Raw genomic sequence first — 47,498 nt, forward strand, 5'->3', positions numbered from 1 at the left:
GCCGCAGCTAACTTTGCGTTGGAGTGGGTGAATAATCAGTGGTCAAAAATCAATAAAGGCGAAACTCCATTTTTGGTGCAGACAATTCTCCCTGTGGATATCAATGATCCTCAGACAAATGCTAATCCTGCACCAGTGGGGAGAGGACTTGAACTTTATACCCCTGTTGATATTCATCAAACAGTTGAGTTGCTTTCCCAGAGAGTAGTTGAGTTATTCACCCAAGATCCTCAATCCTGTGCGGCAGTGTTAGTGCGAGAAAATCGCCAAGGACGATGGTTAGGGGAGGCTTTAGAACCGATTTGCAAAGAACATAACATCAAACTTTATGACGTGGGAGAGAGAGAAAGACGTTCTCATGTACCCCAGGAGATTTTATCATTACTGCAATTTTGCGATCGCCCCCACTCTCCCGGAAAACTCAAAGCCGCCCTTGATGTCCTAGTCCAACGTCAATTAATTCCTACCCAAGACCTCAACGCCCTCGCTAGTATTCCAGAAGAATTTTTATATCCTGGACCCCTAGCCGCACCGCAAACAGATATAGTCCAACAAGCTGCCCATCTTTGTCGTAGTTTACTCCGCGCCCGTCTAGAACTGCCCTTGTATGAGATTATTTCCTTCTTCGCCTTAACCTTAAATTATGACCAAGCCGAATTAGCAACCGCTGACAAACTTGCAGAAAGAGTAAACCAGCAACTCTTCGGTAACACCTCAATGGAAGCAATGCTTGCCGCTTTAAGTGAAATCGTCAGTTCCGAACGATTTGAACCAGTAGATACAGAAAATCTGGACGAACAATATACCCAAGCAGGTCAACTCACAATTATCACCATGCACAAAGCCAAAGGGCTAGATTGGGATTATGTGTTTTTGCCCTTTCTGCACGAAAACCTCATTCCTGGTAGATTTTGGGTTCCACCCCAAAGCCAATTTTTAGGTGATTTTACTTTATCAGAAGTCGCTCGCGCCCAAATTCGTGCCGTACTCCACACCAAAACCATCCCCAACGTCAGCCAAGCTTGGGAAGATGCCAAATATTTGAAAATGGCTGAAGAATACCGTTTACTCTATGTTGCCATGACCAGAGCCAAGCGGCTGTTATGGATGTCTGCGGCTCAAAAAGCACCATTTACTTGGAATAAACCGCAGAATTTACAAGCTTCAGCCCCTTGTCCCGTTTTTCCAGCTTTAAAGCGCCAGTTTCCCAAAAACGTAGTTAGATAGTTTGATAATCAGCATTAGATATCCAATACTTGTCGGTTAAGGCTCAAAAGTCATTATATGGTAGGTTGGGTTGAGGCACGAAACCCAACATTATCAAGGATTTTGTTGGGTTTCGCTGTCGCTCAACCCAACCTACATTTCCTTAACCGAGCAGTATTGATTAGATATCTGGTGACAAAAAATGTAGAGACGTTGGATGCAAAGTCTCTACAAGGATTATGAAAGATCAATATTCTTATTTGGTTAATATTTATTCATATAAATTGCTTAGAAAAAGCCCTCATTTTAACAAATGATAGAAACTTTGAATTGTAGATTGGGAATATTAAAAATTAAGGTGTTTTATCTACTTAAAAAAAATATATAAGCTGATATCACACATTTTGGAAATTTTTTTATCCAATTTACAATCTTCACATAAAATTTATGCGACGCAATCCAAAACTTTATCTATACTCATCATTAGATCGTTTTAGTTGGGTTAAAAAAAGTTACACTGCCAAAATTATGTTGGTGGCTTTTTTAGGCACGCACATACCTCTTTTGACATTACTCATTAGTTTCCTCATCTCTAATTCCTTTTCTACAGAGATGACATTACGAGTTCTGTTAATTGCTCTTTTGGCTACTTTAGCGGGTACAGCCATTACCCTATATATACTCAATTACTTACTTGCTCCAGTCATTTTGACATCTAAAGCCTTACAGGACTATCTAAGCGATAAAGCTTTACCTAAACTACCGACGACATTTGTGGATGAAGCGGGAACGCTGATGGCTGATACTTCACAAACTCTCCATAAGTTAGATGAATTAATTCACTACATCACTAACTACAACAATATCACTGGATTACCTAATCGGGAGTTGTTTAGCGATCGCGTCTACCAGACCACATTACAATCCCATAGTCATGAATGGATCATAGCTTTACTTTTATTTAGTATTGATGATTTCGCTAATATAAATCATGGTTTGGGTCATGAACAATCAAATGTGCTGTTAAGACAAGTTGTGCAACGTTTAACTACCTGTATATCTCAAACAGATATGCTTGGACATATCAACAGAGAAGAATTTGTTATTGCTAGGACAGAAATACTTTCTTTTGAAAGCTTAATTAAACTATCTCAATTAATTCAGAGTAGCATTGCCAAACCTTTCTTAATAGACGGTAGCCAGATTCATATCACAGTTAGTTTTGGAATTACAATCAATAGCCTAGATCATCATGGAAGTGTAGAAAAACTTTTACAGGAAGCTGACATAGCACTTCACAAAGCAATCCAACAAGGACGTGGACAATATCAATTTTATTCATCAGATATTAATACTCAACTACAGGAGCGTCTGGTATTAGAAAATGAATTATATGAAGCCTTAGAACGTGAAGAGATATTGGTTTATTACCAACCTATGATTGATTTTTATAGTGGACAAATAGTTGCAATGGAGGCATTAGTTCGTTGGCAACATAGCACCAAAGGTTTAATTTCTCCAGCAAAATTCATTCCCATTGCCGAAGCAAATGGTTTAATTGTACCAATTGGTGAATGGGTATTGCGAAGTGCTTGCAAGCAAATACGTGCTTGGCAACTTGCTGGACTTCCCCCCATTCGTATATCAGTAAATCTCTCTGCTTTACAATTTGAACAATCCAATTTAGTAGATGTTGTTAGTCAAGTTCTACAGGAAACGGGACTAGACGCATCTTTTTTAGAATTGGAAGTAACGGAAAGCTTCTTAATAAGTAATATTCAGAACTCGATTACCACCCTTAAACAATTACGAGAACTTGGTATATTGCTGGCTTTAGATGACTTTGGTACTGGCTATTCTTCTCTCAACTACTTGAAACGCCTACCTGTTCATATCCTCAAAATTGACCAATCATTTGTCCAAGATGTCACATCTAATCCTGATAGTGCAGCGGTGACAAATGCCATTATTGCCTTAGCAAAAAGTCTGCGATTAAACATCACAGCCGAAGGAATAGAAACAGAAGAACAGTTTAATTACCTGAAAAAGCGCGGATGTGATGAAGGTCAAGGTTATTATATCAGTCGTCCTGCTCCTGCTGAGATCATAGTAGAAATGCTCAAAAACAGTTCTCAAAATCTCCAACTAGAGAAAGTATAGATAAGGGACTTTCAAATAAAAAAATCCCCAATTTGTAGGGTAGGTTAGGACTATAGTCCGTAACCTACCATAAATTTAAGGAATAATTTGGGGAACAAAATCAAGCTAAAAACAGTAAATAAATTTGTATATCCTTTTAAGTTGAGGCGGAAAACAGATTATGTCATTTCATCTGAAAAATATCGATAAACTACCTCAAACCCTTATTTTTATCTTTGTCTTAACAAGTCTGTTAGCTTGTGGCATGGATATTACTAACAATAATACATCTGTAGCTGTTCCTAGTCCACAACAGGTACAATCATCTCCAGACGATTTTCCTCAAAGCATTTCTAGAGCAGTGTTACAGGATGCATCTAAACATTCTGGGGTAAAAATACGTAATTTAAAAATTACTCAAGTTGAGTTTACAACCTTTGGAAATTCCTGTATTTTTAAGTTTGGAGAAATTTGCACTAGGGAATACAGACCTATTAAAGGCTGGAAGGTAGTTGTGCAGGTAAAAGATCAATCATGGACTTATCATGTTAATCAATCTGGGTCACAAATCTTTCTTGACCCCAAAGTGAATATATCTAAAGCTGCTCAACTGCCGAAGGATATAGCTGATAAGGTTGTGAGTGATGCTTCCAAACGCTCTGGTTTACCAAAAAATGCCATAAAAATCACTGAAGCGACACAAAAAACCTTTGGGAATGCTTGTGAATTCAATTTTGGTGAAGTTTGTACTCAACAGTATGACCCGGTAGAAGGCTGGATAGTAATTGTCAAGGTAAAAAATCAATCTTGGACTTACCACGTAGACAAAACCGGTGCAAGTATTGTCTTAGATCCTCAAGTCGTCATCCCCATAAAAAATTAATTTGGGTTTTTTAATATATAATAATAGATTGTGTCGAATCATAGCCAAAACCATGCCTAAACTCAAAACTCGTAAAGCAGCGGCGAAGCGATTCCGTGCCACTGGTACTGGTAAAATTGTCCGTCGCAAAGCCTTCAAAAGCCACCTTCTGGAACATAAGTCTTCCAACAAGAAACGTGGTTTGCGCCAGTCTGCACTTGTATGTGAACGTGATGCAGACAATGTACGTTTGATGCTCCCTTATTTGTAAAACATCACAGGTAGTTAAGATATGACTCGGGTAAAACGCGGTAATGTAGCTCGTAAACGCCGCAATAAAATTCTCAAAATAGCTAAAGGTTTCCGTGGTTCTCACTCAACTCTGTTTAGAACCGCTAACCAACAGGTAATGAAGGCGCTTCGCAGTTCTTACCGCGATCGCAAAAAGAAGAAGCGTGATTTCCGTCGTCTATGGATTACACGTATCAACGCAGCTTCTAGACAACATGGTTTAAGCTACAGCCAGTTAATTGGTAATCTCAAAAAAGCTAACATTGAACTCAACCGCAAAATGTTGGCACAATTGGCAGTTCTTGACCCTGCAAGTTTTGCTAAAGTTGCAGAAATGGCAAACGCAGTTAAAGGATAAAGGTGGCGACGGATGAATAACGGATGTAACAGATGGTCAAAAATTAATCAGTTACATCTGGTATTGTCCGCTACCTTGATGTTGATTTTCTGCCTCTGTTTTGGGGGAACTGCATCAGCCGCTACGTTGCCGGAAATTCAGCAACGAGGCTATGTAAATATTGCTGTTAAATATAACTTGCGTCCGTTGGGATTTAAGGATGATAACGGCAATTTACAAGGCTTAGAAATTGATTTAGCCAAGCGTTTGGCAGAGGAATTGCTGGGAAAATCGGATGCTGTGAAGTTTCAACCTGTTGCTAATAGCGATCGCTTGTCTGTGATTTTAAACAACCAAGTAGACATGACTATTGCCAGAGTGACAGCAACTGAATCACGTTCCCGCATAGTTAGCTTTAGTGTTCCGTATTATATTGATGGTGCAGGAATAGTTACAAAAGATACATCTATTCAAAAATTGCAAGATTTATCTAAACGTAAAATCGCCGTACTCAACAACTCCAGCACAATCGACAGGGTAAAATATTTTATACCCAATGCTGAATTAGTAGGCGTGAATTCCTACGCAGAAGCACTGGAGAAAATCGAAAATAACAATGCTGATGCCTTTGCTGCTGATACCAGTGTTCTCAGTGGTTGGGTGCAGGAATATCCCCAATATCGACTATTAAGTACTAAGCTATCTGCTCAACCTTTATCGGTTGTCATGCCCAAGGGTTTACAGTACGATGAGCTAAGGCGAAAGGTGAATGAAGCGATCGCTCGTTACACAGCTACAGGTTGGCTCAAAGAACGCGCACAATTTTGGGGGTTATTTCCTTAACAGCAGAATATGGATTAAATGAACCGCGAAGACGCGTTCGCGAAGCGTCTCGAAGAGAAGGACGCGAAGGAAGAAGGAAGAAGGAAGAAGGAAGAAGGTATTATTACAAATTATTTTTGATTGTATTGTTAATTCTTAATTTATTTATTTCCCCATTTTGCCAGAAAGTTGAATAATAGATAAAGAAAGCACTTTTTATATTTGTATTTGTAGGCAATGGATAACAATCTAGCCGTCGTTTATCTCTCAGTTTTTGTTGGTCTGCTCGCATTTGCAGGTGTGAGTGTTTTTCGAGAAATTTTCAAAACTCGCAAACTAGAAAATTCTCTTTCTAAGTTGAAAAGCAAGTTAACTAAAGAAAAAGGTACGGCTCAAGAATATTACGAATTAGCCAGTATTTATTCCGAAAAAAAAGTCTTTACTCAATCAATACCTCTATTTCAAAAAGCGCTTAAAGCCGCTGAAGAAGAGGGAGAAGAGAATATTGCCCCAGTTTACAACGGTTTGGGTTATGTTTACTTTGCCCAAGAGCAATATGACTTAGCCATTCGTCAGTACAAAGAAGCAATCAAATTGAAACCAGACTATATATCAGCCCTGAATAATCTTGGACACGCTTACGAGAAGAAAAAATTAAATTCTCAAGCACTAGAAATGTATGAAGAAGCACTGAAATTGGCTCCTAATAACGCCATTGCTAAACGTCGTGCTGAATCTTTGCGGCGTTTGGTGATTGCATAATCCAGCCAATAATTTGCAAATTATACTGCAAACGGGTCAAACTTGGACTTATGTCATACTGACCGTAACGTAGTGCAGGGAAGTATCTCGGAGATTCTAGAGCCTACGGCACGCTACGCGAACACTTCGTTCAGAATGACACTTTTAACCCGTTTTTAGTATAGTTTCTGAATCTATCGGTTTTACTATTAACACTTGGGAAATAAATAACTAAGTCCTAAAATAAGTAAACTAATGATTCAGAGACTAAAGTTTTTTGGGCTAGTTGTTGCCATCATTGTTTTCACTACAGCCACACTGGGATTTATGGGCATTTTATTTGCTCAGGAATCTGTAATTTCCCATCCTTTAAACCCATTAACCGAGGTAGAAATCAATCAAGCTGTAGACATACTCAAACAAGAAAAAACCTTGAGTGATACAGCATTTTTTCCTATGATTACTTTGCAAGAACCAGATAAAAAAGAAGTATTGAATTTTACACCTGGTAAGTCATTTGCACGCCAGGTTTTTTTATTAGTTTATGAACGTGAACTCAACAAAACTTTCACAGGAATAGTTAATCTCAACACCAAAACCTTAACTTCATGGCAAGAAAAACCTGGTGTGCAACCTGCAATTTTACCACCAGATTATGAAATAGCAAAAGAGGTCATTAAATCTGATCCTCAATGGCAAAAAGCCATGCAAAAGCGGGGAATTACAGATTTTGACCAAGTACAAATCAGTTGCTGGACAGCAGGAATACTCACTCCAGCAGAAGAAAAATCAGGTAATCGTCTTTGTCGAGCATTATCTTATTATAAAGGTAAACAAGCAAATTTTTATGCCCGTCCCATTGAAGGAGTTTTAATCACAGTTAATTTAAACAAAGGTGAAATTGATAGTTTTGTTGATAACGGTGTCGTTCCTATTTCTCAAGAAAACTGGGACTATGATCTAAAATCTTTCAGTAAATTAATTCCACCACCAAAACCATTAAAAATTATTCAACCTCATGGTCAAACCTTCAAAATTAAAGGTAACGAAATTAATTGGCAAGGTTGGAAATTTCGTTATTTCATGCATCCTCGTGAAGGTTTAGTTTTATATCTTGTTAATTACAACGACGGCGAAAAATATAGACCAATTTTATATCGTGGCAGTTTGTCAGAAATGGCAGTTCCTTATGGTGATTCCAATCCTAATTGGTCATTTCGTAACGCCTTTGATGTCGGAGAATATAACCTCGGTTTGTTAGCTAATAAAATGGAACTAGGTCAAGAAATTCCTGAAAATGGGGTTTTACTAGATGCAGTATTTGCTAATGGAGAAGGAGATGCTTATACAATGCCTGGGGTGATTGGCATCTATGAAAGAGACAATGGTGTACTCTGGAAACATTTTGAATACAACAGCCAAAAAAATTATGTACGTCGTAGTCGTGAATTAGTCATGAAGATGACCACGGCTGTTGATAATTATGATTACAGCATTAATTGGATCTTTCATCAAGATGGTACTTTAGAAGTCCAAAATGAATTAACAGGTATTGATTTAGCACAAGGAACATCTGCACAAACACAAACTGAGAATAAGTCTTTTGGCAGATTATTAGCTAAAAATATTTTGGGAATAAATCATCAACACTTCTTCAACTATCGTCTAGATTTAGATGTAGATGGTCAAGCTAATTCTGTGATGGAAATGAATGTTGAAGGCTTACCAATCAGTGATAAGAATCCTTTGGGAAATGCCATTACTGTAGAAGACACACCATTAAAAACAGAAAAAGCTGCTGTCCGTGATTTAGATATCAAACACAGTCGAGAATGGATGATTGCTAGTGCAGATAAACAGAACAGTTTAGGTGTTCCTCCTGCATATATGTTGATGCCAGGAGGAAATACTATTTTGTATGCTGTAGAAGGTGCAAAGATCCGCGAAAAAGCTGGTTTTGCAACTCATCATCTTTGGGTGACAAAATACAAACCTAGTGAAATGTATGCAGGGGGAGATTATCCCAATCAAACAAAACTAGGAGAAGGTTTACCAAAATATGTTGCTGATAATGAATCTTTGCAAAATGAAGATATTGTTGTTTGGTACACAATGGGAATGACTCATGTTCCTCGTCCAGAAGATTGGCCGGTGATGCCACGACATCAAGTAGGTTTTAAGTTGATGCCGAGGGGGTTTTTTAGTAGGAATCCCGCAATTAATTTGAGTGAGTAGATTAATCTAACACTTGTAGATCCTCCTAAATCTTCCTTAAAAAAGGGGACTTTGAAAAATTTAGCCCCCTTTAAGGCAATACTTGTCGGTTAAGAAAATGTAGGTTGGGTTGAGCGACAGCGTAACCCAACAAAATCCTTGATAACCCACATTCCGCAGGTGTTTTTTGAATTTTTGGAATTATCCATAACCCAATGAGAATAAGGCTTTCAGACGATTACACGCAATTCTATATTAGGGCGATGCCTTCGGCGCGGCGTAGCCATCGCAGCTCTACCTAAAGTTAGAATCAAGCTTATTGAGAATAATGTCAATAAATTAGTTGGTTTGAGATTAAATTCATTGAATACCGACCTAGATAGCAAAAAGCATGAAGTGGTTATTATGATTGGGTTTTAGCTGTTTTATGAAATTCTTTTTTTGACAAAATAACCTGCTGGGGAAAATATTTTGAGTATATTTACTCATGCTGAATGTGGGTGATAATGTTGGGTTTCGTGCCTCAACCCAACCTACCATATAATGACTTTTGAGCCTTAACCGACAACTATTGCTCTAAGAGGGACTTTATTGGTTAATTTCCATTTTTTAAAGTATCCCAGTGATTTTCAGAGCCATTAGTCATGAACTGGGATTTTTGAGTGGCACTATTAGGTAAACCACGACCAGAATTGCCCTTTGCAACTGCTTGCCACCAAGGTGAGTTCATAGCGGTATGAGGACGGATGAGAGGCTGCTGCTTTGTTGCTGTATAAAGTAAAGATTGCAGAATCATGCTGTTAGTGCTGCTTGTGGAACCAAAGGCAGTTTTGCCTGTTTTTTCATAAAAACCTTCATAAAACCCCAGCAAAGGGTTATATAAGTCAGTTGTTGCCTTGATTAATTCCTGGGTATAGCTATCTTCTGGCAGCAAGGCATAATAGGCAAATGCCACAGCCGAACTGACTAATCTGCCTTCTGGTAGTGGTTTACCATCATCACCTAATGCCACCCAAGGCTGATTTTGACCGATAATTGAACTGTGGATGGTATAAGGTTGACGCTCGATGAGAGTGGTAGCTGAGGCTGTAAGAGTCCCAGTATTACGGTAGCGTTGGGCTTGAGCCTGATAGACGGCTGTAAAGAGCGATCGCATTTTTGGATCTAAACCAAACTCTAAGGCATACAGTAAGAACGGATTGCTAACTGTATATTGGTTAACTTTTGATTTTGTATCTGTACGCATCCGTTCAATAGGAACTTCCACCCCTTCCACTGAGGCTGTTTTATATTCACCACCAACAGCAGATTTATCAACATTAAACCCCCATAATTGAAAACCGCGTGCAGCATATTCTTCATAACCTAAACGGGTTTCCGGATTAATGCGGGGAAGCGATCGCCCATTTTTATCTTTGATGACATTGGCACTGGAAAGAATACCTTCCCGCACCACCCGCAAGTATGACCAATCGAGAACTATTTGATCTACAACTTCTATATATTCTGGATGATCTGTCTTTAAGCTATAAAGGGCTGTCAATAGTCTGCCCACATCTAAAGATGACCAACCAGTCCCTTCAGGAACGGGATTTCCACCATAATCAACTGGTTGCAATGTACGCGGATCATAACCCCGACTTGGTAATTCCCCTGAATACAGTGGTATCTGAGCTAAAGCCCCTAACAACTGTCGGATACGTTGATCAAATTCTTTGGGAGAAATTATCTCCATTGCCCATGCTGCATTGAGTGCTGAGAGATAATCTCCCAAACCCCACAAAGTTGAACCTTTAATATCAGAGCGATCGCTTACCAGTCCAGTTGCAGCCTGAGAATTAGCTACAAAGTAGTTCCAGGCGGCTTGAGCATAGCGGCGTTGGACAACTGTTAAAGGTTTAGGTAACCGTGTGGATGGCTGAGGATTGCCCACTGGTGGAATAGGTTTAACTATCGCTGGACTAGAAGCTGTATTAGTTTTAGCAGGTGTAACGGCTATAGGAATAGGATTTTGGATTGGAGTTTTGGAAGTTTCTGTAGGTGGAGTTGAAGCCGGTGGAGTTGAGGCTGGTGGAGTTGAATCTGCTGGTGAAGAACTACCAGACGGCATTTTTGCAAAACTCACCCCACTACTGCCAATCAGAGGTTGATTTCCTCTGGCTTTGTAATATAAAATCTCCATGATTAGGCCATTAGTATTGCCAGTCAGGGATTTATTAGGTTGTTTAGTTTCCTCATACAGTCCAGCATAGAAACCACCACCTTGAGGATCACGTAAATCCTTGACAGCATCAAAAACTTTTTGGGCGTAGGCATTATCTGGGTAAAGATAGCGCCAACCAAATGCTGCTTTAGTGCTGATGCTTCGCAACTGTGGATAGGGCTTATTTTCATCTGTAATTGTTGCCCAAGGCACGCCATTAGAGTAAACAGTGTTGTAGAGAAAATAAGGAGCTTGATCTATGTTGTCTTCAGAAACAGCAGTCAGTTGTCCTGTAGACTCGAAGCGACGCTTTTGGACTTCCAAAACATCAGCAGCATATTTTTTTAAATAACTTTCTAAGCCAAATTCAATACCATCGAGGATGTAAGATTCACTGACTACATAATTATTAGCATTAGTGGTTTGAAAGTCACGGCTATCTACAGGAATTTGCACACCGTTCACTTCGACAAATTTAAAAGGCTCTAGTTCCACAGCTTTGGGGGCTTTAAATCCCCACAGTTCATAACCCCTGACAGCATATTCTTCATAACCAAGCCGCCCTTCTTGTACCAACAACGTCTTACCATCAGGTAAAACAACTGCTCCGTAGAGTTGGTCATCTTTGAGCGATCGCGCCACTTGCCACTTAGCGATAATTCCCTTCAGCCAATCGTTATATTGAGGATGACAAGTCCCAATAATATGAAAAGCCGCCAGGATACGTCCAATATCTAAAGCTGACCAACCAATCCCTTTTTCGAGAGGGTTGTTACCATAGTCGGTCATCTGTCCATTGGCGGTATTATAGACCTTATTCGGCAAGGCATTTTCAAATAACTTGAGATTAGCAAAATTAGTCAGAAACTTGTTCAAGCGGGAGTCGAATTCAGATTGGTTAATCATATTCATCCACCGCGCTGCATTTAAAGCCATCAGGTAATTACCAATATCCCAGAGAGTACCAGAGGGATAACCGCCGGTAGAATTGGTAAACCCGGTATTTTCCTGATAGTTATTGACAAAATACTGCCAAGCTGAACGCGCATAAATCTGTTCTTCTGGTGTGAGAGGTGCTGTAATTTGACTACAGCTATTAGCATTTGCAGGAGAATTTTGAGCTAAAGATACAGTTGGTATAGAAAACAAAAATTGCAGAAATGCCCCACTGAGGAACAATGCAATCCATCTTACTAATTTGTGGTGACGGCGTTGTTGCATATTTTACAAATAAAAGTTGGTGATTTGACTGAAGACTTAAAAGCAATTATTCAGTAAATATTTCCATTTTGGACTATGATTTCATTCATGATGTAAACAAAATTATCGAAAACAGATGAAAAATTAATACACTAAAAGAAGATAAAATTTGAAGCAAGGACTCAGATTAAATACTAAACTATGATTTTAGAGATTTAACGGTCTAGTTTGTGTATAAATAAATCACAAATCAATACAATTATAATTGTATACGAGATAATTTAATAGTTCCTGAGAATTTTACTTAGTATAGGTTAAATTTATTACTCAGATAAACACGGATTTAATAAGGACAACAGACATGATTTTAGAACTTGTATCATATCCAATCACTAATAAACAACCTTTTGTTTGTACTATACAGGTGTATTCATGTGTTCCTGTCCTAATTATTGCTGCCCCTGATAACTTTTATCCTGAACCACAGTTTCCAGAGTCTTCGACTCCACCAAAACCTATTGCACCTGTAAAACCAAAATATTCACCTCCTGCAACTACTCCATCATTACTGACACCACAGCCAAAAATACCAGATGTCCCTTTTGGCAATATATCGCCAAAATTGACTAAAGAAGCTGATAAAATTGCTGCACAAACTGCGTGGAAATACTTTGAACGTAACTGGAATCCGCAAACAGGTTTAGTTAATTCGGGAGATAATTACCAATGGACAACTTGGTGGGATCAGGGTAGTGCTTTATTAGGTATTCATGCTGCTAGACAATTAGGTTTATTACCAACTGACTTATTTAAACAACGCATGAATAGGCTGCTGGAAACTTTGGAAACTTTACCATTACCAGCTACAGGTTTACCCAACAAAGCTTACAGCACCAGCACAGGTCAAATGCTATCGCTCAATAATACACCAGATCCACAGGGGAAGAGTGGTTGGTCAGCTTTGGATTTAGCCAGATTTCTGTTAGCGTTGGATGTGATGCGATCGCATTATCCTGAATATAGCGATAGGATTAATCGGATAGTTGCTCGTTGGAATTTATCGAAACTAGTTAAAAATGGGTGGCTGAATGGTGCATATTTCCCAAAAAATGGCCAAATTATTGAGGTACAAGAAGGAAGATTGGGTTATGAACAATATGCAGCTCATAGCTTAAAGCGGTGGAATATTCATGCCGATAAAGCTCTTTCTCATTCACAAATCCAACATTCACAAATCCAAATAGTTGAGGTAGATGGAATTAGTCTCCAAGTTGATAAACGCAACTTGAAAAATTCCGGTGCTACCAACTACCTCACAAATGATCCGTATCTACTTTGGGGTTTAGAACTAGGTTGGCCGGATTCTATTCAGCCTCAAATCCAAAACCTCTTAAAATTACAATCACAAAGATTTAAACGCACAGGTATTTTAACTGCTGTCAATGAAGATTCCTTAGATCGTCCTCCTTATTTTTTATATTACAGCGTCTACGCTAACGGTCAAACTTGGCAAGCTATCAATAGCAGTGAAAAAACCTATCCCCAATTACGATTTCTCAGTACCAAAGCTGCATTTTCTTGGTCAGCTTTAATAAATAATGATCCTTACACTCAAAAATTACGAGCATATGTTCAGGATTTAGCTGATAAAAATCGCGGCTACTTTTCTGGAAAATACGAAAATCAAGACCTGGGTATAAATAAATCTATTGATGTGAATACTAATGCTGTGATTCTAGAAAGTCTACTTTATCAAGCAAGAAACAAACAACCACTAATTGATTAATTTAAATGTTATTTTTGTTTATTTTTGGTAACGAAATGACTTCAGTATCCTCTATCCATGATTCATCTAATTTTTCAAGGAATAGTCGTTCAACACTCAAAAAAAGAACGCTACTTTTTCGATATTTAGCAGAAATAAACTTAATTTTTGGCGCTTGGTATTTACAATGGCGGATCACTCATTCCATCAACTTTGATGCGCTCTGGCTATCTATTCCTTTGTTAATAGCAGAAATTTACAGTTATTTTGGCGGAGTCATGTTTGTAATTGGACTATGGCGACCTATAGTCCGACAGATTAAGTCCCTCAATCAGTTAAACCCACCCCTTCCTAACTCTGATTGGTCAACTGTAGATGTGTTTATAACCTGCTATAACGAGCCACCAGAAATGGTTGAAGAAACTGCCAGAGCAGCTTTAGCAATAGATTACCCAACTACAAAACTGCGTGTTTATATATTAGACGATGGTAATTCTGAGCAAATGCGATCTATGTCAGAAAGACTAGGCATAGAAGATTTACAATCACCATTATTACAAGCAGAAGCTGATCGAATTGATGTAGAACTATCTACTTTAAATAAAAGAATTCAGCAATTAGAAAATTTAGCGCCTGATGTAGAAGCTGCCGAAAAATGGCTACAACAATCATCTTCTACATCATTAAATATTTTTGAGGATATTCCTGCTAGATTTGTGCAGAGTTTACAACAGTTCATTCTCTGGTTAAACCCTCAAAATCAAAATAGTAGTAATGAAACTAAATCAACCTTATATGAACGTCTTAATCATGAGCGCCATGCGTTAGAAGTAGCAATTCGCCGCAAAGAATTAGAACTTGTACAATTGATGCGATTGCGGTATATTGCTCGACCTAAACAACCAGGAGTAGCTCATCATGCTAAAGCAGGTAATCTCAATTACGCCATTTTTTCTGGGGAAACCGCAGGAGATTTTATTCTGACTTTAGATGCAGATCATATTCCTAAACCAGCATTTCTCAAGCGAGTTTTGCCATATTTCTATACCTATAATTTGTATTCAGGAAAATATGAACCAAACCGAATTGCTTTTGTACAAACTCCCCAAGATTTTTATAATATTCCCCCTGGAGATCCCTTTGGACATCGAGCTAATTTATTTTATGGACCTCTCCAACAAGGTAAAGATGGCATGAACTCAGCTTTCTATACAGGCACAAATGCAGTCCTGAGAAGAGAAGCACTAGTAAGTGTTGGGTTACAATATTTCGCAGATGAATTTGCTAAAGATGAAAAACGATTAGATGAATTTGAATTAATTGGTGGTGTTTCTAGTAATAGTATTACAGAAGATATGAATACAGCCATGCGTTTACATGGTGCTGGTTGGAAATCAATTTATCACCATGAATTGTTAGCAGAAGGCTTGGCTCCTGATGATCTAAGTTCTACCCTCAAACAGCGAATGCGTTGGGCGCAAGGTACAATCCAAGTGTTAGTCAGAGAAAATCCCCTAACAAAACCAGGATTAACAGTTTGGCAACGGTTACACTACTTTAAAACCACATATAGCTACTTTTCTGGGTTTGCAACTTTGGTTTTTATTTCTTGCCCCATTATCTATTTTTTTACAGGAATTATCCCTGTAAAAGCTTATGGATTTGATTTCGCTATCCATTTCTTACCCACTTTTATTATTAATAGATTGACATTCTTAGTTGCTGGTTGGGGTATTAAATCTGGGGAATTATGGCGTTCAGAACAATATGCCATTGCTTTATTTCCCCTATTAATCCAGGCTGTATGGAGTGTATTGACCGGAAAATCCATTAAATTTCAAGTTACACCTAAGCAACGGCAATCAGGAATTTATCTCCAGCTTATTTGGCCACAGCTAACTGTGTTTATTTTGATTATTTTAGGTATAATATGGAGTCTATATCGCTTTGCCATTGGTCAGTTAGAAACTCCTTTGATTTATCTGATTAATGGTGCATGGTCTATATATATATTATCCCTACTTTGGGCAATCATCAGCGCTGCTGTTTGGCAACCAGATAAAGATGTTTAATAACCGTTAAATCTCAAGTTTATAAACTAGGACAAAAAGGTAAATAACTTATGACTTCGACAATTCACATCTTTGAACCATCAGGAATTTTAAACGCTGCCGCAGGTAATGAGTTACGGCGTGAAATTAGTGACATTGTTAACAATGAAGTTGAGATTCTATTGATTGATATGTCAGAGGTGACTTTTATTGATAGCTCTGGTTTAGGTGCTTTAGTCGCAGCAATGCAAAGTGTTAGAAATGCTAAACGAGAACTGTTTGTATGTTCAATTAATGCTCAAGTTCAAATGTTATTTGAATTAACCAAAATAGATAGAGTTTTGAACATTTTAAGCGATAGAGAAGAGTTTACTAGCAAAGTAGCCACAACTTAGGTTATCGAGTATCTAGAGTGAACAGAGAAAAAGAGAATCCCAAATTTTGTCAATACAGCAGTTTGCGTAGTTAGGAAGTACGACATCTAAATTCAAACCTATACGCAAAGCCAGTTTTATTCCTGAACCGATAGGTCTGCGTAGCGTCTCCTGAATTCTGCTGTATATCTTTTCTGTCTGAATGTGAAATTAAGCTCTTACACCAAAATTAATTTGTAGCAAAGACAAATCGTCATCAAAATTTTCGTGTCCGCTTAATTTCACAATCTCAGGTAAAACTTGATGGAGATGATTGATATTTGTTTTGCTATAGGTGAGTAATAAATTAACGAAGGAGTCAAAACCCCAAATTTGTCCATTTGATTGGATAATTTCGTAAGCACCATCACTAAAAATATATAAGCTGCTGTTTTCTTCAACTTCTAAAACAGCAGTTTCAAAATTGAAATCTGGTAAAAAGCCAATTGGTAAATCTAAAGATTTTAGTTGCCTAACATTAATATTTTTTGGATCATTTCTAGATACTAGAATAGCTGCCGGGTGTCCAGCATTAGCATAAATTAGCTGATGGTTAACACGGTTAAAAACACCGTACAAAATAGTAAAGTATTTATCACCATGTTTACTCATTTGAAAACTTTCATTGAGTGCCTTGAGAACTTCTGCTGGTTGACAGAAGTTAGTATTGGGTAGAGACTGCGATCGCAAAATATTCAATACAGACACAGATAACAAAGCTGAACCTACCCCATGTCCAGACACATCTAACAGATAAATGGCCAAATTATCATCATCAATCCAATAGTAGTCAAAGCAATCCCCTCCTAATTGTGCTGAAGGTACAAACAGAGATTTGATTGTGACTAAGCCTTCAAGTGGTAGTGGTAAAAGCGATCGCACATAATCAGCCGCTTCTGCTAGTTCAGTTTCTAAAATTTGCTTTTGATGCTGCAAATCTTGGTTTAATTGCTCTAAAACTTGCTTTTGATGCTGTAAATCTTGACTTAACTGGTGTAATCTTAATCCTGCTCTCACCCGCGCCTGTAATTCATTCATCTCAATTGGCTTAGAGATAAATTCATCTGCTCCTGCATCTAGTCCTCTGACACGATCATTTTCTTCTCCTGGAGATGCTCCTTTTGCAGTTAAGAGAATGAAAAAAGTTGTCGCTAGTTGCGAATCTGTTTTAATCTGACGGCATACTTCTAGACCATCCATTTCAGGCATTACCCAGTCACAGATGATGAGAGCCGGACATAATCTTTTGGCTGCTACTATTCCTTCTTCACCATTGGAGGCTATGGTAATGTCATAACCCTGTTTTTGTAGCGTCCTTTTCAAAATCATTCGCAATATAGGATCATCATCAATGATAAGAATTTTTAACATTTTTTATCATTAAAAACTTGGAATAAATACACATTCATTACTCTACACTAAATTTTATAGTGTTATACAATTTAAAGCTATACACAATACCTTGTCCAAATCCAAAAAAGTCTTGATTTGTAGGTTGGGTTGAGGTATGAAACCCAACAAATGTGTTGCGCTGTCGCTTAATCCAACCTACAAAAAATGGACAAGGTATTTATACAGCAAGATATTTTTAGTTCTGAATCTTAACTCTTAAATTCTGCTATAGTTTAGATATTTACACTTCTCCTATTTTCACTATACACTGCTATCCAAATATTATAGAACTTCACCAATGAATAAAAAAATATATCTAAAAACCAATACAGATATTAACGCTATTAGCGAAGTTTTATCTTGGCTGGAGCAAATCAATCAGCCTCCGTTTAACAATCAACAAACTTGGTGGGAATTGCAAACACTTTTGGTAGAAGGATTTATTAACATTGTTGAACACGCGCATAAAAATTTACCTATAGAAACTCCGATTCAATTAGAGGTGATTAGATTCAAAGAAGATATAGAAATTAGAATGTGGTCTTGTGGAAAACCTTTTGATTTGGTTAAGCAACTACAAATAACTTCAGAATTAGAAGATAATGATGAAGAACGAGGACGCGGGTTAAAAATTATGTCTACTATTGCAGACAAAATGACTTATGAGCCAACAGAAGATAATCGTTATTGTTTATTTATTAGTAAACATTATTAAAGTTGTAAATGCTTCTGAATTATTTTTAACTCTTACCTATTGACTAAAAAATTTTTATGGCTCACGCTACGCTATCAGCAAAACCTAATTATTGATTATTTAAGAAATCTTGAATTTTGTTTACACATTCTATTAAATAGACTACTAATTCAGATATATTAAGAATATCGTTATTACTAATCTTATGTTCTATTTTTTCTAATGTTTTCTGCATGGTTGTAGCTCCTATATTTCCACTAGAACCTTTAAGATGATGAGCTTCTTTAGCAAGCTGCTCAAAGTCATTATTCGCTATTACCGTCTTCATTAACTCAATATGAAGTTGGCTATTTTCTACAAAAGCTCGTAATAACTCCAACTCAAATTCTTGATCATTTTGAGAAATTTCATGTAAATGTTCCCAATTAATTGGAAAATCCACCAATTCGCTATTTGTGGTTTTTATTATTGGCTCAGGGATAATATCTGGAACTATAGCCGCCTTTGAAGCTATAATTCTCGAACCCCAACGTTCTAGAATTTTTGCTAATTTATCTTTAGCCGCAGGCTTACTAATATAATCATCCATACCCGCATCTAAACAGCTTTGCTGGTCTTCTTTCATAGCTCCAGCAGTGATAGCAATCATAATAGGCCGCTGATGATTAACAAAAGAACTTACTGGCCGACGACAAATTTCTTTTGCTGTCTGAAAACCATCCAATATTGGCATTTGGCAATCTAAAAGAATGAGATCATAGGGAATTTTATCGACTAATTCTAAGACCTCTTGTCCATTGGCGACAGTATCAGCAGAATAACCTAAGTTTTGGAGTTGTTTGAGCAGGACTTTTTGATTGATCAGATTATCTTCTGCTATTAGCAATTTTAATTGCGATTTACTAGAAACATCTATTTGTTGATTTTCTATCTTTATAGATTGTTGATCAAATTTAACGACTTCCTGCTGATCTAGATTTACTTGGCTACCCAAAATATTCATAATTGTATCTAACAACCGAGATGCCTTGACTGGTTTAACTAAATAACTAGCAAATCCTATGTTTAATGCTTCCTGTACTTCATTTCTTTGATTAGTAGAGGTTAGCATAATGAGAGGGATATTAGCGATTGCAGAATTGGCTTTAATTCGTACTCCCAAGGTCAACCCATCCATCTGAGGCATTTGCATATCAATCACAGCCAAATCATATGGTCTACCCTGTGCCATAGCGATTTCTAAAGCTTGTAAACCAGTTAAGGCATCATCAGCCTCATCTACCTGCATTCCCCAAGATGTAGCTTGGTAGCGAATAATTTTCCGATTAGTAGCATTATCATCAACTACTAACAAACGGCGATTAATTAAAATATCAGGCTCTAGAATCTGACAAAAAGGCTGAGTTTGTTTAGGAAAAGGTAGATCAAACCAAAATTGAGATCCTTGTCCCATTTGACTTTTTACCCCAATTTCTCCTCCCATTAAAGTCACTAACTGTTGACAAATTGCTAATCCCAAACCTGTGCCACCATACTGGCGTGTAATAGAAGCATCAACTTGGCTAAATGGTTGAAAAAGTTTATTTTGATCATCAGCAGTAATACCAATACCTGTATCTGTAATGGTGAAATGCAGAATAGCTAAATCCTGATTTTCTGATTTCGATTCTACTTCTAGTAATACTTCTCCTTTGCTGGTAAATTTGATCGCATTGCCAATCAAATTCATCATAATTTGGCGCAAACGACCAATATCTCCCCTGAGATATTTATAGACATTTGGCTGCATAAATGCGGCCAGTTCCAATCCTTTTTTATGTGCTTGGGGAGCTAATAAATCTAACACTTCATCAATACAAGTACAGAGGTCAAAATCTAGGGTTTCCAGCATCATTTCTCCTGCCTCCAACTTGGATAAATCCAAAATTTCGTTAATCAAGGATAGGAGAGCATCACCACTGATCCGAATTGTTTCTATAAAATCTTGTTGTTCTGAGGTGAGGGGAGTTTCTAACAGTAGCCCAGTCATACCCAAAACGGCATTCATTGGGGTGCGGATTTCATGACTCATGTTAGCCAAAAAACTGCTTTTGGCTAGAGATGCTAACTCAGCTTGGTGACGAGCAACTTCGAGTTCTTGTTTTTGTAGAATTTCGACTTCTAGCAATTTGGCTTGAGCTAAAGCAATGCCTATTTGATCAGATAAGGACTTGAGAAGTTCTATTTCCCAGCTAGTCCATTGACGAGGTTCGCTACATTGATGAGCAATTAGTAAACCCCAAAGTTGATATTTACAGAAAATGGGAACAACAAGGTTAGCTTTAACCTCAAACTTTCGCAGCAGTTCTATATGACAAGTTTGAATATTAGCTTGCTCTATATCATTAATAACACCAATCCATCCTTGACGATATTTTTGGAGATAATTTTCTGCAAAACAAGGATCAACAATATTTTCTCCCATGACAACAGGGATACCAGGAATCAATGCTTCTTTCTTCGCAGTTAAAGAGCCATTGTCCTGTAACTGCATCATAACTACCCGGTCAGCGTGTAGAAGCTTTTGGACTTCTGTAACACTAGTTTCCAGGATGTCGTCAATTTGTAAAGAGTCGCGGATTTTTAAGGTAATATTAGCTAACAATTGTGATTGCAAATTCTGGTTTTGCAGTTCTTCTTCTGTCTGCTTCCTCTTGATAAACTGACCAATTTGGTTGCCAATAGACATCATCACTTTCAGCAAATCTATATTTTCTTCTTGAACCTTTTTGTTAAAGAAAATCATTACTCCAATAGTTGTATTAGCACTGCGAATAGGAAAACCAAAAGCCGCTTTTAATCCTACTTTAGTAGCAATCTCTATTCGCTGAAAATTTGGATAATCACAAATATTATTTAGCCATACAGGTTCAAAATTAGACCAAATACGGACAGGAAGCCCCATGTCTGGAGACAAGGTAATTTTTCGAGTCACTTCTTCAAATTTTTTTAGCTCTAAATCAGGTTCATACCAAACATCTGCACAACGCAGAACATTGGCTTGTTTGTCTAGTAGCCAAATTTCGCCCCAGTCCCATCCCAAATTCTGGCAAATTCCTTTTAAAGTGCGGTGAGTAGTATTACTAATATTTTTAGCTGCTGCTAAAGCACGAGTAGCAGCATATTGTATATTCAGATATTGTTCAGCCTGTTTGCGTTTGCTGATATCACGAGCAACACAAATTAATCCCCCATCTTTCAACTTTGTTAAAGATACTTCTTCGGTAAAGGTACTGCCATCTTTTCTTTTAGCAATTGTTTCACCTTGCCAATAACCCTGTTGCATTAGTTCAGGAAATACTTTGCGCTCAAACCATTTAATCTGTTCTTGTTCATAAAATTGTTGCCATGTTTTCCCTAGCAGTTCAGTTTGATCACTGTGTCCAAACAGATTAATGTGTGAGCTATTCAGATAAATATAATTACCATTTTTATCCAGAATACTAATCCCATCACTGGCAGCTTCCATTGCTGCTAATTGCTGCTTTAAAAATTCTTCAGCTTGTTTACGATCAGTGATATCTATGCCAGTGCAAATAATAAATTCAACATTACCTTTTTCATCTAAAATTGTCTTATCTGACCAACTAATTAACCGCCGATTTCCGCTTTTTATCAGCCAATAGTTTTCATATTCTTTCAACCCTTGACTTAATCTAATTTCTTCAAATATAGCTTGGACTGCCGGACGATCTTTAGGTTCTGTAAATAAGTTCCAAAAGCATTTATTTCTAACTTCATGGCTGGAGTAACCTGTGATTTCTTCACAAGCTCGATTAAATCCGATAATTTGCCCTTGAGGATCAAGAACTATGACTAAAGCATCAACTGTGTCTAATACCGTTGAGAGGAGTAAACTATCTACATTGCTTCGCCGTTCTAACTGTTTTATGACTTGGCGACCTAAAATTTTTAATGCTTCTATCTGCTCTGGTGTGAGGTTTTTTGGCACTTCATCAATAACACACAGTGTTCCTAACCCATAACCTTCATCATTAATTAGGGGTACACCTGCATAAAAACGGATGTTAGGATCTGATGTCACCAGGGGATTATTAACAAATCTTTGATCAAGGGTGGCATCTGGAATCATAAAAATATCAGTTTGCTGGATTGCATGAGTGCAAAAAGAAATATCACGAGGTGTTTCTGATGCTTCTAACCCAACTTTAGATTTAAACCATTGACGGTTTGTGTCAATCAAGCTCATCAAAGCGATGGGAGTACCACAAATAAGGGAAGCTAAACGAGTTATATCATCAAACTCTTCTTCTGCTTGAGTATCCAGAATTTTGTACTGTAAAAGTGCTTCAATCCTGGCTGTTTCATCATTATGTAAGAATGTTTTCATATTTAAACTTTACCGCCAGTTAAAAGTATTGTCATTGTGGATATTTTATCAAGAAAATTCAATCTAAAAAATTTATCACTATCGTAGGTTGGCGTTAAAAATTTTCTTCATGAGAAAGGAACGGGGAATTTATGATTTCTAATCGATAGACTAAAATAATTACGTAAAAATACGGTTGAAAATCTATAAATATATAGACGTAATTTTGTATAGATATTTCTTTTTCTTCATTTTCTAACTTTTTACATTTTATAGCAAATAGTATGTATCATTAAACTGCATACCGCTATAGCCAAAATACCTAATATTGAGAAAATTTTTGATAATTTCAACTCAAAATATATTATGATCTGGGCGATTCATGTTTCAAAGTTGTTAAAAACTTTCTCTGTCTTCATAAAAATTAATAGACGATCATCAAATACTGTGCGGAACAATAAAAGTATGACGAATAATTCTCCTGTCTCCTGGAATCGCGTTTGGCTAAAGCGTGAGTGCTTACTGAGTGAGGGATAACTGCTCTCATTGAAGTAAGAAGTAAATGTCTAGCCTTGTCTAGGTTTTAGATAGCAGTCATATAAGAAAATAAGGGACTTAATAATATGAATTCAGATTTTGAGCCACCATCAAAAAAACTATCTATGCTTGCGACTGTTGGTGGGGTTGTAACGGCTGTCATAGCGATCGCTAGTTTAAATTCTTTGTCAAAGCATCTTGCTGCTAATAATACTATCCAAAAACCAGAAGTATCAGCATCCTCAACCCCTGCTCCTATCACTGATAACATTGTCCAACTTGATGCTAAATCAATGGTTTTAGCAGGTCAACCTATTAGTCCTACTGAACTGATAAGCGCCAAAAATCCCTATATTGCGCCAGGAACAGGGACATTGACCGCAGATGAAACTATGATGGCGCGTCAAGCGTGGTTATACTTTAAACGCAACTGGAATGATCAAACTGGCTTAGTTAATTCCGTGGATGGTTTTACCTCTGTCACTATGTGGGATCAAGCAGCCGCGATCGCCGCTTTAGTCAGTGCCAGAGAACTCAATATCATTACTGTCAAAGAGTTTGAGAGCAAAATGAGTCAGATGTTAAAAACCCTGGCATCCATGCCTTTGTATAAAGGGGAATTACCAAATAAAGTTTACAATTCTCAAACGCTGATCCCTGTAAATTATGGTCAACTAGATAAACGGGAAGAAATTGGTTGGTCAGCCTTGGATTTAGGACGTTTGGCTATGTGGCTGAAAATTGTCGGCACAAAATATCCGCAAATGCGATCGCAAACAGAAGCCGTTTGGAAACATTGGCAAGTCAAGCGTCTAGTCAAAAACGGGCAAATGTACGGCACTTCTGTTGTTTCCGGCAAAGAACAATACAACCAAGAAGGGCGTTTAGGTTACGAAAATTATGCAGCTTATGGTTTAAAACTCTGGGGTTTAGATGTCAAGCAAGCCTTAGATTACAAATCCCATACAGCCTTTGTCAATCTATATGGACAGGGTGTTCCCTACGATCAACGCGACTCTAAAAACTCAGGTGCAAATAATTACGTTCTCAGCGAACCTTATATCTTAGATGGCATTGAAACCGGATTTCAAGCTTTACCTAAAGCTTATGCCGACAGAGTTTTAGCTGCTCAAGAAGCCCGCTATCAAAAAACCAAACTTTTAACGGCTGTCACAGAAGACAACTTAGATCGCGCTCCCTACTTTGTTTATAGCAGCTTATTTGTCAACGGAGAAGCCTGGGCAACCATTACAGATACAGGAAAAAAATATAACAATTTACGTTTTCTCAGTACTAAAGCCGCAGTAGGCTGGAATGTACTCTACAATACTGCTTACACAGGCAAATTGTTTAATTTTGTCCAAACTAAACTCAAATCTGAAAAAGGTTGGTATAACGGGTTTTATGAGTCTTTAAATCAGCCAAACCAAGCCCTCACCGCCAATAATAATGGCGTAATTTTAGAAAGCTTACTATACAAAAAAGTTGGTAAACCTCTCACAGTTTGGTCTGGTATAGTAAGGAAGTAAGTAAGCGAAAATAATGATAGCGTTTCCTAATCACATGAGGTATATCATAGCCCCCTCCTCGCTTGCGAGGAGGGGGTTGGGGGTGGGGTTCTTGTACCTCACTCAACCGATAACCGCTATATCATAGCGACAAAACAGGAACATGAGCGGAATTCGTTTTAATTCTTCTGTCAATGCTTTCGAGTCAGGATTCAGAAGGAAGAAGGAAGAGAAATATTTTTCTCTTCTGTTCCCTGTTCCCTTCTATATCAAATATTCTGTATCCTGAATCCTTACACTTTCGCCAAAATAAGAGCCTACAAAAATCTTGACTGGTAATAGCCAAAAGACCATATTCAATCTGTTCCTTTACATAACTATTTTATAAGGTGTTGCTTCCACTCGAATTACTACAACGAATACCATATTTACTTATCACCCTAAGTGTAATCAATAGTATTAATATTTGGTCTGTATCCGCATTTGCTATCCAACCAGATGAAAATGGGGGTTCAGAATCACTTTTAATAGAACCAGTCACTGCGGTGAAAAATTTGGCAAACCCACGCCAAAATAAAGGAGATATTACAGAAACAGAGTCCTCTCTTTTTTTCCCACTAGATGAAAACTTAAATTCAGTCTCAGAATTAACAGCACAAATTACAAATGTTGCTACTCTAAACAACCCAAATATATTTTTTAACAGCAACTTTCTTCCCCAAAAGTTAAAGTCAATACCAATATTGATTGCTGCACCTGAAAACTTCAATCCTGAACTACGGTTAACTCCGCAACCAATAGCACCAACGCAACAAACATCTCCACCAACCTCTCCACCAACCTCTCCACCAACATCTACTACACCTGTGCCGCCAGCGTTAGTTTTGGAAAACATCCAAACAGGCTTTCGTAGCGATATGAGTAATTTCCAACAGGAGAATAGAATTATTGAACCAGTCTTTCAATTCCGGTTACTCAATGGAGAAAAAATTAGGTTAAAAACTGGGTTTAATACTTTTACTCAATCGAAAGTTGAGTCAGTTACGAATATTCCGCTTCAAGTTGGATGGGAAGGAAAAACAGGTCAATATAATATCCAAGTAGCAGCAGGAATTGATATATTTAATCGTCTACCAATTGCTTTCAATTTCAACGCTCAGATAGATAGACCAATTTTCGTTAATCTCACTCCAGATAATCAATTAAAGTCAGCTTTATTTTTAGCAGCAGTAGTAGAACAAGGTCCTTATAAGACTAGTGCTAAAACATTAGAAAGTCAAATTACAGCTTTGCGATCTGGTCTAAATGCTTATTGGCAAATTGACCCTAATACTAGCTTTTTTTCTCTGTATCGTATTGGCTTATATAATGATGGTAATTTTGAACAACAGGCTTTTAATAGGCTAGAACATAAGTGGGGTGAATTTTGGTTTGCTGCTAATTTGTTTGCTTGGAAATATACGAGTGATCGCCAAGATATAAGTGGCTATTTTTCTCCTGGAGATTTCCTAGTTTATAACGCTGAAATTGGCTGGAGAAAAGATATTTTTTCTTTTTTAAATTGTCGATTAAATACCACGCTGGGACGACAAATACTTAATGGAAACAAAACTGGAGGTAATAGTTATCAAGCTCGTTGTACAGCTAAAATATCACCAGCTATAGATTTAGATTTTGGTTATGGTTTCAGCAATGTTCGCAATCTAATGACTGGTGATAGTCCTTACAATAATAAGACGTTAACAGGACAATTACAGATAAAATTTTAATCTGTTTTTTGATAAAAAAATGTATCTCTTCAATATAGGCTAGACTGTGCCGAAAGCTTAAGTGTAGAAATAATTGAATTTTTAGCGCAAGAAGTCAGGAGTCAGGAGTCAGGAGTCAGGAGTCAGAATATTTGGCTCTTCTGTTCCCTGCTATATTAATTCTGTATCCTGAATCCTTACCTTTTAGCAGAAGATTGGCAAAATTGGTTAGATAAAATATAATCTACAAAAATTGATAAAAATATTTATCAAATTATTAAGATTTATTGACTTAAACAACATGAATATTGTTTAAATCAGTAGCTATAACCCAGTCAGGAACTAGGTTTTACCGCTCCCCACATCAAATAATCTCGCAACAAACCTTATTTGTTCATAGCCAGTAGGTTTGAGAAAATCAGAAGCGATTTAATAATCAAGCACTTATAGTTATTTGAGTTGTAAAGGGAGAAGACTGGATGAAATTGGCTTACTGGATGTATTCAGGCCCCGCCCACATTGGTACTTTGCGGATTGCTAGTTCCTTTAAAAACGTTCATGCAATCATGCACGCCCCTCTCGGTGATGACTACTTTAATGTCATGCGTTCCATGCTATCGCGGGAAAGGAACTTCACCCCAGTGACAACCAGTGTGGTTGATAGAAACGTTTTAGCCCGTGGTTCTCAAGAAAAGGTGGTGGATAACATCACCCGTAAAGACGCTGAAGAACACCCCGATTTAATTGTTTTAACCCCCACCTGCACCTCTAGCATTCTGCAAGAAGACTTACACAACTTTGTGGAAAGGGCGCAGTTGGAAGCGAAAGGGGACGTAATGCTGGCGGACGTGAACCACTACCGCTACAACGAATTACAAGCCGCAGACCGGACTCTACAACAAATCGTTCAATATTACATTGAGAAAGCCCGTAAGCGTGGGGAACTACCCACAGAAAAAACTGCTAAACCCTCAGTTAACATCTTTGGTATTTCTACCCTTGGTTTTCACAATAACCATGACTGTACCGAACTGAAACGGCTAATGGCTGATTTGGGAATTGAGGTAAATACTGTCATTCCTGAAGGTGCTTCGGTTCATGAGTTGAAGAATATGCCAAAAGCTTGGTTTAACTTAGTTCCTTATCGGGAACTTGGGTTAACTACAGCTAAATATCTAGAAGAAGAATTCGGGACTCCTTACGTAGATATTACGCCAATGGGTGTTGTGGAAACTGCAAGATGTATCCGCAAGATTCAGCAGGTGATTAATGCCCAAGGTGGTGAGGTTGATTATGAAAACTTCATTAATGAACAAACTCTCCATGTATCCCAAGCTGCTTGGTTTTCCCGTTCTATTGACTGTCAGAACTTGACTGGGAAGAAAGCAGTGGTTTTTGGTGATAATACCCATGCGGCGGCTTTAACTAAGATTTTAGCGCGGGAAATGGGGATTCATGTGGTTTGGGCTGGTACTTATTGCAAGTATGATGCTGACTGGTTTAGAGAACAGGTGAGCGAATATTGCGATGAGGTATTGATTACAGATGATCATGGAGAAATTGGGGATGCGATCGCACGCGTTGAACCTTCTGCTATATTTGGTACACAGATGGAACGCCACGTTGGTAAACGTTTGGATATTCCTTGCGGTGTGATTGCAGCACCTATTCACGTTCAGAATTTCCCCATTGGTTACAAACCATTTATGGGTTATGAAGGCACAAATCAAATCACTGATTTAATCTACAATTCCTTCACTTTGGGAATGGAAGATCACTTATTAGAAATCTTTGGTGGACACGATACAAAAGAAGTAATTACCAAAGGAATTTCCGCAGAATCTGGTTTGAATTGGACAAAAGATGGACAAGCAGAATTGAATAAAATTCCTGGTTTCGTGCGCGGTAAAGTGAAGCGAAATACCGAAAAGTTTGCCCGTGAGCGTGGGTTTAAAGATATCTCGGCTGAGGTTTTGTATGCAGCCAAGGAATCTGTAGGGGCATAGGTTTGGAGGTTAGTTAGCAAGTTAGCTAAATTTAATGGGGCATCCATTTAGGATGCCCTATTTTTATTTTGTTTATCTTTACATAGGGTTTGCTTAAAAAGTCTTTTCGTTAGGGCTAGGAGTCAGGAGTCAGGACAATACTGCTCGGTTAAGGAAATGTAGGTTGGGTTGAGCGACAGCGAAACCCAACATTATCAAGGATTTTGTTGGGTTTCGTGCCTCAACCCAACCTACCATATAATGACTTTTGAGCCTTAACCGACAAGTATTGGGAGTCAGGAGGAAGAAGGAAGTAAGAATAGTCTTGAATGGGGAAACGCATCTTATCATAATCTCAATAATGACCTAATAAGTGATAAGGTATTTAATTATTTAACTGCTAATGTTTGCAATTTTGTTAATACTGCTTGGGCATGACCTTTTGTTTTTACATTAGGCCAAGAGTAGGCTATAATTTTATCGGGTGAAATCAAAAAAGTTGAACGAGCTACACCCATATATTCTTTACCCATAAATTTTTTTAACCTCCAAGCACCATAGACTTCTATTAATTGATGTTCTGGGTCACTTAAAAGGGTAATTGATAATTGGTGTTTGTCTATAAATTTGCAATGTGCTTTAGATGAATCTGGACTGACACCGATGATTTTAGCTCCTAAAGTGGTAAATTCTGAAGCTAAATCAGTGAAGTCTTTGGCTTCTGTGGTGCATCCCGGAGTATCATCTTTAGGGTAAAAATAGAGAACTATCCACTCACTAAAGTCAGCTAGGGTAATTGGTTTTTCGTTTTGGTCTGGGGTGGTGAAGTCAGGTGCTGATTGTCCGGTTTGGGGAATGTCGGCCATGATAGGATTTAGTGCGATAGAAATGCTTTAGAATTATAACGGAAATTTATAAGAGATATCCAAGACGAAAGCTATACTAAAAACGGGTTAAAAGTGTCATTCTGTAGCTTGCTTCCCGTAGGGATACAGTATGACATAAGTCCAAATTTCACCCGTTGGCAGTATACGTATCACACTTAATGTCTATTTTAGGGTGCATCAGACGAATTTTGGAGTCTGACTCACTCTACAAAGCAAGCCAGTTACATAAGTATTGATATTAATGAAATGTCTACTGAAAAATTTGGATAATAATTTCTAGCAATGCGACTAAAAGACTGTAAGAAATCTTGCATCACGGTTTTTTTGAATAATCATTTATAGGAATTATATTTGATAATTGTGGGTGTAGCTTGCTCTTGGTTGCTATGTATTAAATTTTTACTTGGCTTTTGGAATTGTGCAGAATTCTTTTCAGAGAAGTTTCTTTGACTAGCATGGCAGCTTGGTTTATCTCTAACCACAAACGTTCTCTTTGGGCTGCTTCTGGCCAATCTTCTAAGACTTTATCTACTGGGAGCAAAAATAAATTTACTCGATAAGTATTACCACCTTTTTGATATTTATAAGCGCCCAATTTCTCGGTGTTCACTTGACCAAGAACTCCCGCTTCTTCCCAGGCTTCTTTTGCTGCTGAATCATGTGGACTCATTCCCTTGCAAACTCCTCCTTTGGGAATTACCCAACTTTGACGTTTACGTGTGGTGATCAATAAAACTTCAAGTTTTCCATCTTTTATACGATATGGAATAACTCCTGATTGTTGCAAAATTTTGGTGTTTTTTTGGGTCATTCGAGTCTCTTCCTAATAAATCAACCTCTATATCTTAGTTATTGCGATCGCAATTGGGTAATAGTCACCTCTGTAAATTGCACCATGATATCTCCGTTCGCCGCAGTCATCATTTTGACAAAACCTGTAAATCCTCCTCTCTCCCTGCACCCTGTTTCCCACTTACTGGCTATTTTGATGAGTTGTGAGTCTGTAGTAATTCGTTTTTTCTGTTATTTAAGGTTAATTAACAGCCATTTATGTGCTATGTTATACTCCCAGAAGCAAAAAAAGAAAAAATTATCAATTTCTGAATTTTTAGCTCCCAACTACTTGACAAGTAGAAAAAAAAAGGCAACAATGATGAAGTTGCGAAAAGCAAGGGACTGTAGTTCAATTGGTTAGAGCACCGCCCTGTCACGGCGGAAGTTGCGGGTTCGAGCCCCGTCAGTCCCGTTAAAAAGTGATAAGTTACATATAAGGGGCGTATTGTAATACGCCCCTAATTGTTTTGTTGTGTGAAAGAGAGAATTAACTGTGAGTGTTAGAGTTCGTATTGCTCCGAGTCCAACTGGAAATTTACATATTGGTACAGCCAGAACTGCTGTATTCAATTATTTATTCGCCCGTCACCACGGCGGGAAGTTTATTCTGAGAATTGAAGACACAGATTTAGAGCGATCGCGCCCCGAATACACTGATAATATTATGTCAGGGTTACGCTGGCTGGGATTGAACTGGGATGAAGGTCCGTTTTTTCAATCTCAACGCCTAGATATTTATAAAGAAGCAGTCGAAAAACTCCTAGAACAGGGATTAGCCTATCGTTGCTACACCACATCTGAAGAACTAGATGCACTGCGAGAAAGACAAAAAGCCAGAAACGAAGCTCCTCGCTACGATAACCGTCACCGCAACCTCACCCCAGAACAACGAGCAGCGTTTGAAGCCGAAGGACGTTCCGCTGTAATTCGATTCAAAATTGACGACGGACGGGAAATAGTCTGGAATGACTTAGTAAGGGGTCACATGAGTTGGCGTGGTAGTGATTTGGGTGGTGATATCGTCATTGCTCGTGCTGCTACTGAAGGTACTGGTCAACCACTGTATAACTTCGTCGTCGTTGTCGATGACATTGATATGCAAATTAGTCATGTTATTCGCGGAGAAGACCATATCGCCAATACAGCTAAACAACTGCTGTTATATGAAGCTTTAGGTGCAAAAATTCCTGAATTTGCCCATACACCACTAATTTTGAATCAAGAAGGGCGCAAACTTTCCAAGCGAGATGGAGTAACTTCTATTTCTGACTTTCAGAATATGGGTTTTACTGCTGAAGGTCTGGTTAATTATATGACCTTGCTTGGTTGGTCGGCTCCAGATTCAACCCAAGAAATTTTTACATTGGACACAGCTGCTAAAGAGTTTACCTTTGAGCGTGTTAATAAAGCCGGGGCTAAATTCGACTGGGACAAATTGGATTGGTTGAATAGTCAATATGTCCATATCATGGCAGTAGATAAACTCACCGATTTGCTCATACCTTTCTGGGAAGCTGCTGGGTATGAATTTACAGGTGGCAGAGAACGTCCTTGGTTAGAAGAACTAGTGACATTAATTAGGGAAAGTTTAACTCGCTTGGTGGATGCTGTAGCCATGAGCAAAATATTTTTTACCGAAGGGGTAGAATTTAGCGAAGAAGGTTCTGCTCAACTCCAGCAAGAAGGGGTAAAAGCGACACTGCAAGCTATCATGACAGCTTTGGAAAATGAGCCACAAATGTCAGCAGATACGGCGCAAAATATAATTAAGCAAGTGGTGAAAGAGCAAAAAGTCAAAAAAGGCTTAGTCATGCGATCGCTCAGAGCCGCCTTAACAGGAGATGTACATGGACCTGATCTCATCCAATCATGGCTATTACTAAATCAGATCGGTTTAGATAAACCTCGGTTAAATCAAGCAATTAATTAGGTAATGGGTAGTGGGTAATGGGTAATTGGTAATTGGTAACAATCATCTTCCCTTGCTCCCTGCTCCCTGCTCCCTGCCCCCTCATCTTTCTGGGAACTTGGTGTGTAAAATCTATGTCTTAAAAATTACTTAGAAATGAATGTAATGCAATGCCTAAAAAAGCGCTCAATATAAGAATCAAATTATCATTGATGATAGTTACACTCTGCATCATACCTGTTATTGATAATATTGCTAATGCTCAAGAAGCGCCACCAATTTTCGGAGATATCACCATCAAACCCAAATTTTCACCCGATCCTTTGAAAATGCGGGGGATGAGTGGTGGTTCAGTGAGAGCAAGCGAAGTAGGTGGGAAAGAAACCCCCACAGGCCCTTGTACTGGGTTTGTAGATCAAGCAGCAGATCATACACTGAAATTAATAAGTAAATTCGATTACCTAAAAGTGCAAATAGAAAGTCCAGCGGACACCACCATGATTATTAAAGGCCCTGGTGGTGTTTGGTGCAATGATGATTTTCATGGTAAAAATCCTGGAATTGTGGGTGAGTGGTTGAAAGGGACTTACCAAATTTGGGTCGGTTCCTACGAAAAAGGCAAATATTTACCCTACACTTTAAAAATTACAGAAGTTAAGTAGGTCAACGGATTTTAGATTTTGGCTTTTGGCTTTTGGATTTTTTCATCCACAAGAGACGGAGTTTTGTCCAGATATATAGCTTCTGGAGCAGGAGTCCCAAAAATCTAAAATCTGCTTTTTTGGAGTCTAAGCCTATAACTGTCAAAGGTTTCACGCATTTTGAGGACACGGAAAGGATAGTGAAAAAACTCACCGTGTCTCGACAATCCTGTATTTGTATTAAAATGAGAATTAAGTTAACTTTAATTAAGATTTTTGATAAGCGTGACGGATCTGCCATAAGCACTTAATAGCTTTTTGGTAATCCCCAAGCGGTGATCAGACATCCAATTAAACAAAATGGATTTATAAACATCCGTTACACAGCAGATTTACCAATCCCGGAAAAATGAAAGATCGAAGTTGACAACTTGATACTTTTGAAACTGGGTATTTGGTGAATAAAGCTAATTAGTCGTATTGGCATCTAGAGGTAAATTAAAAGATGAAATTCTCTTGGAAAGTCGTAGCACTCTGGTCAGTGCTTGCTTTGGTAATTGGCTTTTTCTTCTGGCAAGGGGCTTTTGCAAACGTTCCTGCGGACACAAGTAAAAATGCAGCTAATACTCGCATGACTTATGGTCGCTTTCTAGAATACTTAGATGCAGACCGCGTGACCAATGTGGATCTTTACGACGGTGGTAGAACAGCGATTATCGAAGCTAATGACCAAGATATCGAAAACCGTGTTCAACGTTGGCGGGTAGATTTACCTATTAATGCTCCTGAGTTAATCAGCAAACTCAAAGAACACAAAGTCAGTTTTGATGCTCATCCCATGCGTAATGATGGGGCAATTTGGGGATTGTTGGGTAATCTTGTGTTCCCAGTGTTATTGATTACTGGTTTATTCTTTTTGTTCCGTCGTTCCAACAATCTTCCTGGTGGCCCTGGACAAGCGATGAATTTCGGTAAGTCCCGCGCTCGTTTCCAAATGGAAGCGAAAACTGGGGTAAAATTCGATGATGTTGCTGGGATTGAGGAAGCGAAAGAAGAACTACAAGAAGTGGTTACTTTCCTCAAACAGCCAGAAAGATTCACCGCTGTTGGCGCTCGGATTCCCAAGGGTGTATTGTTAATTGGCCCTCCTGGTACTGGTAAGACTTTACTAGCAAAAGCGATCGCAGGTGAAGCTGGTGTTCCTTTCTTCTCAATCTCCGGTTCTGAGTTTGTAGAAATGTTTGTGGGTGTGGGTGCTTCCCGTGTCCGCGACTTATTCAAGAAAGCTAAAGACAACGCTCCTTGTATCATCTTTATTGATGAAATCGACGCAGTAGGTCGTCAACGGGGTGCAGGTATCGGTGGTGGTAACGATGAGAGAGAACAAACTCTCAACCAGCTATTAACCGAAATGGATGGTTTTGAAGGTAATACAGGCATTATTATTATTGCTGCTACCAACCGTCCTGATGTATTGGATTCTGCGCTATTACGTCCCGGTCGTTTTGACAGACAAGTAACTGTAGACGCACCTGATATTAAAGGCCGTTTAGAAGTTTTAGAAGTTCACGCACGCAACAAGAAATTAGATCCTAGTGTATCTTTGGAAGCGATCGCTCGTCGTACTCCTGGATTCACCGGTGCAGATTTAGCTAACCTCCTTAACGAAGCCGCAATTCTCACCGCGAGAAGACGCAAAGAAGGCATTACCATCTTAGAAATTGATGATGCCGTAGATAGGGTAGTTGCGGGTATGGAAGGTACTCCTTTGGTAGACAGCAAGAGCAAACGCTTGATTGCTTACCATGAAATCGGACACGCTTTAGTGGGTACTTTATTAAAAGACCATGATCCAGTACAGAAAGTTACCCTGATTCCTAGAGGACAAGCACAGGGTTTAACCTGGTTTATGCCTAACGAAGAACAAGGTTTAATTACCCGTTCTCAACTCAAAGCCAGAATTACTGGTGCTTTGGGTGGACGTGCTGCTGAAGAAGTCATCTTTGGCCCAGCAGAAGTGACCACTGGTGCAGGTGGAGACTTACAGCAGTTGTCAGGAATGGCAAGACAAATGGTAACAAGGTTTGGGATGTCTGATTTAGGACCCCTTTCATTAGAAAGCCAACAGGGAGAAGTATTCCTAGGTCGTGACTGGACAACACGTTCAGAGTATTCTGATTCTATTGCTGCTCGGATTGATGCTCAAGTCAGAGCGATCGCAGAAGAGTGTTACGATAACGCTAAGAAAATTATCCGTGAACATCGCAGTGTCACAGATCGTTTGGTAGATTTGTTGATTGAAAAAGAAACCATTGACGGTGAAGAGTTCCGTCAGATTGTCGCTGAGTACACAGTTGTACCTGATAAGTCACAGTTTGTACCACAAATCTAAGTTTTTTAGTTAGATTTGAAATTGATGGGGATGGTAAAAGCCGTCCCTATTTTTTTATTTATAGGTTTAAGTGTAAATCGCTTCCTTGAATGCTAAAGTTTATAATGAATGAGTTTAATTGTTTCCTATGCAAGTTGATTTAAGTGGACGAATTAGAAACACTCACTTACCTGATTCAAAACCTTTACTACCTCTGTTTGAAGCGGTAGTTAATTCTATTCATGCTATTGAGGATGCTAAAATTAATAATGGATTTATTAAAATATTTATTGAAAGAGGCGATTTTCAACCAGGGTTGATAGCTGAAAGTGGTTATGCGCCAATAGAAGGTTTTACAATTATAGATAATGGCATAGGTTTTGATGAGAGAAACTACCGCTCATTTCTTACCGCTGATTCGACTTTGAAGTTATCAAGAGGCTCAAAAGGTATAGGCAGGTTTTTATGGCTAAAAGCTTTTAACAGAATTACAGTTAGTAGTATTTATAAAAACGCAGATGAGTATTTTAAGCGCGAATTTATTTTCAGTACAGAAAAAGGAGTTGAAGAACCTTTTAATATAAATTTGAATACATCAAATATTGAATGCGAGACAACCGTAAAATTAATAGACTTTCAAAACCCTTATAGAACAAAGTGTCCCCTAGAAGCTAATGATATTGCCAGAAAAATTCTTGATCATTGTATTTCATATTTTTTACTAGATACAGTCCCTTCAATAGAAGTAATTGATGGAGGACACTCAATCAATATTAATAATTATTTTACCAATAATCTACAGCCTAATTCTGAAGAACATGAATTTGAATTATCTGGACATAAATTTTATCTTAAAAGCTTGAAGTTTTATGGTAGTGAAAACTCGGAACATAAACTATGTTACTGTGCAAATAACAGGGAAGTAAAATCTGAAACCCTTGATAAATATATAGTTGATTTATCTAAGAGTAGAAAAATTAGAGATGGAGATAATAAACCATTTACATATTTAGCATATATTTATGGTTCATATTTTGATAATCGTGTAAATTCAGAAAGGGTCAATTTTAATATACCTGACTATCCTGATGATTTTCCAATAGAAGAATTACGTGATATTTCTTTAATGGAAATAAGAAATGCTTCTGTGTGCATAATCAAGGAAGAATTATTTCCATTTTTACAAACTATTAGAGAGAATAAAGAAGAAGAGATTAGAAAGTTTATTTTTAATGATGCTCCTGAATATCGTCCCCTGTTAAAATATGCGACTGAAAGTTTAGAACAAATTCCTCCAGGACTAGCACCAGCTAAACTCGATATTGAACTGCATAAACTTCAATCACAGTTTGAAATTCAACTAAAAGAGCAAGGAAAAGAAATACTTAACTCTATTGTTGATGATTTTGATAAATCCCCTGAATACACTCAAAGGCTATATCGGTTAGTTGAGCAATATAGTGATGTTAGTAAAACTAAACTAGCACAATATGTTATTCAAAAAAAACTTATCTTAGAACTTTTTGAAAAGAACTTAAAACAAGATGACAGTGGCAATTATAAATTAGAACGACATATACATGAAATAGTTTTCCCTCTAAGAAAAACATCAGAAGATGTTGCATTTGAAAGACAAAATCTCTGGATTATAGATGAAAAATTAACATATCACCAATTTCTAGCTTCAGATCAGCCTTTAAATAGTATTGATCAGCACTTAGTAATAGATAGTAACGAAAGGCCAGATTTGCTGATATTGAATAACCCAATTGCTTTTGTTGAGGGTGAAAGTCAACCTTATTCATCAGTTGTTATAATCGAATTCAAGCGTCCTATGCGTGGAGCTTACACAGATAACGATAATCCAATAGCACAAGTATATAACTATATTAGAAAAATTAAATCTGGCACTTTTACTGACAAAGAAGGTAGGTTAGTTAATTTAACGGATAATACTCCTTTTTACGCTTATATCATTTGTGATATAACTCCTAAAATTAAAGAATTTGCTGAAAATGCTACCTATTATCGAACACCAGATTTACAAGGTTACTTTGGTTATAATGTTCAGCTTAATACTTACGGAGAAATACTATCTTTTGACAAACTGATTAGCGATGCTAAAAAGCGGAATAATGTTTTATTTAAGAAATTAAATTTATAAAATTTACAATATTTCCGTCAGATTAATATGGCTCTTCAGTAGATATTATGGTGTTTTATGCTATCGTCAAACGAAAATTATATATTAATTTACTGCTAATTATGACTGATTTTAATAACTATATTCAAGACTTACAGGAAAATATTAAACATGGTGGAGAACGCAGTCATTATCCTAGTCTTAAAAGTCTGATTGAAGGTTTAATGATTGGTATTAATGCCAGAATTGAAGAAAAAGGCAACCAAGAAGGTATTCCTGATTTTACTATCAGAAAAAATGACCGAGTTTTGGGATATATAGAAGCTAAGGATATTAATGTTGATTTAAATAAAACAGAAAAAACTGAACAACTCAAACGTTATTTAGAATCAAATATTGGTTATAACTTAATTTTAACTAATTATCTAGAATTTAGTTGGTATGTAGATGGAGAATGTGAAAAGAAGGCTAAATTAGCTGATTTTAAAAAAGCTGAAATTATTCTAGTTGATGATTTACAACCAATTACAGAATTACTGCAATTATTTCTTGATCAAAAAGCCAAAGATATTAATAACTATTATGATTTGGCTAAAGAAATGGCAGCTTATACCAAAACTATTAGAAACGCGATTTTTGCAACCTTAAATATAGAAACAAACACCGAAGAATTAAATCAATTAAAAGAAACATTTAAACAAATATTGATTCTGGATATAGATAATGAGCGTTTTGCCGATATGTATGCTCAAACTATTGCTTATGGTTTATTTACTGCTAGAATTGGTCATGCACAAAATCCTGGGCAATTTGCATTTAACCGCACAACAGCAAGTATTTATATTAGTGATAGAATCCCATTTTTAAAAGGTTTATTTGATATAGTTATTGCTACTGATAGCGTTAGTAAAATTCATAAGTCAATTGAAAATTTAGTAGAATTATTAAATACAGTTGACATGACCAATATTTTAGAAACATTCGGCAGAGAAACCCGCACAGAAGATCCAGTTATTCACTTTTATGAAACATTTTTAGCTGCTTATCAATCTTCATTAAGAAAAAGTAGAGGAGTTTATTATACTCCTGAACCTGTAGTTAATTTTATTGTGCGTGCTGTTAATGATATTTTAGTGAATGAAGAAATTTTTGATTTACAACATGGTTTAGGAAATCGCAAAGTAACTATTCTTGATCCTGCAACAGGTACAGGAACATTTTTATATGCAGTTATCAAGCAAATTCGGGATAATGTCGCTAAATATGGAATTGATAAATGGAATACTTTTTTAAGAGATGCAAAACTTGTCAATCGTCTTTTTGGGTTTGAGTTATTAATGACTCCTTATACGATAGCGCATTTAAAATTAGGTTTATTATTAGGAGATTTAGGTTATAAGTTTCAACCAGAAGAAAGGTTAAAAGTTTATTTAACTAATACATTAGAAGCAGGAATAAAACAAAGTGATTTAATTACTGGTATTACTCAAATTATTGCTGAAGAATCTAGTCAAGCGGGAAAAGTGAAAACAGAAGTTCCGGTAATGGTGGTATTAGGAAATCCTCCTTATTCTGTTAGTTCCCAAAATGCCAGTAAACGCAAAAGAATTTTAAATCAAGATGAAAGATATTTAGCTGATGTTGAATATACTGGTTCAGTTTGGAATAGAGTTTATAAAACAGGGAAAGCAGGTAAAACGATTACTGAGTTAACCCATATTGGGGAACTTTTAGAATTATATAAAGGTAGAGTTAGATTAGAAAAAGAAAAGAATATTCAACCTTTAGATGATGATTATATTAAATTTATTCGTTTTGCTCAATATCAAATTCAAAAAACACCTAAAGGTTATGGTGTTATTGGGTTTATTACTAATCATTCCTATCTCAATGGTTTAATTCATCGAGGAATGAGAGAGGAGTTATTAAAGTATTTTGATACTTTATATATTATGGATTTACATGGTAATTCCTTATTGAAAGAAACTACACCAGAGGGAAATGTTGATCAAAATGTTTTTGATATTCAACAAGGTGTATCTATTTTAATTGCTGTGCGGGAAAAAAGCGAACCTGATTATTTTTCTAATGCTTATAAATCCAGAGATGGAATTAAGGAAATGGCTAAGGTCTTATATTATGATCTGTGGGGAAGTCGTGAAGATAAATATAAGTTTTTAGAATATGCAAGTTTGAATAATGTTGATTGGATAGAGTTAGAACCAACTGAACCTAATTACTTTTTTACAGCTATAAATTATTCTCTAGATATAGAGAAAGAATATAAAAATTACTGGAATATTCAGGATATATTTTTAGTATATTCCAATGTTATAGAAACTGGTAAAGATGACGTTTTAATTGCTTTTGATAAACATAAAATTAAAGATTTTGTCAAAGAATTATCTAATCCTGAAATTCTTGATCAAGATATAGCTGACATTTATAAAATCGCAGATTCTTCTAACTGGAATTTTTTTAAATCTCGATTATTGATTATCAAAGATGGTATACAAAATGATTTAATTCAACCGATATATTATAGACCATTTGATACAAGATTCACATATTTTCATAGTATTCTTAGAAGAATGCAAGAAAAGGTTTTAACAAATTTAACTCAAAATAACCTGGGACTATTAGCAATGAGACAAGTAGCTTCAGGAGATAATCAATATACACATTTCATGGTTTGTAATCAAATAGTTGATAATCGTAGTTTTTTTAGTAATAGAGGTAGACCAAGTGTTTTCCCTCTGTACATTTACCCGAATACAGAAAATAAACAAATAAATCTTTTTGTAGAAAAAACTCCTAACTTATCTCCGAAATTCTTAGAAGCTATCAAAGAAAAACTTGGTAAAATACCAACTCCAGAACAAATATTTTACTACGCTTATGCTATTTTTCATAGTCCCACCTATCGCACTAGATACGCAGAATTTCTAAAAATAGATTTTCCTCGTCTTCCCTTAACCAGCAATCAAAAACTGTTTAACTCATTAGCTATAAAAGGAGAAGAATTAGTTAATTTACATTTAATGAAATCTGATACACTCAATTCCTTAACTACAACATACCAAGCAATAGGAGATAATCAAGTTAGCGAAGTTACTTATAATTCAGAATTGCAAAGAGTTTATATAAATAAACAGAGTTATTTTACAGATATTCTCTCGCATATATGGGAATTTAAAATTGGTGGATATCAAGTATTAGACAAATGGTTAAAAGATAGAAAAAATGCCAATCGTATATTATCTGAAGATGAAATTATCCACTATCAAAAAATTGTTTTTGCTTTAACAAAAACCTTGCGGTTAATGCAGGAAATTGATACTTTAATTCCTAGTTTTCCGATTGAGTAAATATTCATGATAAAATTGTAGGTTCGGTTAAGCGATATAGCGGTTATCGGTCGGATGCAATACAATAAATTGGTGTCTGACTAAACTTAGTGTCATTGTCACCTCTGCTTTAATTTGTTCTTTGAAAAAATAAAAATGCGAAATTAGAGATTTTGTATTGTATCTAAATATAGCAAACCTCCAAAAATACTATGAATAGCAAAAGCAAATTATTCACTATTGCTGCTATCACCCTCACAACTTCTATCTTCACAGTAGGAATGGTGACTGCACAGACAAAATTAACCAGTCAATCAAAAGTAACTATTAATGGTATTGGTGCGGTAAAAGCAGGAATGAATCTTCCTGATGCTGCTGCTGCTGCTGGTGTTCGTTTATATGTTTCCGCTTCTCCCAATGATGGATGTTACTATATTCATGGAGAAGGAGAACTTAAAAATATATCGTTTATGGTGACAAAAGATGATGTTAAAAGTCGTCAGAAATATGTCACTAGTGATGTTATTGCTAGGGTTGATATAGATGATCCCAGAGTAACTACAGTTTCAGGGGCAAAAATTGGTGATACAGAAGCACGAATTAAAGCGCTTTATCCTGGACAAATTCAAGTTACAGGTCATGCTTATAACCCAAATGGACATTATTTAACTTTAATACCCAAAGATAAAGCTGACCAAAATTATAGGGTTATTTTTGAAACTGATGGTCAGCGTGTCACTAGATATAGGTCAGGTAAAATGCCGGAAGTAGGTTATGTAGAAGGATGTAGTTAAGTACCCAAATCCTCAACTTCTTTTTGTATCGGCTCAATAAATTTGAAGATTCACCTTAGAAGTCGGGGATTTATATTATCTTTCTACATCCTCAATTTCTTTAGGTACTCCCGCAGTTAATACCTCATTTCCATCTGCGGTGACTAAGACATCATCTTCAATGCGAATCCCAATACCTAACCAGCGAGGGTCAATTTCTGGTTGATCTTCTGCGGGTTTGGTGTCGGGAACTATATAAAGTCCTGGTTCTATTGTTAAAACTTGTCCTGGTTGTAAAAGTTGGGGGTTTTCTCCATGTTGATAGACTCCCACATCATGGACATCTAAGCCTAACCAATGACTGGTGCGGTGCATATAAAATGGTTTATATTTTTCTTCTTCGATTAATTTGTCAATTTCACCTTTGAGTAAACCTAGTTCGACTAAACCTTCTGTGAGGACGCGCACGGCTGTGTTATGTGGTGCAGAGAAAGCATTTCCTGGTTGTACTTGTGCGATCGCTTGTTTTTGTGATTCTAGGACAATTTCATATAATGCTTTTTGTTCTGCGGTGAATTTCCCCCCCACTGGAAATGTCCGCGTAATATCAGAGTTGTAGTAGTTATAGGCGCAACCTGCATCAATTAGCAGCAGTTCGTTTTCTTGCATTTGGCAATTATTTTCAATGTAATGCAGCACGCAAGCATTCTTCCCAGCCGCCACAATGGAAGGATAAGCTGGCCCCATTCCACCCCGCAACCGGAAAATACGTTCCATCTCTGCTTGGATTTCGTATTCATAACGTCCAGGTGCAGTAATTTCTAAGGCGTGGTTGTGCGCTTCTACAGCAATATCTGCCGCTTTTCGCATCATGTCTAATTCTGTTTCACTTTTATGCAATCTCATGCTATGCAAGACAGTAATGGTATCTTGAATAGCAATTGGCCCTGTCCCGCGTTTGGGATAAGTCCGCAGCAGATTTTGATAATGTTTGAGAATTTTGTCATTGAAATTGCGATCGCGTCCTAGATGATAATAAATGCGATCGCTCTTTTCTAAATATTGGGGTAACTTCTCATCTAACTCTGCAATTGGAAAAGCTGCATCTGCACCATAAAATTCCTTCGCTGCATCTACCCCACAGCGATAACCACTCCAAACTTCCTTTTCTCTATCCTTGGGTTGAACAAACAACACAAACCGATGTTCTGGGTGATGGGGTGCTAACACCGCTACAGCTTGAGCCTCATTAAACCCAGTCAAGTAAAAGAAATCACTATCTTGACGATAATTATACTCAACATCATTGTGCATCACCGCCGTTGGCGCACTCCTAAAAATGGCTGTACCAGCACCTATTTTCGCCATTAACTGCTCACGACGTTGCCGATATTCTGTTTGCATAGCTAATTTACTGTTGAATTTATAGTATTGTTTTTTACTTTAGTAACTAGAAGTATTTCTATTAATATAGCGGTATGCACTTGAATGAAATACATCATAGCCCCCTCATCGCTTGCGGGGAGGGGGTTGGGGGTGGGGTTCTTGTATCTCACTCAACCGAGAACCGCTATAGTTACTAATCTCAGTTATTTTAGCCAATTTTTACTTTATCTCATTTTTTAGTGTCACTCACAAATATAGTAGACATCTGGTGGAAAAGAATGTAGAGACGTTCCATGGAACGTCTCTACAACGGTTCTAGGAAACGCACATTTGATTTTTGGAGATGTCTAGTCATCATCTTTGATTTGTTTTTAACTCCTTGAGAACTGCGATCAACATGATTGTCAAAAAACCAGGATTTTATGATTAAACAATGACATTAATAAACAATATAAAAAATCTATTTTGATTATTAAGATATTATTTTTGTTTTTAATAAAAGCAATTTATAAACAGTAGAGATATATCTTTAAATAATGACATTTGCTAAAAAGAATCAGCCAAATGTTTATTGTTTACAGAATCTTTATTGTAAACAAATTAAAACTTTATATTAATTACCCATAAAAACACACCATGTTTCAAGCAGCAACTCGCTCAGGATTATATTCAAAAGAACTAGCAGTATCAGGATTACAATCTCTCGAAAAATCACAAGCTTTGACAACATCTCTTGATACGCAACTTCCTAATAGTTCCGCACCTCAATCACAAGAAGATTCAATATTTCCTTTCCCACTTGATTCATTACCCTCAATTCCAGTAGGTAGCACCAATCCCAACCCTAATCCTTACCTAACTAGCGCCGCAATTGTTCCTGATTTCAACGGTGATGGCAAAACAGATAAACTGTGGGTGAATGTGCAAACAGGTGAAATTTTAGTTCGCCTGATGGATGGTACAAGAGTGATAGAACAGGCTTCTTTAGGTCAATATGACTTAACAACCTGGAGTTATGAAACTGCTGATTTTAACAGCGATAATAAGACCGACTTCTTGTTACGCAACCAACAAACAGGTGAGAATGTCGTTGTGCTAATGGATGGCGCAAGAGTGTCTAGTTTCCTGAACTTAGATAGAGTAGATCCAGGTTGGTCTGCGAACATTGGGGATTTCAATGGCGATCGCAAAACCGATATCTTCTGGCATAATACTCAAACCGGTGAGAACGCCATTTGGCAAATGGATGGAACCACAGTAGTTAGTGCCACCGTTCTCGAAACCACAGATGTAGCCTTAACTGCAACCATTGTCGATTTCGACGGTAACGGCAAGAGTGACATCTTCTGGCGCAACAACACCACCGGTGATAATATCGCTTGGTTCATGGATGGTAGCCAAGCCACCCCATATAACTTACAATCACAGGATGCATCCTGGACAACTAGCCTGGGCGATTTTAACGGCGACTTCAAGACAGATATCTTATGGCGCAACTCCCAAACAGGTGAAAACAAAATTTGGACAATGAATGGTATTTTCGTTACCGAAGGCGTTGTCAACACACTTGGCGCTGATTGGACATCCAGCATTGGTGATTTCAACGGCGATGGCAAAACCGATATCTTCTGGCACAATGCCACAACTGGTGCAAACACAGCTTGGTTGATGAATGGCACACAAGTAAGTTCTGAAGCTTTCTTACCCAGCAATAGCATAGGTTTAACATCATCCCTTGGCGATTTCAACGGCGATGGCAAAACCGACATCTACTGGCGTGATCAACAAACAAGTGCAGACACCATCTGGACAATGAATGGTACTCTAGCAACTGAAGCTCCTGTCACTGAAGCAGATAAACTGACTCCAGAGTGGTATACAGCTTAAATTGGTAATAGGTGATAGGTAATTGGTAATTGGTTTCTTCCCATTACCAACCTATACACAAAATTGTCTACGGTGTACACACATCCTGACTCAGAGAGAGTTTTCAGCCCTAAAAACCGAATTTAACTGTAAATCCAGTCCCCCTCCTCGCTTGCGGGGAGGGGCTAGGGGTGGAATGTTATGACACAAAAGAGAATTTCCCGACTTGTGTGTACACCGTAGCCTCGCTTGCGGGAAGGGGTTAGAAGTTTCCTAAAGGTACAGGCTGTAGAGGCAATTTATGAATTGCCTTAATTTAAATATATATACGTAGTTGCGTAGCCTAATATTCATCAAAAAAATATATTGATTTATGTTTTATTTATTTCCTGTAAACCCAAAATATTTTCACTTATAAAGATAATTAATGCCCAGCCTGATTAGGTTTGGGTATTTTATTTTGGCTCGGACTAACTGATTGATGTAACCGTAAAATCCGAGAAATTACGGTTTTATCTATAGGTAAAATCCATTACTATCTTAGTTGTGCTTAAGCTTATCTGTATTAAGATTCGTAGGGGTTTAGCAATGCTAAATCCTAGTCTCAATACAACAGGAAACTACATTCTGTTATCAGGTGTAAAAATAATAAATATGTTGAACAACTATTCACTCAATCAAGTCTCTACCATTGTCTTCATTGATTCCTCAATTTCCGACTATGAAACCCTACAGACAGGAGTTGTTGACGGAGTAGAAACTGTTATTCTTTCCCCAAATAGAGATGGAATTGTAGAAATTACTGAATTTTTACAATCTCATCCCCAAATTACCGCTATTCACATCGTTTCTCACGGTTCTCCGGGATGTTTGTATTTAGGAAATAGTCAACTGAATTTAGACAACATCAGTAAATATGCTGCTTTATTACAGCGTTGGCAAAGTCAGAGTATTTTACTCTATGGTTGTAAAGTCGCTGCGGGGGATGCTGGGGAAGAATTTATTAGCACGTTACACAAAATTACCAACGCAACCATTAGCGCGTCAGCAACAAAAACGGGAAATGCAGCTTTGGGGGGAAATTGGGAGTTAGAAGTTAATATCCCTGAAAATCATAGAAATTCTCTGGTTTTTCGTGGGTACACTTTAGCTACTTATCAGGGAGTATTTGCACCCACATTAGTCGGAAAATGGGATAAAAAAATTGAGAACTTATGAAAATCGCCTACCATATAGTTCGGCGATTTTCTAGTAAATGCGTAGGTTGAGTTAAACAACAGTGAAACCCAACATCTACAAAATTTTCAAGCGTTGGGTTGAGAAACAAAACCTTAAATCTCTGCTCGATTTAGCTAAAACTTATAACTCAAAATCTGAATTTCAGTATTTTCCGCTAAAGTCTTAGAGTTAATAGCCACAGTATCACCATTACTCCGGCGCACATTGACACCAGGCATCAAAGCCAAAAAATCATCTACTGGTGTAATATCGCAACTAGCGGCATCTGCTGCTTGGGTGCGGTAATGGGTAGGAATTACCAATTTTGGATTTAAGACCGCAACTGCCTGTTTTGCTTCTTCAGCATTATAAGCTTTAGCGCTTCCTCCCACAGGAACTAATGCCACATCGGGACGACCTGTAAGGATTTTTTGCTCAATGGAAATAGGTGCAGCTGCGCCCCCTAAATGTAAAATATTAATTCCCTCTTGGTTCCACTTCCAAGCGGTATTTTTACCAAATTGTCTGCCACCTTTGCGGTCATGATCTATAGAAATTCCCTGGAATTTAAGACCTTTAAATTCATAAACTCCTGGTTCATAAATCAGCTTGGGATTTCCTGGTAGTCCCTCTACTGCACCTTCATCTAACAGTTGACTGCTAATTAAGACCAAATCAGCTGCAACTTTGGGGAGTCGATAACCAGCTGTACAGCCGACAGTCCGAAAGGGATTAACGAGAATTTTCACACCCCCACCAGTGAACAGAAAGCAAGTATGACCCAACCACTGAACTGATACACCACTAGATTGGGCTGTAGCTGGAAGATTGGAACCTAAATTAGTCACTAATGCTGTCACCAAACCTGCCCCAGCATAGCCCATCAACTCTCGTCGTTTCATTTAATCACACTCTCGTCTGTATTTGTTCCAGGAAATTCCGCAGTAACTGCTTACCCGAAGAAGTCAGTACACTCTCTGGATGAAACTGGACTCCCTGAATGTGAGGATAGTTCCGGTGTTGTACTCCCATAATTGTGCCATCTTCCACCCAAGCGGTGATTTCTAAGACTTCGGGGCAAGTTTCGCGGTCAATCACCAAACTATGATATCTGGTGGCGGTAATGGGATTTTCTAATCCTTGAAAAACCCCAACTCCAGTATGAGATACTTGGGAGGTTTTGCCATGCATCAATTCTGGTGCAGAAACGATTTTACCACCGAATACCTGACCAATACTTTGATGTCCTAAACAAACACCCAAAATAGGAATACTATATCCTAGTTGTGCGATCGCATCTACAGAAATTCCTGCATCTTCTGGACGACCTGGCCCAGGAGAAATTACGATCGCATCGGGCTTTAAATCCCTAATTTCATCTACAGTTATTTTATCGTTGCGAAAAACTTTCAATTCAGCCGCTACTGGGAAATCTCTGGCTAGTTCCCCCAAATACTGCACCAAATTGTATGTAAAGCTATCGTAATTATCAATGACTATAATCACAATTTTTACCTAATTCCCTATGAACTACCCTATCTTACTTCGTTGTAGCTTACTTCTGCGAAGCAATAGATGGGGTTTCTACATCCAGCCCTCTAAATATTGACAAATAGGACACAATGTGAGTTTTCTAAGAAGGTAAG

General features: G+C 37.5%; 31 protein-coding genes and 1 tRNA gene (1 of these 32 only partly in view). 24 read left to right on the forward strand and 8 right to left on the reverse strand.

The genetic code is table 11. The features are described from left to right. The 8 genes from VB713_RS16885 to VB713_RS16920 all read left to right on the forward strand — a co-directional run. Positions 1 to 1,227 carry the 3' portion of an ATP-dependent helicase gene (locus tag VB713_RS16885; RefSeq protein ID WP_323312678.1) on the forward strand. 1,302 nt of this gene lie to the left of the window's left edge, so the window shows 1,227 of its 2,529 coding nt (coding positions 1,303-2,529); its start codon lies beyond the left edge, outside the window; it ends in the stop codon at positions 1,225 to 1,227. Between the two features lie 426 nt (positions 1,228 to 1,653). Then, a complete protein-coding gene (locus tag VB713_RS16890; protein WP_323312679.1) occupies positions 1,654 to 3,366 on the forward strand; it encodes a bifunctional diguanylate cyclase/phosphodiesterase in 1,713 nt (570 codons plus the stop codon). Between the two features lie 160 nt (positions 3,367 to 3,526). Continuing rightward, entirely contained in the window at positions 3,527 to 4,228 is a 702-nt protein-coding gene (locus VB713_RS16895; protein ID WP_323312680.1) for a hypothetical protein, read from the forward strand. Between the two features lie 52 nt (positions 4,229 to 4,280). Beyond that, entirely contained in the window at positions 4,281 to 4,478 is a 198-nt protein-coding gene (gene rpmI / locus VB713_RS16900; RefSeq protein WP_015217014.1) for a 50S ribosomal protein L35, read from the forward strand. A gap of 21 nt (positions 4,479 to 4,499) precedes the next feature. Then, positions 4,500 to 4,856: a 50S ribosomal protein L20 gene (gene rplT, locus VB713_RS16905; protein ID WP_015217013.1), complete on the forward strand. Its 357-nt coding sequence runs from the start codon at positions 4,500 to 4,502 to the stop codon at positions 4,854 to 4,856. 12 nt (positions 4,857 to 4,868) lie between these two features. After that, positions 4,869 to 5,678 (forward strand): transporter substrate-binding domain-containing protein, encoded by an 810-nt coding sequence (locus VB713_RS16910; RefSeq protein WP_323312681.1) that lies wholly within the window; start codon positions 4,869 to 4,871, stop codon positions 5,676 to 5,678. Positions 5,679 to 5,894: 216 nt separating this feature from the next. Further along, positions 5,895 to 6,419 carry a tetratricopeptide repeat protein gene (locus VB713_RS16915; protein ID WP_323312682.1) on the forward strand — a complete coding sequence of 175 codons (525 nt, stop codon included), beginning with the start codon at positions 5,895 to 5,897 and terminating at the stop codon, positions 6,417 to 6,419. A gap of 234 nt (positions 6,420 to 6,653) precedes the next feature. After that, positions 6,654 to 8,633, forward strand: coding sequence for a primary-amine oxidase (locus VB713_RS16920; RefSeq protein WP_323312683.1), 1,980 nt, complete (start codon positions 6,654 to 6,656; stop codon positions 8,631 to 8,633). A gap of 574 nt (positions 8,634 to 9,207) precedes the next feature. Here the strand turns inward: VB713_RS16920 and VB713_RS16925 are convergent. Beyond that, positions 9,208 to 12,036 (reverse strand): DUF3131 domain-containing protein, encoded by a 2,829-nt coding sequence (locus VB713_RS16925; RefSeq protein ID WP_323312684.1) that lies wholly within the window; start codon positions 12,034 to 12,036, stop codon positions 9,208 to 9,210. Positions 12,037 to 12,376: 340 nt separating this feature from the next. Here VB713_RS16925 and VB713_RS16930 point away from each other — a divergent pair, with 340 nt between their 5' ends. Genes VB713_RS16930 through VB713_RS16940 form a run of 3 tightly spaced genes read left to right on the forward strand, consistent with a single transcriptional unit; the run spans position 12,377 to position 16,226 of the window. Continuing rightward, positions 12,377 to 13,801 (forward strand): DUF3131 domain-containing protein, encoded by a 1,425-nt coding sequence (locus tag VB713_RS16930; protein WP_323312685.1) that lies wholly within the window; start codon positions 12,377 to 12,379, stop codon positions 13,799 to 13,801. A gap of 35 nt (positions 13,802 to 13,836) precedes the next feature. Continuing rightward, entirely contained in the window at positions 13,837 to 15,852 is a 2,016-nt protein-coding gene (locus VB713_RS16935) for a glycosyltransferase (RefSeq protein ID WP_323312686.1), read from the forward strand. Positions 15,853 to 15,902: 50 nt separating this feature from the next. Then, on the forward strand, positions 15,903 to 16,226 hold the full coding sequence (locus tag VB713_RS16940) for an STAS domain-containing protein (protein WP_323312687.1): 324 nt from the start codon (positions 15,903 to 15,905) through the stop codon (positions 16,224 to 16,226). Positions 16,227 to 16,415: 189 nt separating this feature from the next. Here the strand turns inward: VB713_RS16940 and VB713_RS16945 are convergent, their stop codons facing one another. Continuing rightward, positions 16,416 to 17,615 (reverse strand): SpoIIE family protein phosphatase, encoded by a 1,200-nt coding sequence (locus VB713_RS16945; RefSeq protein ID WP_323312688.1) that lies wholly within the window; start codon positions 17,613 to 17,615, stop codon positions 16,416 to 16,418. Between the two features lie 319 nt (positions 17,616 to 17,934). On the opposite strand from VB713_RS16945, the gene VB713_RS16950 reads away from it, so the two are divergent. Further along, positions 17,935 to 18,351, forward strand: coding sequence for an anti-sigma regulatory factor (locus tag VB713_RS16950; protein ID WP_323312689.1), 417 nt, complete (start codon positions 17,935 to 17,937; stop codon positions 18,349 to 18,351). A gap of 88 nt (positions 18,352 to 18,439) precedes the next feature. Here VB713_RS16950 and VB713_RS16955 read toward each other — a convergent pair whose 3' ends face one another. Beyond that, positions 18,440 to 22,720, reverse strand: a complete 4,281-nt coding sequence (locus VB713_RS16955; protein WP_323312690.1) for a response regulator — start codon at positions 22,718 to 22,720, stop codon at positions 18,440 to 18,442. 602 nt (positions 22,721 to 23,322) lie between these two features. Between VB713_RS16955 and VB713_RS16960 the strand changes: the two genes are divergently transcribed. The 3 genes from VB713_RS16960 (at position 23,323) to bchB (ending at position 28,498) form a co-directional block, all read left to right on the forward strand. Then, a complete protein-coding gene (locus tag VB713_RS16960; protein WP_323312691.1) occupies positions 23,323 to 24,765 on the forward strand; it encodes a DUF3131 domain-containing protein in 1,443 nt (480 codons plus the stop codon). Positions 24,766 to 25,133: 368 nt separating this feature from the next. Continuing rightward, positions 25,134 to 26,513 carry a hypothetical protein gene (locus tag VB713_RS16965; protein ID WP_323312692.1) on the forward strand — a complete coding sequence of 460 codons (1,380 nt, stop codon included), beginning with the start codon at positions 25,134 to 25,136 and terminating at the stop codon, positions 26,511 to 26,513. Between the two features lie 458 nt (positions 26,514 to 26,971). Next, the gene (bchB, locus tag VB713_RS16970) at positions 26,972 to 28,498 is read left to right on the forward strand and encodes a ferredoxin:protochlorophyllide reductase (ATP-dependent) subunit B (protein WP_323312693.1); all 1,527 of its coding nucleotides are present in this window, start codon (positions 26,972 to 26,974) and stop codon (positions 28,496 to 28,498) included. A gap of 368 nt (positions 28,499 to 28,866) precedes the next feature. Here the strand turns inward: bchB and bcp are convergent, their stop codons facing one another. After that, complete coding sequence (gene bcp, locus VB713_RS16975; RefSeq protein ID WP_323312694.1) at positions 28,867 to 29,343, reverse strand: thioredoxin-dependent thiol peroxidase; 477 nt, start codon at positions 29,341 to 29,343, stop codon at positions 28,867 to 28,869. A gap of 412 nt (positions 29,344 to 29,755) precedes the next feature. Beyond that, entirely contained in the window at positions 29,756 to 30,175 is a 420-nt protein-coding gene (locus VB713_RS16980; protein WP_323312695.1) for an NUDIX hydrolase, read from the reverse strand. Between the two features lie 361 nt (positions 30,176 to 30,536). Between VB713_RS16980 and VB713_RS16985 the strand changes: the two genes are divergently transcribed. The 7 genes from VB713_RS16985 to VB713_RS17015 all read left to right on the forward strand — a co-directional run bounded on the left by VB713_RS16985 (position 30,537) and on the right by VB713_RS17015 (position 41,403). Beyond that, a tRNA-Asp gene (locus VB713_RS16985) sits at positions 30,537 to 30,610 on the forward strand. An 81-nt stretch (positions 30,611 to 30,691) separates the two neighbouring features. Continuing rightward, a complete protein-coding gene (gltX, locus tag VB713_RS16990; protein WP_323312696.1) occupies positions 30,692 to 32,128 on the forward strand; it encodes a glutamate--tRNA ligase in 1,437 nt (478 codons plus the stop codon). A gap of 149 nt (positions 32,129 to 32,277) precedes the next feature. Next, entirely contained in the window at positions 32,278 to 32,769 is a 492-nt protein-coding gene (locus VB713_RS16995) for a hypothetical protein (protein ID WP_323312697.1), read from the forward strand. 484 nt (positions 32,770 to 33,253) lie between these two features. Continuing rightward, a complete protein-coding gene (ftsH2, locus tag VB713_RS17000; RefSeq protein ID WP_323312698.1) occupies positions 33,254 to 35,140 on the forward strand; it encodes an ATP-dependent zinc metalloprotease FtsH2 in 1,887 nt (628 codons plus the stop codon). Between the two features lie 127 nt (positions 35,141 to 35,267). Beyond that, positions 35,268 to 37,283 (forward strand): hypothetical protein, encoded by a 2,016-nt coding sequence (locus VB713_RS17005; protein ID WP_323312699.1) that lies wholly within the window; start codon positions 35,268 to 35,270, stop codon positions 37,281 to 37,283. Positions 37,284 to 37,330: 47 nt separating this feature from the next. Further along, positions 37,331 to 40,630, forward strand: coding sequence for a type ISP restriction/modification enzyme (locus tag VB713_RS17010; protein ID WP_323312700.1), 3,300 nt, complete (start codon positions 37,331 to 37,333; stop codon positions 40,628 to 40,630). 191 nt (positions 40,631 to 40,821) lie between these two features. After that, positions 40,822 to 41,403: a hypothetical protein gene (locus VB713_RS17015; RefSeq protein WP_323312701.1), complete on the forward strand. Its 582-nt coding sequence runs from the start codon at positions 40,822 to 40,824 to the stop codon at positions 41,401 to 41,403. Between the two features lie 75 nt (positions 41,404 to 41,478). On the opposite strand, the gene VB713_RS17020 is transcribed toward VB713_RS17015, so the two are convergent. After that, positions 41,479 to 42,786 carry an aminopeptidase P N-terminal domain-containing protein gene (locus VB713_RS17020; RefSeq protein WP_323312702.1) on the reverse strand — a complete coding sequence of 436 codons (1,308 nt, stop codon included), beginning with the start codon at positions 42,784 to 42,786 and terminating at the stop codon, positions 41,479 to 41,481. Between the two features lie 618 nt (positions 42,787 to 43,404). On the opposite strand from VB713_RS17020, the gene VB713_RS17025 reads away from it, so the two are divergent. Then, positions 43,405 to 44,655 carry a VCBS repeat-containing protein gene (locus tag VB713_RS17025; RefSeq protein ID WP_323312703.1) on the forward strand — a complete coding sequence of 417 codons (1,251 nt, stop codon included), beginning with the start codon at positions 43,405 to 43,407 and terminating at the stop codon, positions 44,653 to 44,655. Positions 44,656 to 45,288: 633 nt separating this feature from the next. Then, a complete protein-coding gene (locus VB713_RS17030; RefSeq protein ID WP_323312704.1) occupies positions 45,289 to 45,852 on the forward strand; it encodes a DUF4347 domain-containing protein in 564 nt (187 codons plus the stop codon). Positions 45,853 to 45,986: 134 nt separating this feature from the next. Here the strand turns inward: VB713_RS17030 and VB713_RS17035 are convergent, their stop codons facing one another. Both VB713_RS17035 and VB713_RS17040 read right to left on the reverse strand, forming a co-directional pair. Continuing rightward, entirely contained in the window at positions 45,987 to 46,754 is a 768-nt protein-coding gene (locus tag VB713_RS17035; RefSeq protein ID WP_323312705.1) for an MBL fold metallo-hydrolase, read from the reverse strand. A 4-nt stretch (positions 46,755 to 46,758) separates the two neighbouring features. After that, on the reverse strand, positions 46,759 to 47,358 hold the full coding sequence (locus tag VB713_RS17040; protein WP_323312706.1) for an aminodeoxychorismate/anthranilate synthase component II: 600 nt from the start codon (positions 47,356 to 47,358) through the stop codon (positions 46,759 to 46,761). Positions 47,359 to 47,498 lie beyond the last annotated feature (140 nt).

This window comes from Anabaena cylindrica UHCC 0172 (genome assembly GCF_034931625.1).
Taxonomy (GTDB): domain Bacteria; phylum Cyanobacteriota; class Cyanobacteriia; order Cyanobacteriales; family Nostocaceae; genus Anabaena; species Anabaena cylindrica_A.

Bases quoted from the DNA above. Each gene is read 5' to 3' on its own strand.
- VB713_RS16890 (WP_323312679.1), top strand. From the start codon at position 1,654: ATGCGACGCAATCCAAAACTTTATCTATACTCATCATTAGATCGTTTT.
- VB713_RS16895 (WP_323312680.1), top strand. From the start codon at position 3,527: ATGTCATTTCATCTGAAAAATATCGATAAACTACCTCAAACCCTTATT.
- rpmI (WP_015217014.1), top strand. From the start codon at position 4,281: ATGCCTAAACTCAAAACTCGTAAAGCAGCGGCGAAGCGATTCCGTGCC.
- rplT (WP_015217013.1), top strand. From the start codon at position 4,500: ATGACTCGGGTAAAACGCGGTAATGTAGCTCGTAAACGCCGCAATAAA.
- VB713_RS16910 (WP_323312681.1), top strand. From the start codon at position 4,869: ATGAATAACGGATGTAACAGATGGTCAAAAATTAATCAGTTACATCTG.
- VB713_RS16915 (WP_323312682.1), top strand. From the start codon at position 5,895: ATGGATAACAATCTAGCCGTCGTTTATCTCTCAGTTTTTGTTGGTCTG.
- VB713_RS16920 (WP_323312683.1), top strand. From the start codon at position 6,654: ATGATTCAGAGACTAAAGTTTTTTGGGCTAGTTGTTGCCATCATTGTT.
- VB713_RS16925 (WP_323312684.1), bottom strand. From the start codon at position 12,036: ATGCAACAACGCCGTCACCACAAATTAGTAAGATGGATTGCATTGTTC.
- VB713_RS16930 (WP_323312685.1), top strand. From the start codon at position 12,377: ATGATTTTAGAACTTGTATCATATCCAATCACTAATAAACAACCTTTT.
- VB713_RS16935 (WP_323312686.1), top strand. From the start codon at position 13,837: ATGACTTCAGTATCCTCTATCCATGATTCATCTAATTTTTCAAGGAAT.
- VB713_RS16940 (WP_323312687.1), top strand. From the start codon at position 15,903: ATGACTTCGACAATTCACATCTTTGAACCATCAGGAATTTTAAACGCT.
- VB713_RS16945 (WP_323312688.1), bottom strand. From the start codon at position 17,615: ATGTTAAAAATTCTTATCATTGATGATGATCCTATATTGCGAATGATT.
- VB713_RS16950 (WP_323312689.1), top strand. From the start codon at position 17,935: ATGAATAAAAAAATATATCTAAAAACCAATACAGATATTAACGCTATT.
- VB713_RS16955 (WP_323312690.1), bottom strand. From the start codon at position 22,720: ATGAAAACATTCTTACATAATGATGAAACAGCCAGGATTGAAGCACTT.
- VB713_RS16960 (WP_323312691.1), top strand. From the start codon at position 23,323: ATGAATTCAGATTTTGAGCCACCATCAAAAAAACTATCTATGCTTGCG.
- bchB (WP_323312693.1), top strand. From the start codon at position 26,972: ATGAAATTGGCTTACTGGATGTATTCAGGCCCCGCCCACATTGGTACT.
- bcp (WP_323312694.1), bottom strand. From the start codon at position 29,343: ATGGCCGACATTCCCCAAACCGGACAATCAGCACCTGACTTCACCACC.
- VB713_RS16980 (WP_323312695.1), bottom strand. From the start codon at position 30,175: ATGACCCAAAAAAACACCAAAATTTTGCAACAATCAGGAGTTATTCCA.
- VB713_RS16995 (WP_323312697.1), top strand. From the start codon at position 32,278: ATGCCTAAAAAAGCGCTCAATATAAGAATCAAATTATCATTGATGATA.
- ftsH2 (WP_323312698.1), top strand. From the start codon at position 33,254: ATGAAATTCTCTTGGAAAGTCGTAGCACTCTGGTCAGTGCTTGCTTTG.
- VB713_RS17005 (WP_323312699.1), top strand. From the start codon at position 35,268: ATGCAAGTTGATTTAAGTGGACGAATTAGAAACACTCACTTACCTGAT.
- VB713_RS17010 (WP_323312700.1), top strand. From the start codon at position 37,331: ATGGTGTTTTATGCTATCGTCAAACGAAAATTATATATTAATTTACTG.
- VB713_RS17015 (WP_323312701.1), top strand. From the start codon at position 40,822: ATGAATAGCAAAAGCAAATTATTCACTATTGCTGCTATCACCCTCACA.
- VB713_RS17020 (WP_323312702.1), bottom strand. From the start codon at position 42,786: ATGCAAACAGAATATCGGCAACGTCGTGAGCAGTTAATGGCGAAAATA.
- VB713_RS17025 (WP_323312703.1), top strand. From the start codon at position 43,405: ATGTTTCAAGCAGCAACTCGCTCAGGATTATATTCAAAAGAACTAGCA.
- VB713_RS17030 (WP_323312704.1), top strand. From the start codon at position 45,289: ATGTTGAACAACTATTCACTCAATCAAGTCTCTACCATTGTCTTCATT.
- VB713_RS17035 (WP_323312705.1), bottom strand. From the start codon at position 46,754: ATGAAACGACGAGAGTTGATGGGCTATGCTGGGGCAGGTTTGGTGACA.